The following is a 49,376-nucleotide window of genomic DNA, read 5'->3' on the forward strand; positions in this document are numbered from 1 at the left end:
ATGTTGCGACCGGCCAGCTCCAGCGGCGAATAAGGCCGCATGCCTTCCACCTTTTCGATGGTGTTCTCCAGGTAGAAGAGCGGAGCGATTTCAACGATGCCACCGATGGTTACGACCAGCAGCGAACCGAGGAACAGGAGGCTCGAGTTCTTTTCGAGAATTTGGTGTTTGTCGAGAATAGACATCTCAGTCCTCCTTATTCAGCCGGCTGAACTGCAGCGGGCACAACCGATCCGGGGATCGGAGCTTCCTGCCGTTCGTAACCAAGGATCGTCATCACCACGTTGAAGGCCATGATGATGCCGCCAGCGAGGTACATGGCGCCGCCCAGCGCACGCAGGACGAAGTACGGGAACATGGCTGCGACCGATTCGGCGAACGAGTAGACCAGGAAGCCCTGATCGTCATATTCGCGCCACATCAGGCCCTGCTGGATACCGGCAACCCACATGACGGCGGCGTAGAGCACGATGCCGAGGGTGGCCAGCCAGAAGTGCCAGTTGACCAGACGCAGGCTGTAGAGCCGGTTGCGGTTCCAGAGCTTCGGCGTCAGGTAGTAGACGGCACCGAAGGTGATCATGCCGACCCAGCCAAGCGCGCCGGAGTGAACGTGACCGATGGTCCAGTCCGTGTAGTGGCTGAGCGAGTTGACGGCCTTGATGGACATCATCGGACCTTCGAAGGTCGACATGCCGTAGAAGGCGATGGCGATGACCATCATGCGGATGATCGGATCGGTACGGATCTTGTCCCAGGCGCCCGAAAGCGTCATCAGGCCGTTGATCATGCCGCCCCAGGAGGGCATCCACAGCATGATGGAGAAGACCATGCCGAGCGTCTGCGCCCAGTCCGGCAGAGCCGTGTAGTGCAGGTGATGCGGACCAGCCCAGATATACATGAAGATCAGGGCCCAGAAGTGGATGATCGACAGGCGGTAGGAATAGACCGGACGTCCCGATTGTTTTGGCACGAAATAGTACATCATGCCGAGGAAGCCGGCCGTCAGGAAGAAGCCGACAGCGTTATGGCCGTACCACCACTGGGTCAGGGCGTCCTGGACACCGGAGAAGACCGAGTAGCTCTTCGAGCCGAGGAAGGACACCGGCATCGACAGATTGTTGACGATATGCAGCATCGCGATGGTGACGATGAAGGACAGATAGAACCAGTTCGCGACATAGATGTGGCTCTCCTTGCGGGTCATGATCGTACCCATGAAGACGACCAGATACGCCACCCAGACCAGGGTCAGCCAGAGGTCGACATACCATTCCGGCTCGGCATATTCACGACCTTCGGTGATGCCGAGGAGGTAGCCGGTTGCCGCCATGACGATGAAGAGCTGGTATCCCCAGAACACGAACCAGCCGAGAGACCCGCCGAACAGCCGCTGGCGCGAGGTGCGCTGCACGACGTAAAGGGAGGTTGCAATCAGCGCATTGCCGCCGAAGGCGAAGATGACCGCTGATGTGTGCAGCGGCCGCATACGGCCGAAGTTGAACCAGGGCTCGATGTTCAGGTCGGGAAAGGCCAGTTGCAACGCAACGACCACGCCGACGAGAAAGCCGACGACGCCCCAGAAGACCGTAGCGATGACGCCGTACTTGACGACCTCGTCGAAATATTCGGATTTCAGCTGCGCTGCCGTCTTGACGTTCGCGGGAGCGAAACTGGCACGGCGCAACATGATGATCGTGCCGCCAAGCAGCGCGAAAAAGGCCACCCACATATGGGCGGCAAAAAGGCTGTCATGGGCAAAAGCGACCCCGAGCAGCGCGGCGAAGGCCAGAACGGCCATCGCCATGGTCTCTAACGTGTAATTCATTGTTGGAATCCCCCAACGGCTTGCTGATCTCTCACAGGCATACCTTCTGCACACTTGGCATTGGGATATCCTCTGCGTCGTATGCAGAATTGCCATCCATGCCGAGAAGACACCTTGATTTAAATCAATGCAAGTCGGCCGCGTTTTTCGGACAAAGAATAACGGCAAAGGTGCAGGCTGGAATCCGTGACGCTTCAGGTCGATTGCTCAAAAGAGCGGCGCCATGTGGCGCCCGCCAAATTGCTCCTCTCGCCATGATCACAAAGCTCTGAGCCTTCGCAGGCCCTGGAGACGGAGATGCGGACATGCAGTCAAAACAAGGCACAACAGGCGCGGAGGACACGGCGGGAAAGCCGGTGCCTTTTTGCGCGCTGAAAGAGGCGCGATCGCTGGCCTGGCTCAACCGCGCCCACGAGGAACAGCTTTCCCTGTGTCGCGAACTGGAAGAAATCGCCGATTCTCTGCCGGGCAGCATCAACCGCCAGAAATGCATCTATGCGGCAAAAGCACTGGGGCCGCTGATCCGCGGCATCCATCATTATGAGGAAAACGTCCTTTTCCCATGGCTGGAGGGCCGAATCGACAAGGCCCGCCCCATGCCGGAAACCCTCAGCCGGCTGAAATTCGAGCATTGCGAGGACGAGTGCTTCGCCGAAGAACTGACCGATGCCCTGCTGAAGCTCGGCTCCGGTGCGCCCGTCAACATGGAAGCGGTCGGCTATATGCTGCGCGGATTCTTCGAGGGCATGCGACGTCATATCGCATTCGAACGCGAACATCTGCTCAAAGAAATTCCCGAGGACACCATGGTCACCGATCGAAACTGACGGATCGGCCCATGATCAATGCCTGCGTCGTCAGCCGGCGCTCTCGCCTGCCGGTTCCGGCAGGTCGCGCTCTACCATAATCGCGCCGATGACGGGACCATCGCCGGCCTGCAGGGGCATAAAGCGGAAACAAACCGAAATCTCGGTCGACCCGAGCGATCGCCTGCCGCGACATTCGACCGGCTGACCGGCAAAGCACAGATCAAAATTCCGCCTCGCCACAGTCTCGAATAAATCTTCGCCCATGACATCGGACACGTGTCGTCCAATCAGGTCCAGAGAATCAAAATGAACCGCCGCGGCATGGGCGGCATTCGCATAGAGATAGCGGTAGTCGCGGGTCAGCACGAAAATCCGATCCGGAAGGGCATCGAGTATGGCTTCGTTCAGCACGATATCGTTGCTGAACGACTGATCGTTCGGGACCTTTCTGGCCGGGCGCAGCGGCAACGCCCCGTCGACCGGCGCTTTGCCGTCACCGAAATAACGATCAAGAAGGATAGCCAGCGCCGCCGAATGCCGTACGACGCACGAACGGTCGTCCGCGTCCTGGCGAACCAATTCGCCGACGAAGCGAAGCTGCTGGTGTATTTGTTGAGGAGTTTCTGCCTGATAGTCGATAATGGCCGAAATCAGCGGGTCCAGTTCGCGGTCCAGCAGCAGGACCAGTTCGTCATTGCCCACCCGAACTGCCTGCTGCAACTGGCGTGTCCGCAGCAAAACAGCATCGAACAACGCTGGCAGATGTCCCTCCCGTGTTCCCTGTGACATCGCCGACGCAACCACCTTTCGAAAGGAATACGTGCATTCCAGACCCGAAACCCACTGAACTACGCCGAGCCCTAGGTTACCAAAGCCCTCGATCCATTCTTCGATATTAACATGAATACGCCTCACATTCAACCAACCAAGTTTAGGGTGGCCCGCAAGCGATGTTAAATAAAGTATATCTTCGAAAAATCCGATTGCGTTGCTCACAAACCGGGGTGGTCGATAATTTCATATTATATTAAATTAGACATTCAATTTGTATAAACCCGCGATTACATGATAGCGCGACGATCGGCCAGCCGTTTGGAAACGGTGACGAATCGTCGCTACCCGGCAAGGCCTGCCGGCGCGCACCGTTCGGTGAAGATGCTGGCTTTCGTGGCCTCCGCCACAGGGTTTCAGAGCTGTCGCTTGATGTCCCAGCGGTCGTGATACCACAGCCACTGTTCGGGATATTCCCGCACCCAGGATTCGACCTTGTCATTCAGGAGCTGCGCGGTCGCCTGAACGTCCAGCAGCCCGTTCGCGTCACGCGGCAAGTCGACCTTCGGCTCTATTTCCAGGCGGAAGCGATTGTCGGGTAGACGAATGCAGCGGGCCGGATAGATCTCGCAATCGAACTGGCGCGCCAGCTTGGCCAGCAGCGGATTGGTGCGGACGTCCCGGCCGAAGAAGGAGGTCGGCGCGCCCTTTTGAAACTTCTGGTCGACGAGAACACCGACCCCGCCGCCCGCCTCCAGTTGCCGGGCCAGCGCAAAGGACGAGCCGGCATGGGACGGCACGAGCTTGCCCATGCGTGCCTTGCGGAATTCGAAGACCTTGTCGGCGACATAGGGATTGTTCGGCGGACGAAACAGCACGGTTACGTAAAGGCCAAAGGCAGCCCCCGCCACCGGCAGCAGCTCGAAACTGCCGGTGTGTGCGGTAAAGACGATGAACGGCCGCGGGTTGTCGCGCAGATCCATGAAGATCGGAATGCCGGACACCTCGATTCGCCCCTCGCCCTGGCGCTGCGGATCGAAATCGAAGATCTGGTCGAGGAAGATATATTCCGCGGCAAGCCGACCCATATGGCCCCAGCTCGCCAGCGCGATCGATTGAATGTCCTCGTCGCTCTTTTCCGGGAAGGCGTTGCGCAGATTGACCAGCATCAGCCGATGGCGGCTCAACTTCGGTCCGATCCGACGCATCAGCCAGTCGGCAAAACGGATCGCCGGATCGGCCGGCAAGAGCTTCAGGACGCTCAGGAAACCGAAAATCACCTGCGCCACCAGCCATTGCTGGAAGCGCCTGAAGCCGAGCACGAGGCGGGTGAGGATCATCTTCACCGGGGTCAATCCATCCGCAGGACGATTTTTCCGAAGACTTCGCGGGATTCCATGCGCAGCAGCGCCCGGTCGATCTCCTCGAGGCGGATTTCCGTGTCGATGACCGGATGCACCAGGCCGCGGGCCATCTTCTGCATGGCGTCGGCCATGTTTTCCATGCGGCAGCCGAAGGATCCGAGCAGCTTGAGCTGCTGCTGGAACAGCATCATCAGGTTGACATCGGTCGAGACGCCGGAGGTGGAGCCGCAGGTGACGAGCCGTCCGCCGCGCTTCAGGCAGAACATCGAGGCGGCAAAGGTATCCTTGCCGACATGTTCGAAGACCACGTCGACACCCTTCTTCTTGGTCAGCTTGCGCACCACGCCCTCAAACCGGTCGACCCGGTAATTGATGACGTGATCGGCGCCCAGCGCCTTGGCCCGCTCGATCTTGTCATCGGAGCCGACGGTGGTGATGACGGTGCAGCCGATCTTCTTGGCAAGCTGGATGGCAGCCGAACCGATGCCCGAGCCGCCGGCATGGATGAGGATGGTTTCGCCGGGCTCGAGCTTGGCATTGTCGAACAGCATGTGCTCGACGGTGCCGAAGGTGACGGGCGCCAGGGCGGCAGCCACGGCATCGACGCCGGGAGGAGCCGGGACCAGCAGGCGGGCCGGAATGTTGATCTTCTCCTGCGCGAAACCGTCGAGGTGGAAACCATGCACGCCGGCGACATTCTCGCACAGATTGTCGCGCTTCTCGCGGCAGGGCTTGCACAGGCCGCAGGTGCGCGCGCCGTAGACGGCGGCCAGCTGGCCCGGCAGAATGCTGCCGACGCCAGGCCCGATCGCCTCGACCACGCCGGAGGCCTCCGCGCCGATCACCAGCGGCATCTTGCGCTTGGCAAAGGCCATGCCGCGCCAGCCCCAGACGTCGATATGGTTGAGGGCAACGGCCTTGACGCGCAGGGTGACCTCCCCCGGGCCCGGAGCGTCGGGTTCCGGCAGATCGGTGATCTCAAGCTTGCGGTCATCGATAAGCTGCAAAGCGCGCATGAATTCCATCCTTCGCCCAAAGGCGTTCTGTCTTGCCTGTTCGTCTTTGCCGAGCCGATTAAGCCGGTTCGCGCGCGTGATCCGATTAAGCCGGTTCACGTGTCATGACAAGGCTGGCGTTCTGGCCGCCGAAGCCGAAGGAGTTCGACAGCACGGCCGAAACGCTCTGGTCCCGCTTCACGTTCGGCACGACGTCCAGCACCACGGTCGGGTCGGGATTGTTGTAGTTGATGGTTGGGGGCACGGTGCCGGTCAGCATGGTCTGTAGCGAGAACACCGCCTCGACGGCGCCGGCCGCCGTCAAGGTGTGGCCGATCATCGACTTGTTGGAGGATACCGGGATATCCTTCAACCCATCGCCGAAGACCGCCAGCATGGCCCCATATTCCATCTTGTCGTTTTCAGGCGTCGAGGTGCCATGAGCATTAACGTAACCGATGCCCTCTTCCGACAGGCCGGCATCGTCCAGTGCGGCGCGGATCGTGGCAATCGCCGGGCCGCCGTCCGGCGAGGACCGGGTACGATGGAAATGATCGGCCTTTTCGCCGCAGCCGCGCATGATGCCGAGCACTTTTGCGCCACGCGACACGGCCGATTCGAGCGTTTCCAGCACCAGCGTCGCTGCGCCTTCTGCGATCACGAAGCCGTCACGATCCTTGCTGAAGGGTTTCGAGGCGCGCTCCGGCGGGTCGTTCTGGGTCGACAGAGCCGACAGCAAGGCAAAGCGGATCAGCGCCTCTGCGCTGACCGAGCCGTCGGTGGCAACGGTCAGGGCGCGTTCGGTCCGGCCCTGGCGGATCGCCTCGACGCCGAGCTGGATGGCCGTGGCGCCCGAGGCGCAGGCCGTCGACAGGGTCACCGGCAGGCCGCGCGTACCGAACCGGTCGGCCAACCGTTCCGAGATGGAGCCAAACTGCACGGCCTCGAGGAAAACCGGATCGGGCTTCTGGCGCATGGCGGCCAGGAAACGTTCATAGGCATCGCCCGGATGGCTCGGCGGCGGAGCACGGTCGGCAAGGGCGAAACGATCGGCCCATTCCGGCTCGACCGGCGGGGCGGCGAGAAACAGCGGTCCGGCAAAATCGCCCGACAGGCCGGCGGCGGCAAGCGCCTCGATAGTCGTTTCGCGCGCCATGGCATAGGAACGCTCCACCGCATTGGCGGCGGGCAGGTCGATAAAATCGACCGTGCCGCTGATGCGGGTCGAAAGACCCTCGGTCGGAAAACGGTTGATGGCATGGATGCCCGAGACGCCGCCGGTCAGCGCCGACCAATTGTCGTCAAGGCCTTGGCCGAGCGATGTGATGACGCCCATGCCGGTGACGGCGACGAGCGGGCGTCCGAGATGATCCTTGAAACGGGACTGTGTCATGGCTGCAACTCTCCTTACGCCTCGGCCGAAAGCATGGCCATGCCTTCGCCGCGGGTATAGCCGACCGTGGTTACGACGGCGTGCTGCGCGCCGCTGGTCATGACGGTTTCGTGGGCGGGGTCGAATGGCGGCACCGTCGCGCCGGTATCGATGGCAAGCGCTGCGAGCGCCAGGCCGAGCGGGAATTGCGCCTCAAGCCCGTGACCCGTCATGCTGCCATAGGCGCGCAACGGCGCGCCCGGAAAGGCCGTTTCCAGCGCGAGTTTCTCGCGGGCCGACAGATCATGCAGGCCGCTGGCACCGGAAAAGACCACCGTGTCGGCCGGCACAGGCTGGCCCATGTCTGCCGAAAGCCGGGCCAGCCGGTCTTCGAACTTGCCCTGGTCGCGGCTGCCGCGGTCGCCCTCGATCGCATCGATCGCCGCATAGATATGGGCGCCGCGCGCCTCGGCATGAGCACGCGATTCCAGCACGAGGAACGCGCCGACCGTGCCGAGCACCATGCCGCCGCCCTCACCGCCACCGGCACGCGACCACAGCGGCTGCCAGTCTCCCGTTGCATGGGCATTGATGCCCTCGACCAGCAGGAAGATATCGGCGCGCGCCGCCACGAAGGCGCCACCAACCAGCGTGTGGGTCGACTGACCGGCCTTGATGCGAGCAAAAGCGGTCTCGATCGCCGAGATGCCGGCCGACTCCTCGCCCATGAAGGTACGCGACGATCCGGTCACCTTATGGACGATGGAAATATTGCCCGCCATCAGATTGGACAATTGCGCCAGGAACAGCGTCGGCCGCAGCTCGGTCGTCAGCTTCTCGTTGAGCAGCATGTCGCGATCATTGCGCTTCAGGCCCTCGTCGACGATCAGCGTATCGACCGTGACGTCGCGCTCGCCGCCACCGGCGGCGACGATCATGTCCATGGTGCCGCAGGCTTCCAGGTCGTCCTTCAGACCGGCATCGTCGAGCGCCAGGCCGGCGGTGTAGACGCCCAGCCGCTGCCAGTTCTCCATCTGCCGCTGATCGCCACGCTTGGCAATCTGCTGCGACCAGTCGATCGGCGGCAGCGGATGGATCGGATAGGGCTTGAAAGCCTCCGCCTCGATCGGGGGGCGAGGCGCCGTCGGCCCGCAGAGCAGCGCGACATGCGGATCCTTGCCGGTGCCGTGGCAGGTGACGATGCCTATGCCGGTGATCACCACATCGTTCGGCGTCTTGTCCATTTCATATCCTCTTGTGTGGAGCCCGGCGGTCCTTGGTCGACAAGGACGGCCGCTCCATCTTCGCGCCCGAGGGCCTTCGGCGGACGTCGCTTCAGGAATTGGCGGCGATGGCGTCCATCAGGCCGACCTCTTCGGCGCGTTTGCGCACGATATCGGCCAGCGGAATTTCATTGAAGGGCATGGTGCGCAGCTTGAGCTGGCAATCGCAAACCTTCTTGCCGCCCGAGGTGATGCGCGCCTTGGTGACGGCAAAACCGGAACCGTCATGCTCAAGATCGGCTTCGATGTCCAGCACGGCGCCGGGTTCCACGAAGGTGCGCATCTTGGCGCCGTCGACAGACATCAGGAAGGGCATGGCGGCAAAATCGGTGACGGCCAGCACGAGCATGCCCGATGCCTGGGCCATGGTCTCGATCAGCAACACGCCCGGCACGAGCGGCATGCCTGGGAAATGGCCCTCGAAGACGGGGCTTTTCTCAGGCACGACCGAGCGCGCCTTGAGCTTTCCGTCGCGAAGGCTGACCGCCTCCACCTTGTCGATCATCTGGAAATATTCCAGCAGCATGGGGACCTCCGGTCGCCTGGCTTGATCAGCCCTTGGCTGCCCTGAGTTCGTCGATCTTGGCGCAGAGATTTTTCAACACGAAATACGCTTCGGTCGAAACCTTGCCTTCGTTGACTTCCTGGGTCCACTGTTCCAGCGGGATCTTGATGCCGAATTCCTTGTCGATGGCGAAGACGATATCGAGAAAGTCGAGGCTGTCGATACCGAGGTCGTCGATCGTGTGGCTTTCCGGCGTAATGGTCTCGCGGTCAATTTCGCTGGTCTCAGCGATAATGTCGGCAACTTTGTCAAATGTAGCAGTCACGCCAATCATCCTCGTAAAAATCCTATTCAGCGTCCCACATAGGCAAAACAATCCCAAAAGCCAATGGCCAGATTGCGCAGTGGAACAAAATGGCGTGTCAGTGTTGCCTAAACAGCAATCGAATGGCGCCCCTTGCCGTTCGACAGATAGCTGTCGAAGGCCGCGGCAACGCTGCGTGCGAATGGCTTGCCGAGGTCCGTCAGCCTGAGCCCTTCGGCGTCGATCTGACAGATACCGTCCTGGTTGCCTGCCGCAAAGAGCCGTGCTTCGGCGATGACATCTTCGGCGAGTGCGGGATATAGGCCACGGATTTCAGCAAAGGAGAACGCGAAGCCGCACATGATCCGCTCGATGACCAGAGCGCGCATGCGGTCCTCCTCCGACAGCGCGATGCCGCGCACCACCGTCAGGCCCTGATCGGTCGCCAGCCGCTGATATTCGCCGGTTGCCGGCATGTTCTGCACATAGCCCTGCGGCAATTGCCCGATGGAGGATGCACCAAGCCCGATCAGCGCGTCGGCGGCATCGTCGGTATAGCCCTGAAAATTGCGGCGCAGACGCCCTTCTCGTGCCGCGACCGCCAGCGTGTCGTCCGGCCTTGCAAAATGGTCGATGCCGATCGGCTCGTAGCCGGCAGCCACCAGAAGCTCGGCGGCACGGCTCATCTGCCGGAACCGTTCCTCGATATCCGGCAGGATATCCTCCGGGATCATCGTCTGGTGCTTCTTCATCCACGGAACATGGGCATAACCGAACAAAGCGATGCGGTCCGGCGACAGGGAGACGATATCGTGTACCGTACTCGTCAGCGTCTCCAGCGTCTGGTGCGGCAGGCCATAGAGAATGTCGCAATTGACGGAATGCACGCCCCTCGCCCGCACCGCCTCGACCACGGAGCGCGTCTGCTCGAAGGTCTGGATGCGGTTGATGGCCTTCTGCACGGTCGGATTGAAATCCTGAACACCGAGGCTTGCCCGCGTCATGCCGATCACCGCCAGTGCATCGTAGCGCGGTTCGTCCAGATCGTTCGGATCCATCTCGACGCTGATCTCGACATCGTCGCGGAAGGTGAAGGCTGCCCGCAGGTCCGCCATCAGCGCGATCATGTCGTCCGGCCGCAGCATGGTGGGCGAGCCGCCGCCAAAATGCACCGCGCTGACGCGGACATCGGGGCTGACCAGCGATCCGACCTTTTCGATCTCATGCTTCAGGGCCGCAAGATAGGCGGTGATGGGTTCGTATTTCAGGGTGTGCTTGGTATGGCAGGCGCAGAACCAGCACAGCCGGTCGCAATAGGGAATATGGATGTAGAGCGAAAGATCGTGGCCGGAATGCAGTTCCTGCAACCACTGCGCATATATGCCGCACCCGATGCCATCATGAAAATGTGGCGCCGTCGGATAGCTTGTGTAACGCGGTACAGCGCTGGAATATTTGGCTAACAAGGCGTTGTTCATCGTTCCTCCGGACCCTTGCGAGGCGAACATCATTAGACTAGCTGATAACGCCGGCAGGCCTTCCAGCCTTTGACTTCGATCAATTTCCTGCTAGATTTGGATAATTGACGGAAGCTAATCCGCATGATCTTCGTCCGAGCACTTTTCGGACGAATCTCTGGAAACAATCGTGTCAAAGAGCATCACATCATGCTTCGGCAATTTGGCCGAACCGGGAGCGGATATGGACACGCAGAATTCGAAACCCTATGCCGATAGCGAAGCCCCACAGGTTTGTCGCGCTTGCGAAGCTCGACATGGTGGTGTCTGCGCAACCCTGACGGCATCCCAGCTGGTCGAGCTGAACAAACATTCGACGCGCCGCAAGGTGGATGCAGGCAGCGAGGTGATCGGCCAGGGCGAACAGGTCTCGTCCTACAGCAATATCCTGGCCGGCGTCGTCAAGCTGTCGAAAATGATGGCCGACGGACGCCAGCAGATCGTCGGGCTGCAATTCGCCCCCGATTTCATGGGTCGGCCTTTTCTCGAGGAAAGCAGCCTGACGGCAGAGGCGGCCACCGACGCGGAAATCTGCGCCTTCCCGCGCGCCCTGATCGACCGGATGGTCACGCAAGTTCCCGATTTCGAGCGCAAGCTGCATAGCCAGTCGCTGAAGGAACTCGACGAGGCACGCGACTGGATGCTGACGCTGGGCCGCAAGACGGCGCAGGAAAAGGTCGCCAGCTTTCTCTATCTGATCGCCACCCATATCGACCCGATGAAGGCCACCAGCACGACATTCGACCTGCCGCTGTCGCGCGCCGACATCGCCGACTTCCTCGGCCTGACGATCGAAACCGTCAGCCGGCAGATGACCAAGCTGCGCAAGGAAGGCATTATCGTCATCGAGAACAACCGGCATGTCATCGTGCCGGACCCGCGCCGCCTGCGCAACGCCGCCGGCATCGACTGACGTCTCACTCCGATTACCGGTCTGTCCTCGTCAACACCCGCGTCAGCGGGTGATGACGATCCTCGTGTTGCCGAGGCCTGTCTGGGTCGCCAGCGAGAAGAACCGGGCCGCATCTTCGGGATGCAGGCGCACGCAGCCATGAGAGGCCGGCTGGCCGAGCCGCTTGGTTTCATAGGTGGCATGCACGGCATATCCACCCTTGAAGAAGATCGCAAATGGCATCGGCGCATTGTCATACTTGCGGGAGCGATGATTCTTCGAGGCCCATTTGGCGCTGTAGCTGCCAGTTGGCGTTATATAGCCCTTTCGGCCAGTCGAAACTTTCCATCGATACTTGACGAAGCCGTTTTCCGTGACCGTCATGGTCTGATGTTCCAGACTGACGCGCGCCACCAGGTTTGCCGCTTCCGAAACAACAGGAAGACACTGGCTACCCAGCATAGCGGCCATCAAAATCAAGATTTTCTTCATTGTTCCCCCATCCGGATCGATAGATTTCCGATTTCCTTCAGCATGGAACAATAGTTCTTAAAAAATGTACACGGCTCGACTTGCCATTCGTGCATTATCGCTAACACAAATGGTAAAAATCACGATTAACAAGATATTTTTACAACGACACGACCACTGCGAGCAGCACGACAAGCCACAAGGCGAGCCAGGCCGCCTGCAGAACTCTGACGGCGGCGTCTATATCTGCCGCACCCAAATTGCGTCGACCGGCGCCGTTCATCATCGGCTCGCTGACACGTTGGCCGGCATAGACCCTTGGACCGGCAAGACCGATATCGAGCGCACCGGCCATGGCCGCTTCCGGCCAGCCGGAATTGGGCGAGCGGTGCAGGCCGTGATCCCGCAGCGCGACCGAGAGCGAATGCCCACCGGCGCGGCGCCCGTCGCTCCACAAAGCGCCGGCTGCAATCAGCAGGGCCGACAGGCGCGCCGCCGGCCAATTGGCAAGATCGTCGAGGCGCGCCGAGGCCCAGCCGAAATCCCGATATTTGTCCGACTTGTGGCCGATCATCGAATCGGCGGTGTTGAGCATCTTGTAGGCAAGGATGCCGGGCAGGCCGAGCAAGGCGTACCAGAGCGCCGGCGCCACGACGCCGTCGGCAAAGTTTTCCGCAAGGCTCTCTATTGCCGCGCGGCACACGCCGGGCTCGTCCAGCGTCTCCGGGTCGCGGCCGACGATCAACGACACCGCCTTGCGCCCACCGGCGATCCCGCCGTCGCGCAGTCCGGCGGCCACGGCCGAGACATGATCGGTCAGGCTTTTCTGCGCCAGGAAGATAGCCGCGATGACGCTTTCCAGAACAAAGCCGAAGAGGCCCAGAGGACCGAGCAGACGGTGCAGCACCGTCCCGAGAAGAAGCGACACGGCAAGAAGGATGACGATGGCCAGAACGCCGCCAAACCGCCTGCGTCGCGGCGACCAGTGCGCCCGGTTCAGTCCTCGGTCGCAGGCGGAAATGGCGGCGCCGAACAGCACGACCGGATGCGGCAGGCGCTTCCACAGCCACGGCGGATCGCCAACCAGCCGGTCGAGCAGCAAGGCCAGCAGGAGCGTGAGGAGTTGCATCATCGCTGGCGCTGCCGCCAGTCGTCGAGTGCTGCCGCCAGCCGCGCATCCCCCTCGTCATCCGGCGCCAGACCGAAACGCAGCCAGGTCGGCGCATAGTCGAAACGGCGCGTCAGGATATGGGCCGCGCAGAGATGTGCGTGGAGCGCAGCGGCATCGGGATCCTCGACCAGTGCGAACAGCCCTGCCCCGCCGGCAATCCGCAGTCTTGCGCCACCGAGGATCTGCTGAAGGGCTGCACAACGCTCAATGATCCGGGCGTGGATCGGCTGGCGATCCGCCGAGAAAAGCGCCGTGGCAATCGCCAAGGCCGGGCCTGAGACGGCCCATGGTCCCAGCCAATCGGCCAAGCGAGCCGTGACGCTGTCGTCGGCGATGACAAAACCAAGCCGGATGCCGGCCATGCCGAAAAACTTGCCGAAGGAGCGCAGGACGATGAGGTTGGCGTCGGTCCGGCCGGCCATGCTGGCCAGCGGCGCAATATCACCGAAAGCCTCGTCGACGACCAGCCAGCCACCGCTCGGCTGCAACCGCGCCGCCAGGGCCGCCAGGTCCGCGGAAGAAAAGGTCCGGCCGGTCGGATTGTTGGGATTGGCGACGACGACCAGGCCATGTCGGGTGTCGATCTCCTCCAGCGAGGTCACCGCGTCGACGGCAAAGCCCGCCTGGGCAAAGACGCGCCCATATTCCCCATAGGTCGGCGAGACAATGGCGACGCGCTTGGCCGGATCGGCCAGGCGCGGCAGCAGCTGGATCGCCGATTGCGTACCGGGCACCGGCAGCGGCAGGCGTTCACCCGACTGGTAGAAGCCCTTCGCCGCAAGGCGGGCCGCCGCCTCCAGTTCGCGGTCCGGCAGGCGGTGCCAGGCGCGCGCCGGGATGTCCGGCAGTTCAGGCGGACAGGGATTGATGCCGGTCGACAGGTCGAGCCAGTCTTCTGGCCGTCCGCCGTAAAGCGTCGCCGCCGCGGCGATGCCGCCGCCATGGACGATCGCGGCACTCATCAGACGGCACTCGCGGCAAGATCGATCAGATGCATGAAGGAGCCGGCGACCTTGCCCTGCCTGAGGCCGAACGATCCGAGCGACGTCCCCAGCGCATCCTCGACATCGAACAGCCGGTCGCCCGCCCCTTCCGACACGATGGTAGCATAGTGGAACTCGTGGCCACTCATCGGGGCCGCGAAAAAGGAGCCGTCCACCGGCTTCAGCCGGCGATAGCCGAGCTGGCGCCGCCGCGTCTCGAAACTGGTGGTGAGCGGCAGCAGGCCGAGCATCGCATGACCCTTGCCCTTGGCATCGATCAGGCTGTCGCCCATCACCATGTATCCGCCGCACTCGCCGAAAATCCTGGTGCCGCGGTCGCGAGCCGCCGCCATGCCGCTGCGGAAATTGGCCGCTGCCGAAATTTGTCCGGCATGCAGTTCGGGATAGCCGCCCGGCAGATAGACGGCATCGGCGTCTGCTGCCGGCGCCTCGTCGGCAAGCGGCGAGAAGAGCGAGATCTCTGCACCGCGCCGTCGCCAGCCGAGCAGCATATGCTCATAGGAAAAGGCAAAGGCCAGATCGCGCGCCACGGCGATCTTTTGGCCGAGCGGTGGCAGCCGATCGATATTGGCATCCGAGGCACGATCGGGAATGTGGCGGGCGGTGCGCATCAGCCCGTCCAGGTCGCAATCGGCAGCGACAATGTCGGCCGCCCGGTCGATGAAGGCATCGAGTTCGGCATGCTCTCCGGCCTGCACCAGGCCCAGATGGCGCTCCGGCAGGGTCAGCGACTTGTCGGTGCGGATGACGGCGAAGACCGGCATGCGGATGCCGGCAAGGGCGCCGCGCAGCATGATCTCGTGGCGTTCGCTGCCGACCCGGTTGAGGATGACGCCGACGATGCGGGTGTCGACGCGGAAATTGGCAAAGCCGCTGACCAGCGCGGCGATCGAATGGGAAGCCCTAGCGCAATCGACCACCAGCACGACGGACAGGCCGAGAATGGTGGCGAGATCGGCGGCCGAACCCTTGCCGTCGGCGGCGCCGTCGAACAGGCCCATCATGGCCTCGATGACCAGCACCTTGCCGCCGGACATATGCAGAGCGGCATTGGCCAGCAGCAGTTCCGGCCGCATGCCCCAGGGATCGAAATTGAGACAGGCCTCGCCGCTTGCCGCCGCATGGAAAGCCGGGTCGATATAATCCGGCCCGGCCTTGCCCGGTGCAATCGCGAACCCCTTGGCTTTCAACGCCCGCAGCAGGCCGAGCGTGACCGTGGTCTTGCCCGAGGCGGAAGACGGTGCCGCTATCAACAGGCCGCTCATGCGCTTTCCTTCCGGCCACGACCGGCAAACGGGTCGGGCTGCAATTTACGGCCGGACAAGGCGCCCAGCCAATCAAGGGACGGCCTGAGCCGCACCACTTCACCGATGACGACAATGGCCGGCGGTTCGATGCCGGCTGCCGTCATGGCGCTCTCGGCCTCGCCCAGCGTGGTCTCCAGCACCCTTTGCTGGGGCGTGGCGGCATCGCAGACGAAGGCCAGCGGCTCGTCCTTCGAGCGGCCGGCGGCAATCAGATTGGCGCTGATGCGGCCGATATGCTTCATCGCCATATACATCACGATAACCGGCGATCCCTTGGCGATCGAAGGCCAGTCGATCCGGTCGGGCACCAGTCCGGACGAATCATGTCCCGTGAGAAAGGTCACCGTATGGTTGATCTCGCGATGGGTGACCGGAATGCCGGCATAGGCCAAGCCGCCGATCCCGGCCGTAATGCCCGGCACGATGCGGAATGGCACGCCATGTTCGATCAACGTCAGGGCCTCCTCGCCGCCGCGGCCGAAGACGAAGGGATCGCCGCCCTTCAGCCGCAGCACCTTATGGCCGGCCTTGGCGAGTTCCACCAGGCGCAGCGAGATGTCGCGCTGCTTGGCGGACGGCTTGCCGCCGCGCTTGCCGGCATATTCGAGCAGCGCGCCATCCCGGGCCATTTTCAGGCAATCGTCGTTGACCAAAGCATCATGGACAATGACATCCGCTTCGCTGAGCGCCTTGGCCGCCAGCAGCGTCAAAAGGCCCGGATCACCCGGACCGGCGCCCGCAAGCCAGACATGGCCGGGCGCGATCGAGGGAAGATGCGAAAAGGGAGTGTCAGTCATGGTCCTGCTCTATGCCCGCCCTTTTGAAAATGCAATCGGCAAAGGCTGTTTCTGGCGCTTTCGAAGCCGCCCCGGCTCGCCTATAAGGAAGCCATGAACGATCCCGCCAGCGCGCCCCCAGATCCGACATTTTCGACGCCTGCGGACGCCCGCCGGCCGGAGGGTGCGCACAGGCGCGGCTGGACCACCGGTGCCTGTGCCACGGCCGCCACCAAGGCGGCGCTGACCGCACTGATATCAGGCCAATTCCCAGATCCCGTGACGATCCGCCTGCCGCGCGGCGAAGAGCCGGCCTTCGCGCTGGCCATCGAGATCCTAAGTGACGGTTTTGCCTCGGCAGGCATCGTCAAGGATGCCGGCGACGATCCCGATGTCACCCATGGCGCCACGGTCGTTGCCACGGTGCGGCGCCTGCCGGAGGGTGCCGGCATCCGCTTCGTCGCCGGCGATGGCGTCGGCACAGTGACCAAAGCCGGCCTGCCGATCGGCGTCGGCGAGCCGGCGATCAACCCGGTGCCGCGCGCCATGATGCAGGCAGAGGTCAAGGCGCTGTGCCGGGAGCACGACGTGCCCGCCGATATCGAGATCACCATCGCCATTCCCGGCGGACAAAAGATCGCGGAAAACACCTGGAACCCGAGGCTCGGCATTCTGGGCGGTTTGTCGGTGCTCGGCACGACGGGCGTGGTGCATCCGTTTTCCTGCTCGGCCTGGATCCATTCGATCCACCGCGGCATCGACGTCGCCCGCGCCGAGGGGCTGACCCATGTGCTCGGCGCGACCGGTTCGACCTCGGAGAAGGCGGCGCGGGATTTCCACGGCCTGCCGGATGGTGCGCTTCTCGACATGGGCGACTTTGCCGGCGGGCTGCTCAAATATCTGCGCGTGCACCCGGTCCCCCGCCTGACGATCGCCGGCGGGTTCGCCAAGCTCACCAAGCTTGCCCAGGGCGCGCTGGACCTGCATTCCGGCCGCAGCCAGGTCGACATGGATTTTCTGGCCGGACTGATCCCGCAGACTGCCGATGGGCAAGCCCTTAAGAACCGCATCCAGTCTGCGAACACGGCGATGGAAGTCCTTGAACTGGCTTCCGAAAGCAAATTCGACATTGCTCATATAATTGCCGGAAAAGCGCGCCAGACAGCGTTGGATACGCTGCGCGGCGCGCCGGTCGAGGTCGATATCATCGTCACCGATCGCAAGGGACAGATCCTCGCCCATGCCCCTTGAAAAAATCCTCATTCTCGGCGGCACGGCGGAGGCGGCCGATCTGGCAGCGCGTCTCGTCGCACAGGGCGGCGCAGAGGTGACGACGTCGCTTGCCGGCCGAACGAAGGAGCCGGCACCGCTGGCCGGCGTGGTGCGGATCGGCGGGTTTGGCGGCATCGAGGGTCTTGCCGCCTATCTGCGCGCCAACGGAATTTCCAAAGTCATTGACGCCACCCATCCCTTCGCGACCCGGATATCGGAAAATGCGCGCGCTGCCTGTGCCTTGTCGAACGTGCCCCTGGAGGTCCTGACGCGCAACGAGTGGCGCCGCGAACCGGGCGATCGCTGGCTGACGGTGGACACACTGGACGCCGCAGTAGAAGCCTTACCCCTCGGCGCGACCGTTTTTCTCGCCCTCGGACGTCAACATATCGCGGCTTTTGCCGGCCGCGCGGATTGCCGGTTCGTGATCCGCATGATCGACCGGCCGGTCGATGCCCTGCCGTTGCCGGACGCCGTTGTCGTTCTGGGTAAGGCGTCGTCCGACCCGGACGCGGAACGAGCGCTGTTTGAAAGCCATTCGATCACCTGTCTCGTCGCCCGCAATTCCGGCGGTGCTGCCGGCTATGGCAAGATCGCCGCTGCCCGGCAAATGGGCATCGATGTCGTGATGGTCGGGCGGCCAGCGCCATGAACATCCGTCCCTGAGCTAAGTACCCGTCAGCAGCGTGTGCCTGGTCTTTCCGGAGACGGGCCAATAGTCGAGCTTGCAGCCATAAGGTCCACCGACATTGACCTCGACGACATCAATACCTTTCTCCTCAAGGAAACGCTTGGCAAAAGCGGCGTTCTGCAACCCAACCGTGGAAAAGGTGTTGAGCGGGTTGGCGCCACCGAATATTTTCGCTTCCAGACTGTTGCGGTTGGCGCCCCGCTTGAACAGGGAATCGACCAGCAGTTCCATAAGACGATCCCCGTAGCGCGCCGGATCGCCCACGTTGTTGCTTTTGTGTTGCGGGCCCGGCAACACGAAATGGTTCATGCCGCCAAACCCGCGATGGATGTCCCGGACGCAGGCTGCAACGCAGGAACCAAGAATTGTGGTTATCACCGCATCGGGATCATCGAGCACTTCGTATTGGCCTTGGCTGATCGTGACACGTCGCGTCGGTTGCCCACCTGCTCGCATTGTCGTGCCGCCATGCCTATTGAAAGCCATAATCACCAACCTTCCATTCGTTGTTGGGTTGATAATACACGATAAGGCTAATTTTACGAATTGTAATATATAAAAATACAACAAATGCGAGTTAAGGTCGATCATTGTCTCGACATAAGCAGCGAAACGACCCTAACCGCTGGCGGCAATCGAGACTGCCCGGGACTGGTAAGGAAACGGATCAGTCTTCCTTCACAGCCACGATCGTGTCGTGGATCAGTTTCAGAACGGCCGGCGCATCGATGCCCATGCAGACCTTCTGGGACGGCAGATTGTCCCAATCGCTCGGGCCGAAGCCCTTGCTGTCGGGCTTCTGGATCGTCTGGCCATCGGCCAGGCCGCCGCTGACGACGCGGATGGCACCAGAGCGGGTCTCAAACAGCTGAGGCGCCACGACATAGGCGCAGGCGCAGCTGTCATGGACCACCATGCCGTCGACGACGCGGCTTTCGTAGAACTTGATGTAGAACTGTGACAGATCGAACAGCAGTTCGGCACGCTTGCCGGCAGCGTCGCGGATGTCGGCCAGCGCCTGCTTGGTCATCACGGTCTGCAGCGTGACATCGAGGCCGACCACGACGACCGGCCAATTGGCCGTCATCACAACGTCGGCGGCTTCCGGATCGCCATGGATATTGGCCTCTGCCGCGGGTGTCACATTGCCATTGGTGTCGAAGGCGCCGCCCATGATGACGACCTGCTTGACGAGACCGAGGATATCCGGATCGTCTTTCAGGGCATTGGCAAGATTGGTCATGCGGCCGACGGCCACCAGCGTCACCTCGCCCGGATTTGCTCGAACCGTCTCGACAATGAAGCGATGGGCGGGCCGCGGGTCGAGCGGCAGGTCTATGACATCAGGGACGCCGATATTGCCCAGGCCATCATCGCCGTGAATGAAGGTCGGCGGCTCATGGCTGACGCGGTGCGGAATGAACGTGTCGCCGGCCCCCTTGGCCACCGGCGCATCGATTTTCCATTCACGCTTCAGAAACAGCGCATTGCGGGTCGTGGTCTCGATGCGGGCATTGCCGAAGACAGTCGTAATGCCGATCAAATCGATATCCGGATGGTGGTGGAGAAACAGCAGCGCCATGGCGTCGTCGACGCCCGGATCCGTATCGAAAATGACCTTATGCATGAGACGCCGCCATATTGCCTGAGAGGAAGAGCGGCAGGTCGTCTGCCGCGATCCCTTTCGGCTTATCGGAGGACAGGCAGCGGTTCAAGCCGCAAGCTCCGGACACCTGATCCGTCCCCTGAAAGATCCCACCAGGACATCAGGAGACGGATTGCGCATAGGCCTGCATCAGAATCGGAAAATCGTCCATGGGCGGAAACATGTCATAGCTGTGAACCGCCGGCGTCTGCGCCCACGGCAGCTTCTCGCTGGTGCCGGTCTCGATGAAAGGCGCCAGTTCGGCGACGTTGTCGAGCATGGACGCGCGAATATTGATCAGCGGCCCCATCACCTCGGCGCGGGTAAAGATCCAGCTCAGGCAATGGGGGCAGAAATGATGACGCAACTCGCCGTGCATCCCGCCGATAACAGGCTCAAGCCCGCTGATCTCGACCGCATCGAGCGGATAGAGCGCACTCAGCGAAAAGGCGCTGGCCGTCATCTTCTGGCAGCCGCTGCAATGGCAGGCCATGGTGATCAAGGGCTTGCCCCTGACCTTCATCTGCACCTGGCCGCACCGGCATCCACCGCCATGGGTCACGTCATCCTCGGACATCCCAGTCTCCTCGTTTCAGGCTATTGGCCCGGCAGTCTGCCGGGTTCGTTTCGCGTCTATCCCGCCACCTTCTTTTTCTTCTTGCCGGCATTGCGCAGCACATGGGTGAAGTCGGAATTGTAGAGATCGCTATCGCGGAATTCGACGTGGCCGAACACCTTGCCGACCATGATCAGCGCGGTGCGGGTGACCTTGGCCTTGCGCACATCATCGGCCATGTCCTTCAGCGTCGAGCGGATCAGCAACTCGTCCGGCCAGGTTGAGCGATAGGCGATCACCACAGGGCAATCCTCGCCATAGTAGGGCACCAGCGTGTCGCGAATATGGGGCAGGTTGCGGATCGACAGATGGATCGCCAGCGTCGCCCGGGATTTTCCGAGAATCTCCAGCGTCTCGAATTCCGGCATCGACGATGCCTTCATCTCGGTGCGGGTAATGATCACCGTCTGGGCGATTTCCGGCAGGGTCAGTTCCGTCTTGAGGCGTGCGGCGGTTGCGGCGAAGGCCGGCACGCCGGGCACCACGTCATAGGGGATATCGAGTGCGTCGAGCCGGCGCATCTGCTCGGCGATAGCGCCATAGATCGACGGATCGCCGGAATGGACGCGCGCCACATCCTCTCCCCGGGCATGGGCGGCGACAATCTCGGCGATGATCTCGTCGAGATGCATCGGAGCGGTATCTTTGACGATAGCCCCTTCCGGCGCGCACTTCACCGTTTCTTCCGGCACCAGCGAGCCGGCATAGAGGCAGACCGGGCACCGCTCGATCAGCCTCAGGCCACGCACCGTGATGAGATCCGGAGCGCCCGGTCCGGCACCGATGAAATAGACGGTCATGCTTGATATTCCTTATCCAATTTCAGTTCGTTCCGGTGCCCCTCATCCCCCTGCCGGGACCTTCTCCCCGCAAGTGGGGCGAAGGCGGATGGAGCCGAGGCCGTGCCGCAACTCCCTTCTCCCCGTCCAGACGGGGAGAAGGTCCCGGCAGGGGGATGAGGGACAGCCGACCACCACCACCACACTACCGACTAGCCCACCTTCATGCCGCTCTCGGCCTTGCCCGAATAACCGCGCGGCGTGTAGACCCATGTCTTGCCGTCGCCGGTGGTCACCGTGCGGCTTTCAGACGAGCCGACCACCACCACGGTCAGCATGTCGACATCGTCGACATCAAGGCTTCCGAGCGGCACGGTGCGGACGTGTTCGCCGGGCCGTCCGAGATTGGTGGCCAGAATGACCGGGGTGTCGGCCGGGCGGTATTCCAGCAGCTTGTCGCGGGCAAAGGCCAGTTGCGTGCGGCGTTTCATCGAGACGGGATTGTAGAAGGCGATGACAAAGTCGCCCTCGCCGGCCGCCCTGACGCGCTTCTGGATATGCTCCCAGGGGGTCAGCAGATCCGACAGCGAGATGGTGCAGAAGTCGTGGCCGAGCGGCGCGCCGATCCGCGCGGCGGCGGCCTGCAAGGCGGAAATGCCGGGCGAGACCTGCACCTCGATGCGCGACGCGGCATCCGAAATGCCGCCCTTGTCGAACAGTTCGAAGACCAGCGTCGCCATGGCATAGATACCGGCATCACCGGAACAGACCAGCGACACGGTCCTGCCCTGCCCGGCCAGTTCCATGGCATGCACGACGCGCGCTTCTTCCTTGCCGAGGTCGAAGTCGTGGCGGACCTTGCCTTCGACCAGGGGGCCCAACAGATCCAGGTAGAGCGAATAGCCGACCAGGTCGGTGGAGGCGGAGACCATGGCGGAGACCTCCGGCGAGCGCCATTGATTTGCCCCCGGCCCGATGCCGACCACGAACAGCGTGCCGCGCGCCCGGCCCGCCGTCTGCGGGTCGATGACCTGGGCTGACCGGGCAATCGCCGCGGTGACGCCCTTCGACTTGATTTTTTCCGACACCAGTTCGCTGTCCGAACCGGCTGCGGCCAGCGCCGCCCCTTCGGCAACGCCATGGCAGCCAACCTCGGCAAACACGACGTCCGAAGGATTCTTCAGCCTTGGCGCTTCTTCTTCCAGCCTAACCGCTGAGAAGAACCGGGCCGGCACGCCGAAATGATCGGCTACCGCATGAATGGCCGTCTCGTCGGCCTTGAGGTCGATCGAGGCGACGGCGGAAAGGCTTTGCGGCGCCAAGCCGCTCTCTGTCAGGGCCTGTTCGGCGAGCGCTATCGCTTCCTGGCTTGAGGCATGGCGCTCGCAACCCATGCCGAGAACGAGTGTCTTCGGGTGATAGACCAGCTCCAGCTCGCCTGCGGTCTTCTGTTGGTCGGTGACGATGAGCGTCACGCGGGCCTCATGTTGGAATGGCAGCCTTGATTGGGTGAGCCAGGCGGCGACACTCCCTCTCCCCGCCTGCGGGGAGAGGGTTGGGGTGAGGGGCAGATCTCGCTCGTCGTGCAACGGCCCCTCATCCGCCCTTCGGGCACCTTCTCCCCGCAGGCGGGGAGAAGGAACGTCGAGCGTCACGCCGGCCCCCGCCACCAGTTCGGCCATGACGGCCCTGGCAGCGTCCGGATTGGCCAGCACATAGCCCTCCGGCGGCTGGTCGAGGGCCACGCCGAATTTCAGGTCGCCGGCGGTGGTGATCGCGGCATGGGCATCGATCGCTGCGGCGATGGCGCGCGCCAGATCGTTGGCCCCGTGATGGCCGCCGAGCAGCGGCACGACGGAGGATCCGTCTTCGGCGACAGAGATTACCGGCGGTTCGGACTGCTTGTCGGCCAGAACAGGCGCCAGAAGGCGGATGACGGCGCCCGAGGCCATGACAGCGACAATCGGGCGGCCGGCGGCAAACAGCGCCTGCAGATGCGCCTTCACATCGTCGAACAGCACATCGGCGTCCGCCAGCCGCGCCTTCGCGCCGTGGATCTCCCCGCCGATCGCCGCAGCGATCCGGGCGCCGATGGCCGCAGCCGATGGCGAGAGAAGAAGGACGGCCGGTTTCACAATCACAGTCATGAGGCACTTCCATTGCGGGCATTATGGGCCGAGCCGGATGCCCAGCCCTCGCTGCCCTTGTAGATCAGGATCATCGAAAAATAGGGCGCGCTTGCCTCCGGCACATCGGCCAGCGGCATGATGCGCTGTTCGGGCAGGCTGACGCGCTCGACATAACCTGCGGCACTTGTCAGCCCCATGGTCTCGATCAGCGCGCGGATCCGGGCGAAATGCCGGCCGACCTTGATGATCGCGACCGCGCCGGCCGCCTCGATTCGAGCGCTGATGTCAGCGTCGTCCAGCGGTCCCGGCACGACGCTCAGCACATCGTTGCGGGCGGCCAGCGGCTGGCCGAGGGCGGCGGCGGCGGCCATCATCGACGAGACACCGGGCACGATCTCGGTTTGGTAGTGCCCGTCCAGCCGCTCGAACAGATACATGAACGAGCCATAGAAGAAGGGATCGCCCTCGCAGAGAACCGCGACATCCGAGCCGGCATCGAGATGGCGCGACAGGGTCAGTGCCGCCGCGTCATAGATATCCTGGGCCGGAAAGCGCTCGACTCGCATCGGCACGACGATCGGCACTTCCACCTGATCGCCGGACAGATAGCTGCTGGCAATCTGCCGGGCGAAGCTGGGACCCGTATCCGGGGCCGGATAGGCAATCACCGGCACCTGCGTCAGGATACGATGGGCCTTCAGGGTCAGCAGCTCCGGATCGCCGGGGCCAAGGCCGAGGCCATAAAGTTTGCCGGTCATGTCAATCCGCCCCCTTCGTCACCGACCACGTGGTCACCGGCATCAGCGACTTCCAGCCGCAATAGCGCCCGACCGGCGCGGCACGGGCCACCGATATGCGGGTCAGGTCGCCGCCAAAGAGGCCGCGCAATTCGGCCAGCCGCGCCTCGCCCTCGATGGTCACCGCATTGGCCACCAGCCAGCCGCCGCTGCGCAGCGCCGCCCAGCAGGTCTCGAACAGGCCCTCGTGGGTGATGCCGCCGCCAATGAAGATCACATCGGGCACATCAAGGTCCGCAAGCGCTGCCGGCGCCTCGCCCTCGACCACCTTCAGGTCCGGCGTTCCGAGCGTGTCGGCGTTGAAGCGGATCATCGCCACCCGCTCCGGCTTCGGCTCGATGGCGACAGCCTTTGTTCCCATGCCGCAGCGCAGCCATTCGATGGCAATCGAGCCGCAGCCGGCGCCGACATCCCAGAGCAGTGCATTGGGAAACGGCGTGAGCAAAGCGAGCGTCGCAGCGCGCACTTCGCGCTTGGTCAATTGCCCGTCATGGCGAAAGGCATCGTCCGGCAGGCCGGGCACCGGCGACAGCAGCGCACCATCATAGGCGCAGTCGATCGCGAGCGTGTTGAACTCGGCAATCTCGGGCCGATGATCGACCATGCCCTGGGCGGTCATGATCACGGTGCGCTCTTCCTCACCGCCCATATGCTCCAGCACATGCAGAATGGAGGCGCCGAAGCCGCGCTCGACCAGCAGGTCGGCCGCCTGGTGCACGGTTTCCGCACCTGACGTCAGCGCCAGGATGCGCGCTCCCGGCAGAATGTGACGGTTAAGGCTGGCCAGCGGGCGGCCATGCAGAGAAATCTGCGCCACGGATTGCAGGGGCCAGCCGAGCCGGGCGGCGGCCAGCGAAAAGGCCGAAGGCGACGGAACGATATACATTTCCTCCAGCGCCACATAACGCCTGAGCGTCGCGCCGATGCCGAAATGCATGGGATCGCCGGTAGCCAATACCGTGACCGGCGTGCCGCGCAGCTTCAGCACCTCGTTCAGGGTCTCCCGAAAACCGCCACCCCAGTTCAGGATGCGCTTCAGTTCCGGCAGGGCACCGCCTTCCAGCACATGATCGAGCCGCTCGCCGATCACCACGGTCTCGGTCTGCCAGAGCAACGCCTGGGCCTCCGGCGTCAGGCTCGACAGGCCGTTGTCGCCAATGCCGATGATGGTCAGCCAGCGGTCAGTCATTGGCGCCGAGCCCCCCGGCCAGCGCGTTGACGGCCGCCGATGCCATGGCCGAGCCGCCGCGCCGGCCGCGCACCGCGATAAACGGAATGCCGAGATCATTGGCGATCAGCGCGTCCTTGGATTCGGCAGCGCCGACGAAGCCGACCGGCAGGCCGAGGATCAGCGCCGGGCGCGGCGCGCCAGCGGTTATGCGCTCCAGCAGCCTGAACAGCGCGGTCGGAGCATTGCCGATGGCCACCACCGCGCCGGCCAGATGGTCGTCCCAGAGATCGACCTGGGCGGCCGAGCGCGTATTGCCGCTATCGACAGCGATCGGGCGCACCCGCTCGTCGTTCAGCAGGCACAGCACCTCGTTGCCGGCCGGCAGCAGCCGGCGGATGATACCGTGGCGGACCATTTCGACATCGCAGAGCACCGGCGCGCCATGGGCCAGAGCCTGCGCGCCAGCCTCGAAGGCGCCTTCTGAGAAGGCGACATCGCCGGCCAGATCGATCATGCCGCAGGCGTGAATCAGCCGGATCGCCAGCATTTCCATGCCGCCCGAAAACCGCGCCAGATCCGCCTCGCGCCGGATGGTCTCGAAGGACTGCCGATAGATTTCGGCGGGATCGCGGATGTAGTCGAGCATCGTCATGGATCGCCCCTCATCCCCCTGCCGGGACCTTCTCCCCGCAAGCGGGGAGAAGGGACTTGTGGCACAGTCGGCGCTCCATCCTCCTTCTCCCCGTCAGAACGGGGAGAAGGTCCCGGCAGGGGGATGAGGGGCGGACTTCAGGCTCCGATTGCGCGAACATACCCATTACTTTTTCTTCTGCATCGATTTTGGCCCCAGCGGATGGTCAGCATGGGGATACGGGGCGTGGTGATGACCATGATCGTGCCCATGGTCATGGCTATGTCCATGATGGTCGTGTGCATGATCATGCCCGCAGCCGCAGTTGGGGCCATGCTCGTGGGCCGGCGCCTTGCCGCTGGAGGGTGCGTTCATCACCGCTTCCAGCCCGGCATCGGGGCTGGCATTCATCAGATGGGCATATTTGCCGCCCAGCGTCGTCGAGGGCGTATAGTCGAAGGCCGGCTCCAGCGGGTTGGGTTCGGCATGGGAATGCAGCGGCGTCCACGGCAGGCCGTGTTCGCGGCAGAACTCCTCCTCGCGGCAGGCCGCATCGCAATCGCCCTGGCACGGACAGTCCTCCAACCCGCCGCCGATGCCTTCGACATGGTGGTGGTGGCTTTCCTGGGGCTGGCCGACATCGGCCTCGAAACCCAGCACCTGCTCGCGATATTTGCACATCTGGCAGTTCATCAGCGCCGCGCCTTCGAGCACCTCTCCGACGCGATCCTGGAAGGCGTCGAGCACCAGCGGGTGATCGTTGAGATAGCTCGCCTTGACGAACTGGATCTCCGGATGGCGGGCGGCGACTTCGTCGGTATAGCTGTAGATGCGCTTGACCAGCACGCCGGTGAACAGGAAATACGGAAAGACGATGATGCGCTTGTAGCCGAGCTTGGCGGCATGGGTCAGGCCCGGCTCGACCAGCGGAAAGGTGACGCCGGAATAGCAGGTCTCGCCCCAGCCAAAGCCCATGCCTTCCCACAGCATGCGCATGACCTTGGTCGCATTGGAATTGGCGTCCGGATCCGACGAGCCGCGGCCGACCACCATCAGCAGCGTCTCGTGTTTGTCGACGGGCCCAAGTTCCGCATTGGCGGCATCGACCGCCTCCTGGATGCGGTCGCCGGCGGCGCGAATCATCTTGAGATCAATGCCGAGTTCGCGGCCATAGTTGATGACCATGCCGGGGTTCTGGGCCTGGTAGGTATTGAGCACCGACGGGATGTCATTCTTGGCGTGGCCGGCGGCAAACAGCATGCCGGGAATGGCCAGCACCCGCGTCACGCCCTGGCCGCGTAGGCTGTCGAGGCCCGCCGAGATCACCGGATTGCAGAATTCGAGGTAGCCGTATTCGACCGGCATATCGGGATTGCGGGCTCGCAGAGCTTCCGCGATCACCGCGAATTCACGGGCCGCATTCTGGTTGCGGCTGCCGTGACCGCAGACCATGATACCGAGTTTTTCAGCCATTGTTCTGATAGGCCTCCCTGCTTCGTTCCAACACCATGTACGAAGCGCCAGAACGCAATCGGTTCTGTGGCCATTGGGACAGCTCCGGATCTGGCCCCCTGATTGGGTCGGCCGCACCGGACTATTTTCCAGCCTGTCAAACAGGCGCCGTCGCACATCGGCAAGAGGTTTATCCAGTCGGCGCCATCAGGTCAAACCTGTTTGCGCCATTCTGTGGGTCATCCGCGCGCGAACGGCAGCGGTCGACGGCAGAGCTTTCCCGAGACGGTTTTTCATGTCGTCATGGAACCTTCGCGCATCCACGGCATTATAGGACGTCGTCCTGACCTCAAGGACCGTCCATCTGGAGAACCACACCATGTATCTGAGCCGCCCCACCCAGGCCATTTTTGTCATCGCGGTTCTGCTTGCCATTGCGGCATTGTTGATTTTCCTGAATATTCTGCCGTTTACGGCTGTTCCGTCGTTCTGGATCATGACGGCTGCCTTCGTTCTCCTGCTGCTGGGCAATCTCGTCAAAGGCATGTGATTGCTGCCGGAGCCGGGCAAACTCCGGTCGGCGGAGCGATAGACGTCAAAGAGCGCGACGATCGGGCTTTTTGTGCCATCCGGTTTGTGCCATAGGGAGCGTTCAGGCGAAGACATCCGCCTGTCGTTTTCCTCCCGGCGGACCTTTACCTTGCCCGACATCCTGTTTCATACGCTGCTCCTGCTGTTCATTGCCGCCTTCTTTGCCGGTTTCGTCGATTCGATTGCCGGCGGCGGCGGGTTGATCACCATCCCTGCCATGCTGATTGCCGGCATTCCGCCGCTGGAGACGCTCGGCACCAACAAGCTGCAATCGCAATTCGGCGCAGCATCGGCGACCATTGCCTATGCGCGGCGCGGCCATGTCGATCTGAAGGCACAATTGCCGATGGCCGCCATGGCGACGCTCGGCGGGGCGCTGGGTGCAGCCCTTGCCATCATCGTGCCCGGCGACGTGTTGCGCGCCATCATGCCCTTTCTGCTGGTCGCCATTGCGCTCTATTTCGCCCTGAAACCAAACCTCAGCGATCTCGACAGCCATCGCCGTATTTCGGCCCTGCTGTTCGGCCTGACCTTCGTGCCGCTGATCGGTTTTTACGATGGCATTTTCGGTCCCGGAACGGGATCATTCTTCATGCTGGCCTTCGTGTCGCTGGCAGGCTTTGGCATGCTGAAGGCGACGGCCCATACGAAACTTCTCAATCTCGGATCGAATGCCGGCGCGTTTCTGGTCTTCCTGTTCAGCGGCGCGGTTCTCTGGAAGATCGGCCTCTTGATGGGCCTCGGCCAGTTTCTCGGCGCCCAGGTCGGATCGCGCTTCGCGATGAAAAGCGGCGCGAAGATCATCAAGCCGCTGCTGATCGTCTCCTGCCTCGCCATGGCCATCCGGCTTCTGGCCGATCCCGCCAATCCGGTGCGGGTGTGGCTCGGCGTCTGAAACGGGCAACTTTGCAAGCTCTGCTGCTTGATCTATATTCCGATTGTTCTGACGACTGACCTCGGAGACTGTCGATGGCAAAGACGGCCCTCAATCTCGGCCCCCACTGGGAAGATTTCATCGAAGCGCAAGTGACCAGCGGACGTTACGCCTCCGCCGACGAGGTGGTGCGCGACGCGTTGCAGGGGTTGCAAGAGCGAGAGAACAAGCTCGACGTTCTGCGCCGCGAGATCGATATCGGCTGGCAGCAGGCGGAGCGCGGCGAATTTGCGGAAGATGGATTTCTCCAACGCCTTCTTGACGAAGATGTCGAACAAGAGGAGCGGTGATCCGCCGTTTCATCTCAGCCCAAAGGCGGCGGATGATCTAAGATCGATCAACCGCTACACCGGAAAGATATGGGGAAATAAACAGCGCAGGCTCTATATCGCAAAACTGAAATGGCGCATCGAATGGCTCGCGGAGAACCCTCGCTTAGGGAGACCGCGCCCCGATATTCGCGAAGGCCTTGTCTGCTTTCCAGAAGGAGAACACGTCATTTTTTACAGGATTTCCGGTGATTTCATCGAAGTGCTCGCCATATTGCACAGCCGGATGCTACCAGACGACAAACTCCGCTGATCCCTAGAACACCGCGACGACTACCGCACCGGCTCCGATCAGGGCGACACCGCCCCAGGCGGCGAGGCTGAGTTTCTCGCCGAGGAAGATCGCCGCAAAGATTGCCACGAGAACGATGGAGAGCTTGTCGATCGGCGCGACGCGGGCAGCATCGCCGAGCTTCAAGGCGCGGAAATAGGCGACCCACGACGCACCGGTCGCCAGTCCGGACAGGCAAAGGAAGATCCAGGTACGGCCGGTGATCGACGACAGCGGCTGCCACTGGCCTGTGGCGATGACGATGCCCGACAGGACGACGAAGATGATCACCGTGCGGAACAGGGTCGCCAGATCGGAATTGACGCCGGCCACGCCGACCTTGGCGAAGATCGCCGTCAGGGCGGCAAAGCCCGCCGACAGCAGCGCCCAGAAAATCCAGCTCTGGCTCATCAGAATTCGACGCCGATCTGTGCCTTGATGCCGGAGCGGAACGGGTGTTTCAGCAATTCCATCTCGGTGACCAGATCGGCGACCTCGATCAGTTCCTCCTTGGCATTGCGGCCGGTCAGGACGACATGGGTCATCTCAGGCTTTTCGGTTTTCAGGAACTCGACCACTTCTGCAATGTCGATATAGTCGTAGCGCAGCGCGATGTTGATCTCGTCGAGCAGCACCATGGCATTGCTCTCGTCGCGGATCAGGTCCTTGGCCTTGTCCCAGGCGGCTCTTGCCATCGCCACGTCGCGGGCCTTGTCCTGGGTTTCCCAGGTGAAACCCTCGCCCATGGTGTGGAATTCGCACAGGTCGGAAAAGTGCTTGAGGATCAGGTCGCGCTCGCCGGTCGACATGGCGCCCTTGATGAACTGCACGACCGCACATTTCCGGCCATGGGCGATGTGGCGGAAGATCATGCCGAAGGCCGCCGACGACTTGCCCTTGCCCTTGCCGGTATGGACGATCACCAGGCCCTTTTCGCCTGTCTTGGTCGCCATGATCTTCTCACGGGCCGCCTTCTTCTTGGCCATCTTCTCGGCGTGGCGGGCGAGATCGGCCTCGCTGCCTTGGTGTGCGTCGCTCATCGCCTTCTTCTCCTTCATGTCAACGGTAGTGATAGCGGCACGCCGCGATCTGCAGTTCCTGTGAGTCGCCTGAGCCGCTCATCCGATAGACCAACCGGTGCTCTCCGGTGATCCGCCTTGACCAGAAGCCCTGAAACTCGCCCTTCAGTGGTTCGGGTTTGCCGGTGCCGGAAAAGGGTGTCCGAAGGCACTCCCGGATCAGGACATTGATCTTGACGACCATGGCGCGATCCGCCTCCTGCCAGTGGAGATAGTCCGCCCAGGACTTCTCCGACCAGACGAGCCTCACGGCTGCTCGCCGGACAGTTGCCGTTCGGCGCCCTGCCCTGCATCGAGTTCGGCGATCGACGAGCGCAGACGTTCGGCATTGATCGGGCTGGCCAGCAGATGCAGGGTCTCGACCATGCTGTCATATTCTTCTTCCGAAAGCACGACGACCGACTTGCCCTTGCCGCGGGTGACCACCAGGGGCGCACGACTGTCGGCCACCTCATCCAGATGCGATGCGAGGTTCTGGCGAAATTCACTGACATTCACATGGGCCATCAGCATACCTCCACGTACATCTTCATGTACATCTTTTCACAGTCGGCTTCAAGCATCGGCGCCACCGCGTGCCAGCCGCGAAAGATCGAACATCGCCGAATTGCTGCGGGGCGTCCACAAGCCGCGGTCGATCGCTTCCTTGAGGCGTTCGGCCATTTCCTTCAGCGCGGCCGGGTTCTTGTCCGCCATGAAATCGCGCACCCGTTCATCAACAACAAAGGCCTGATAGACCGCCTCGAAATGGTGGTCGCGCACGGCGCCGGTGGTTGCCGAAAAGGCGAACATGTAGTCGACGGTGGCGGCGATCTCGAAAGCACCCTTGTAGCCGTGGCGCATGACGCCGTCGATCCATTTCGGATTGACGACGCGGGCGCGCACGACGCGGGCGATTTCTTCCTCAAGGCTGCGGATCACCGGCTTCTCCGGCCGGGAATGGTCGTTGTGGTAGACGCTGGGGCGTTTGCCGGCGACAAACTCGATCGCCGCGGTCATGCCGCCTTCGAACTGGTAATAGTCGTCGCTGTCGAGCAGATCATGTTCGCGATTGTCCTGGTTCTGCACCACGGCCTCGACAGACCGCAGGCGCTCCTCGAACAGGCCGCGCTCGGCATTGCCTTCGCTGCCGGCGCCATAGGCATAGGAGCCCCAGACGAGATAGGCCTCGGCCAGATCGGCGCGGTTCTGCCAGCCCTTTTCGTCGATCAGTGCCTGCAGGCCGGCGCCATAGGCACCCGGCTTGGATCCGAAGACCCGGTAGCCGGCGCGGCGGGCAGCGTCCGCGTCGCTCAGGCCCTTCTGGATCAGATACGCCGTCTCGGTCCGCATGCGGGCGGCGATCGGGTTGTCGGCATCGTCCTCGTTAAGCGTCCCGACCGCCCGCACCGCCTTGTCGAACAAAGCGATCTGCTCGGGAAAGGCATCGCGGAAGAAGCCGGAGATGCGCAGGGTGACATCGACGCGCGGCCGGCTGAGCATCGCCTGCGGCAGGATCTCGAAACCGGTGACGCGGCGCGAGGCCATGTCCCACAGCGGCTTGACGCCGATCAGCGCCAGAGCCTGCGCTATGTCGTCGCCGCCGGTGCGCATGTTGGACGTGCCCCAGGCGGTGATGCCGAGCGAGGTCGGCCATTCGCCATGGTCCTGGGCATAACGGATGACCAGCAGTTCGGCGGATTTCTTGCCCAGTTCATAGGCCGCCGGCGTCGGCACGGCGCGGCTGTCGACCGAGTAGAAATTGCGGCCGGTCGGCAGCACGTCCGGGCGGCCACGGGTCGGCGCACCGGAGGGGCCGGGCGCCACGAAGCAGCCGTCAAGCCCGGTCAGCAGGCCGGCGATTTCGGCAGGCCCGGAGCGGACAATCGATGGTTTGAGCCGCGTTTCGATCTCGTCGAGCACGGCGCGGGTCTGTTGCCAGTCGTCGGGGCACGCCAGCGTTCCGTCCACCAGCCTTGCTGCCAGACGCTCGATACGCTCGACGGTGTCGCCCTGGGTGCGCCAGGGGGCGTCGGAGAGAGCGGCGAGGATCTGCGGTTTCGGGCCGGTCCACGGATCGGACATGGTGCAGTCGAGGGGGTCGAAATCAGCGGCGCTGTCGGAAAGTTCCCCCTCTGGCCTGCCGGCCATCTCCCCCACAAGGGGGGAGAAAACCCGCGGCTTACCGTGGGTTTCGACGGCAGCGTCAGGCTCGAGCGGAAGCCCCTCCCCCTTGTGGGGAGGGGTTGGGGAGGGGTTTTCCTTCGCAAGGAAATCCCCCGCAATCGCCCGCTGCAAGCTCTGGTCGCCGCCCTGCCCCAAGGCCCGCGGGACACGGGCCAGCGCCACGGTCAGGTCGGTCAGCAAGCGGCCCTCCGGCGCCAGGCCGAAAATGTGCAGCCCGTCGCGGATCTGCATTTCCTTGAGGTCGCAGAGATAGGCGTCGAGCTTTTCGAGCGCCGTATCCTCCGCCTCGCCCTTGGCGATGCCTGCATCCTGGTCGAGGCCGATATCGGCAATCAGATCGAGGATCTGCTTCTTCAGCAGGCGCAGCCGCCTGGGATCGCCGCCGGCGGCCTCATAATATTCGTCGACCAGCGCCTCCAGATCCTTCAGCGGCCCATAACTCTCGGCGCGGGTCAGCGGCGGCGTCAGGTGATCGATGATGACAGCCGCCGTGCGGCGCTTGGCCTGCGTGCCTTCGCCGGGATCGTTGACGATGAAGGGATAGAGATGCGGCAGCGGCCCGAGGATGGCTTCGGGATAACAGGTCTCAGACAGCGCCAGCGCCTTGCCCGGCAGCCATTCCAGATTGCCGTGCTTGCCCATGTGGATCACCGCATGGACATCCATCTTCGTCCGCAGATAGGCGTAGAAGGCGAGATAACCGTGCGGCGGCACCAGATCCGGAGAATGATAGGTTTCCTTGGGATCGATATTGTAGCCACGGGCCGGCTGAATGCCGACGACGACATTGCCGAAGCGCGACAGCGGCAGGGCAAAGCACCCGTCCAGAAAGAATGGATCGGTCGGGGGATCGCCCCAACGGGCGGTAATCGTATCCTGAACAGATCCGGGAAGAGATTCGAAGAAGCTAATATAATCGTTGAATGAAAGGGTTTCGCGGATCTCGCGGCCGTGGGTCGCCGCATTGGTCGGACCGGCCATCAGATGGTTGATCAGCGCATCGCCATCGGCGGGCAGATCGCCGACCGCATAGCCGGCGGATTGCATGGCGCGCAATACCTCGATCGTGCCGGCCGGCGTATCGAGGCCGACGCCATTGCCGAGGCGGCCGTCGCGGTTGGGGTAGTTGGCGAGGATCACAGCGACCCTGCGCTCTGGCGGTGCTGCCTTGCGCAGGCGCGCCCAGTTGGCGGCGAGCCTGGCTACAAAAGCACAACGGTCGGCATCCGGGGCGTGGGTGACGATATTGGCTTCGACGCGGGCATCGAAACGGGCAGCGGCCTTGAAGGAGACGGCGCGGGTCATGACGCGACCATCGACCTCCGGCAGCGCCACGTTCATGGCGAGGTCGCGGGCAGAGAGCCCCTGCGAGGACGCGGCCCAGGCCTCGCGGGTCGAGCTCGAAAACAGCGCCTGCAGCACGACCGCGCCGCCCTCGTCGAGAACGGTCGAGATGCGCCTGGCGCCGGGGGCCGAGACGGCAAAGCCGGTGGCGTTGACCACTACGGTCGGCGGCGCTTCGGCAAAGATGGCCCGCAGTGTCTCGACGGACACGGCATCCTTGAGGCTGGAGACGAACACCGGCAGGGCGATCAGTCCCTCGGCCCGCAGCGCCTCGATCATTGCCTCCACCGGCCTGGTCTCGCCGCTTTGCACGAGGGCGCGGTAGAAGCAGAGGGCGATGATGGGGGCTGGCGTGTGTTCACCCCCCTCTGGCCTGCCGGCCATCTCCCCCTCAAGAGGGGAGATCGACTCGCGGCAGGCGTTCCCAGCTTCATCGGGCACCATGCCTTCAGAAACCCTTTCCACAAATGCCAGCTCTGGAGGTGGCGTGGCGTGGTTTCCGCGTCCGATCTCCCCCCTTGAGGGGGAGATGGCCGGCAGGCCAGAGGGGGGTATCATTGGATCCCGCGACAAGGCCCCAGGATGGGCCGTTTGCCCAGCGGGGAGAAGGTGGCCCGAAGCGGCAGGCGCAACATGTTGCGCCGGGAATGAGGGGGCAACGGCCACAAGGCCTTTCCACTCCTCCACCCCGACCACGCCCCTGCCCGGCCACCAGATGCCGGCTTTCAGCAATGGCGCTGCCGGCTGCGGGCGGTCGCCGTGGCCGATCAAGGCTGCGGCATAGTCGGTGAAAGCCCGTGCATTGGCGTCGCCACCCTCGATCAGGTAGGACCACAAGGCGGCGAGGTCTTCGGGAGAGACCGTCGAAAACGCGGCAAGCCCCTCGTCCGGCTTGTCGTCGCCGGGCAGCACGGCGATCGCCGCGCCCGAGCGGCGGGCCGCCGCATGCAGGGCCTCCAGCGCATAGTGGAAATAGCTGGCGCCGCCCAGTGCCCGCACCACGATCAGCCGGGCATGGCGCGCCGTGCGCTCGACATAGGTGTCGACCGACATCGGATGCTTCAGGCTCATCAGGCTTGCCAGCCGAAAGCTCGGGCCTTCGGCGCGGGCAGCCACGGCTGCGGCGATGGCCGCAAGCTCGGTATCGGCCGCCGACAGGAAGAGAATGTCGCCCGGCGTCTGGCCGAGGTCGATCGCCTCTTCGCCGTCGGCAATCGAACCTTTCTGGGCGAGCAGCAGGTGCATGGATCAGACCGCCTTCTCGACGGCCTCGACCACAGCTGCAAAATCCCAGTCATGCAGGCCGATCACCACCAGGCGGGTCTCGCGCTTTTCGCCCGAGGTCCAGGGCCGGTCGAAATAGGTGTCGATGCGGCTGCCGACGGCCTGGATCACCAGACGCATCGGCTTGCCGGGCACGTCGATGAAGCCCTTCAGGCGCAGGATGTCGTGGGTCTCGATGACCGGCACCAGCCGGTCGACAAAGGCTGCGGGATCGGCGATCGAACCGAGCTTCAGCACGAAGCTTTCGAATTCGTCGTGATCGTGATGATGGTCATGGGCCTCGCCGCTGTCGTGCAGCGCCTCATGTTCCAGCTCGTGATGGGACTTGCGGTTGTCGATATCGTCTTCGGAACCGGCTCCGAGACCCAGCAGCACCATCGACGGCACCTCGCCATTGCGGGCTTCCACCATGGTCGGCTTGCGCTTGACGCGGGCGCTCACTTCGGCGCGCACGGCAGCAATGCCGGCAGCGTCGAGCAGATCGGTCTTGTTGAGCACGATCAGGTCGGCGCAGGTCAACTGGTCCTCGAACAGTTCCTCGATCGGGCTGTCATGGTCGAGGCTGTCGTCCTCGGCGCGTTGCGTCGCCACCTTGTCGTGATCGTCGGCGAACCGGCCGGCGGCCACCGCGGCACTGTCGACCACGGTGATGACTCCGTCGACGGTGACGCGGGTGCGGATATCCGGCCAGTTGAAGGCAGTGACCAGCGGCTGCGGCAAAGCCAGGCCCGAGGTCTCGATGACGATATGATCCGGCAGCACGCCGCGCTCCAGAAGCTTCTGCATGGTCGGAATGAAATCGTCGGCCACCGTGCAGCAGATGCAGCCATTGGTCAGCTCGATAATGTCGTCCTCGGTGCAATTGTCGGCACCGCAGCCCTTCAGCACGTCGCCATCGACGCCGAGATCGCCGAATTCGTTGATGATCAGCGCGATCTTCTTGCCGCCGGCATTCATCAGCATGTTGCGGATGATGGTCGTCTTGCCGGCGCCCAAAAAGCCGGTGATGACGGTGGCGGGGATTTTCGATTGCAGCATTGGTTCAACCCTTCATTTTCAGCGGCAATCCGGCCGCGACGAAATAGACATTGGTCGCCTGTTCGGCGACGATCTGGTGCAGGCGCCCGGCGTGATCGCGAAAGGCGCGCGCCATGGCGTTGTCGGGCACGATGCCGAGCCCGACTTCGTTGGAGACGAGGATGACGGTCGCCTTCAGGCCCGGCAGCAGCGCCGCCAGTGCGGCACTGTCTGCGGCGACATCGCGCTCCTCCATCATCAGATTGGTGACCCACAGCGTCAGACAATCGACCAGCACGACGCGGCCCGGAGCATCGATGCGGGTCAGCGTCTCGGTGAGCGCCAGCGGTTCCTCATGGGTGGTCCAGCCGCGCCCAGTGCGATCAGCCTTGTGCTGCGCGATACGATCCCGCATTTCGTCGTCGAAGGCGCGGCCGGTGGCGATATAGTGGCGCTCGAGCCCGGCCTCGATGGCAAGGCCCTCGGCGAAACGGGATTTGCCCGAACGGGCGCCTCCCAGCACCAGGAGGCTGCGGTGTGCTGTGTTTTCCATGGCTCAGTCGTCGGCGCCAGGGGCGGCATAGAGGCCACCGGAGCGCGGCGCGAAGGCCGGCCATGGGGTCGGCTGCCATTTGCCTTCAGGGTCGGCGAGCGAATTTTCTGACGCAGCACGGTCGGTCGACGGACCTGTCGAGCCCGTCACGACGGAATCGGCAGGCTCGGCAAAGCCGCGCGGAAACAGGGCGAAGCCCAGCCCGGCGAGCACAAGGACAGCTGCGGATATGAGGGTCACATGAGTATAGGAAAGGGTCATGCGAACGCCTCCGGTCGCGGAGCGCCTGCGCAATCACAAGAGCCGGAATACCGGCCGGCGCGGGACAGTCCTGTCCCGTTGAAACGATCTGTCGCCACGCCAACCTCCGTGCAGGCAACGGGGAAAACTCCCCCAGTCTTGGGCATGTGCCCGGCACGAAAGGCAGGTCTCCTGGCTCGCAGCTTCAGGCGCTTGAGCCGGACGAATGACGTCGATGACATCAGTTCCTCCGGCTAGACGCCAGCGGGTCTTTCTCGCCTTCCCGGAGTGTCTGGCTTTGCGAAAAGGTGGACGATTCGTAGATGATAGAGGCGTCCAGCCCCGGCAGATCGCATGGCCACTCCAGTGGCTTTTCCTTCCGTGATCGCCGCGCCCCTGCCCGCACCAGGCGGACGATCGGCAACGCGACGGTGTCAAAAGGACGAAAGACCCTCGCTGTTCTACAGTCGCGGGGTCGGCTACTTCCGGCATGCCCGGATTGGGTCCATGCCGTCGTATTCCCTTTTGCTTCCCGATCCGCATCACACGGGTTCGGAAACCATTCGTAACTCCAGAAATAGGCGCAAGGCCGCGTGAAGTCAATCAATCGCGGCTGGCGTTCACGGCTGCGCCGGCGGGCAGGCCTGCCCTTGCGCGCTCTTGCAGTCGACCGTTTTGGACGGACCGCGCCTCGACAGGTCGATGGTCGCCAGCGCGCCCTCTTCGGTATTGGTTCCGGGCGAAACCGCACCGGTCTGTGGGGCTGGCCCTGGGGCTTCGGGCGAGACTTCCACGCCGCCATCGATCGGTGCAGGCACAGGCTCGACCGTAACCGGCGCCGGGTTTGCCGCCGCATCCGGCACGTCGGGCGACGTGACCGGCCGAACCGTGGCGGCCCTTGCCCTTGGCGGCTTCGGCAGCGACGGCGTGGTCAGCGAGAAGGCATAACGCACCCGTGCCGCGATCTCTTCAGCGAGGCTCTCCTCGGCCATCAGCGGATTCTCGCTGGTGCTGTAAACGTCGAACACGCCGGTTGCGATGGTCTCGCCATTCTCCACCGAAATGGCGGAAACGCGGAACCTTGCCTCATTCAGCCGGCGGCCGATGCCGGTGCCAACGGCATAGTTTTCGACGCGAACCGCCAGAACGACGCGCGGCAAAGGCTCCGGCCGGCGTGTCGCGCCGATCGATGCGGAGATGCGCCGGTCGATCCCGGCAATCAGCACGGGCGAGACGCGCGAATCGGCGATGACGGAGATATCGCGGACATCATAGTAAAGCGGCCGTTCGATCGGGCGGCGGTTGAACACGCTGCAGGAGGCCAGCAGCACGCAGGCGACGAGCACGACGACAGCTTGAACGATGCGGCAAACCATGGCGATCTTCCCCGACGGCGCGATGAGGTTGCCGCGAAGTTTCGCCTGTTATGGTTAGCGAAGGATTAACCGTTGCGCGGTTGGCGTCACTTCGCCGGCCGCAGGGCGTTGAAAAGCCGGGCCGCCGCGTCGATATCCCTATAACGCGCCACCCGGCGGGCCTGCGCTTCCATATCGGCACCCCAATGCTCGTCGGTCCAGTCCTCGTCGAGATGGGCAATCTGCCAGATCTCGTCGAGCGACAGATGCTGATCGGCAAAGGCCAAAGCCAGCATCGCCGAGCCGGTCATGGCGGTCACCACATGCAGGCTCGCCAGTTCGAACGGCGTCGCATAGCGCGACAGCGCATGGCGGAAAGCCGCAATGGCGTCCTCCGGCTGCGCCTGGTGGACGATACCGGAGGCCCGGATGAAACGGGCGCCGTGGGTGGTCGCCAGCCACTCCAGGACCGGGTCCCAGGCCTGCGCCTGACGATCGACCAGTTCCTGCGGTGTCTCGGCGCGGTAGCACAACAGGTCGTTGCCGGCATAGCGAACGATATCGGCGAACACGTCATCGGCCTGGTCGGCAATCGCGTCGATGGCGGTATTGGCAAGCCGCGTCACCGGCATGGTGGCGGGCTCGATGATCTCGCCCTGGGCGCGCCATTCGGCAGCCACCAGTTCGGCCGCTGCGGCATTCGGCAGCGTCAGGGTCTTCTTGGCCGGCGTCTTGACGCTGCGGCCATCAAGCCGCACCGACACGCGATCGGCCTCGGGCTCCATGCTGACGACGGTATAGAACCGCTTGATCTGCGGCTTCTTCATCTGGATCTGCGCCCGGCGCACGGGATCGGCATCGCTCAGTTCGGGGCCAAGATCGCTCAGGATGTCGCGCATCGACTTTGCCTCAGTTCAGGTGGGTCAGGATATCGGCCGGGTGATCGACGATCACGTCGGCACCGGCCGTCTGCAATTGATCGACGGAGGCATAGCCCCAGGAGACACCGAGCGCCCTGGCGCCGGCCGCCTTGGCCATCTGCATGTCATAGATCGCATCGCCGACGACGATAGTGTCGGCGGCATCCATGCCCGTCTCGTCGCAACATTCGGTCACCATGGCCGGATGGGGCTTGGAGGGGCAATCGTCCGCGGTGCGCGACACGATGAAATGCGGCTTGAAGCCGTGGCCGTTCAGCACCAGATCCAGCCCGCGCCGGGATTTGCCGGTCACCGCGCCGATCAGAATGTCATCCCGTGCGGCAAGCGTCGAGATGAGGTCTGCGATGCCGTCGTAGAGGCTCTCCTCATAGCCGGCTTCGGCGCGCACGGTGGGGAAGAACGACTTGTAACAGGCCATCATCTGCACCGCTTCGTCATCGGCATGCGGCTTGCCCAGCATGCGGGCAATGGCAATGTCGAGGGTCAGGCCAATGATCGACTTGGTGCTCTCCATGGTCGGCCTGGTATGGCCGAACTGCGCAAAGGTGCGCACCATCACTTCGTGAATAAGGGCGGCGCTGTTGACCAGCGTGCCGTCGCAATCGAACAGAACAAGCTTCATTCGTCGTCCCTGCGGCCATTTTCCATATCGAGGCCCAGAAGGTTCCAGCTCTGCACCATATGGGGCGGCAGCGGCGCGGTGATTTTCAGGCGCCCGCCGTCCGGATGAGGAATATCGATATGGCGGGCATGGAGATGCAGACGCTTCTGCATGCCGCCCGGGAAATCCCAATTGTGGTCTTCGTCGAAATATTTCGGGTCGCCGATGATCGGGTGGCCGATATGCAGGGCGTGGACACGCAGCTGGTGGGTGCGGCCGGTATAGGGCTCCATCTCCAGCCAGGCGAGGCTCTGCGCCGCGGTTTCGAGAACGCGGTAATAGGAAATGGCATGGTCGGCGCCGTCTTCGCCGTGCCGGGCGATGCGCATGCGGTCGCCTTCGTCGGTCTGGTCCTTCACCAGCCAGGTGGAGATCTTGTCCTCGTGCTTGCGCGGCACGCCCTTGACCAGCGCCCAATAGGTCTTCTTGGTGTCGCGTTCGCGAAATGCGGCGGTGAGCTTCTGGGCAGCGCCACGGGTGCGGGCCACCACCAGCACGCCCGACGTGTCGCGGTCGAGGCGGTGGACCAGACGCGGCTTTTCGCCCTTGCGGCTGGTCCAGGCTTCCAGCATCTGGTCGATGTGACGGTTGAGGCCCGATCCGCCCTGCACGGCAAGGCCGGCCGGCTTGTTCAGCACGATGACCTTTTCATCCTCATGCAGCAGCATGCGCGACAGCAATTCGTGGTCGCCGGCATGTTTCAGGTCGTGACCGGCAATCGGGCCGCCGCCCTTGGCATCGACATCCATCGGCGGAATGCGCACCACCTGGCCCGGTTGCACGCGGGCATCTGTCTTGACGCGGCCGCCATCGACGCGCACCTGGCCGGAGCGCAGCAGCTTCTGCAGCGGGCCGAAGCCGAGGCCCGGATAGTGCACCTTGAACCAGCGGTCGAGGCGCATGCCGGCCTCGTCCTCGTTCACCGTGATATGCTCTATGCCCGCCATGATAACTCTTTCAAAATCCGCTCGGCGCCCCGCGCCTTCCGTCCAGAACTGCAGCCTCTAGAGCATTTTGGCCGCAAGGGGAAACAGGAACCTATAAAAAACGCCCGGTTACGCGTCACGAAAGCCGGAATCTGTCAGAAAAACTGCCGGCCAAGCGCCAATCCCGCGATCACCGCAGCAATGGCGAGCGTGACGCTGCCGACGACATAGGCCAGCGCCCATGTGGACGCACCGCGTTCGATAAGCGTAATCGCATCGAGCGAAAAGGCGGAAAACGTCGTGAAGCCACCGAGAAAGCCGGTGATCAGCAGCAGGCGCAGTTCCGGCGAGGCGGAAAACTTGCGCGCCACCATTTCGGCAAACAGGCCGATCACGAAGGACCCCACGATATTGACGATGAAGGTGCCCCAGGGCAAAGCGGTGCCGAAGGCCCTGATCGTCCAGGCGCCCACGGCATAACGCGCAACGGATCCGACCGCGCCACCGGCGGCGACAAGAAGCATATGATTCATGGCTCAGTGCTTAGCCGAAATCTCAGCCTGCGCCAAGGCCGCAACCGAGCGAATGCACCCGGCTATCACGACTTGGCGTTGCTGACGAAATCGACGGTGAACGCGTCGAGTGCCGCCCAGTCGGTGAACTCGTGATCGTGGCCGACATCGGTCGGGGCGCCTTCGCGCTCGGCCATGCGCTTCATCATCCAGCGCTTGAAGAAGTCGTATTCGGTGAAGCGTAGGGCGCCGGCCGCGTGATGCACGGCACCCGGCATCCAGCCGGACTGCGCCATCAGGGCGTCGGGGAAATGCAGTGCTTCCTCCCGTTCGGCGGCATCGTCACTGCGGATGAACAGCGACACCGAGACGAAGGCGTTCGGGACTGAGGCGAGCCAGTCCTTTTCCCGCTCGACGAAATCCACAAACGGCGCCGGATAACGCCCGGCATGGATCGGCGCGCAGAGGATGGCGGCATCGGGGCGCTCCAGCGCATATTCGGCCATGGAGGCGACATTGAACAGCGCCGCACGCTCGCCAGCCTTTTCGACCTGCGCGGCGATATGCTCGGCGATCTTGCGCGTCTGGCCCTCGATACTGGTATAAGCGACAAGAATGGTCATGAATTCCTCCTCCTCGGCCCGGACCGCCCTGCGATGCCCGGCATTGCCGGCCGTCAGCGCCGCCCCCTCACCCAATTGCGCCAAGGTTGAACAATTTTCGACCTTTGGCAAGACGGACAGCCGGTCCATTGGTCGACTGCGTCATTGTGATCCTTCGCTAAAAATCGAATAAAACTTAAACGTGCAGTTTAAAGGTGCTTCCATTCATGAAGTATATATTACTTTTATGACAATGGGCTGGTGATCCACATGACACAGGTACTGACCGTCTCCGCAACCACTGCCGGCTATGCAACCGACTTGCTGAAGCCGCAACAAAAAGCCGTGCGCGACAGTATCGTTGAGCAGGAAACGCGGATTATCGCCGAGAAGGTCGCCAAGAGCGATGACTATTCTTTGCGCGCGCTCCTCAATGTGATCCAGCCGCCGGCGCTCGCGCTCTATTTCCTGACCGCCAGCCAGCAGAACAACCAGCAAGCGACGCTTCAACAGACGCTGGAAGCCTATCGCAACTCCGCAGCCTGATTCCTCCCGGACGAAAGAACGCCGGGACTGCCATGAGGCGGTCCCGGCGCTTTTATATGTCCCTTTTCCGTCGACTGGTCTTACTTGCCCTTGGCGGGGCCGATCGGCAGGACCAGATCGACCGTCCCGGCCTTTTCGAAGGTCAGCTTGAGGTCGACCGTTTCGCCTTCGACGAAGGGCTTCTTGACGTCCATAAACATCAGGTGCAGGCCACCCGGCTTCAGTTCGACCGTGGTCCCGGCCGGCACCGCGACACCGTCATTCAACTGGCGCATCTTCATCACGTCGTTCTGCATCACCATTTCATGGATCTCGACACGGCCGGCGGACGGCGATTCGGCCGACACCAGCCGGTCGTCGGCAGCGCCGGCATTGTGAATGGTCACGAAACCGCCACCAACCGGCTGGCCTGGCAGCATGGCCCTGGTGAAGCCGCCCGACAGTTCGACATCGCCGATCTTGGCCGGCGCCATGCCGCCCGGATCGCTCACGGCCATGCCAGCGCCCTGCATGTTGCCATGCATATTGCCATGCATCATCTGATGGCCGCCCTGTGTGTCCTCGGCAGCGGCGACCGTCAAGACCGGCGCGGGGCTCTTCAGGGAATGCGGATCGGTCCCGGCCGGAGCGATTTCATCCCAGGCGACCTTGCCGTCGGTTCCGCACAGCTGCGTCGTGACGAACGGCAGCGCCGAGCCGCCTTCGATGCCCGAAACTTTGCCGTAGACCGTGAACGTATCGTAGAAGCCGTCCGGCAAATCGCCGTTCTTCCAGCGGATTTCGACCGCACCCGATGTGATCGCCTTGCCGTGATTGTCGTAGCTCTTCTTGTAGTCGCCGGTGATCACTTCCAGCTCCCAGCCGGCCTTCGGCATCGGCTTGGCGCTGATAAAACCCTCGGGCAGCTTGATCTGCACTTCATTGGTCGCCTTGCCGTCGCAGCCATGCGGCACCTGCAGGACGGCGGCGACATAACCCTCGGGCTTGACCTCGCCATTGGCAAAGGTGGCGTGGGCCAAGGCGGCGCTGGCGGCAGACGAGGCGAGCAGCGAGACGGCTGCGAATTTCAAAACGGAATTCATGGTGTTTTCTCCTGACCAGGTCCATGCGACGCATGTCCGGGCCTGCCGATCGACGGCGGATCTTGTGGATTGTTTTTCGACGAAGATCAGGAGATCGAAGGCGGTCCACGCGACCGCGGGCGGTCGACCGCAAGTGCTACCGGAACATCCGACGGGGTCGCGGCACTGTTGAGAAGGCTTGCAAAGGAGGACAGCAGCCAGCCATTGGGATCCGGGGTCGGCAGCAGGGCCGAGGCCGACAGCATGCAGGCTTCGCAGAACTGCGTGGCCAGCGGATGCTTGGTGCCGGCCTCACTGACGCAAAGATCGGCATAGGTGCCGTCGGGCAATTGCAGCGACACGGTTTCAAACGCGGCTGCCATGACCTGCGGCGGCTTGTGGGCGAAGGCCAGTGACAGGAGTGCGACCGCACAGAGCGTGCGCAGCAATCCCGACCAAACCTTGTTGACAGCCCGCATGAAAGTCCTCCGCTCGGCGATCTCGTGCATAGACGCAATCGATCCGAAAATCAAAGCCCTGTTGCTTCTCGCAACCGACAATGATGCGGTTGCCACCCTCGCACTTTGTCGCAGGACAAACAGGGCGGCACTTTTGATTTCCCTTGTGCCTTGCGACAAAAAATTGCTTCGCAACGACACTTGCCTCTTGCCAAGCCGGGGGTGAGCCCGATAATGGCAGCCAACCTTGTAGGGAGAAACCGGTTCACTCCGGTGCCGAAGGAGCAACCGCCCCGGAAACTCTCAGGCAAAAGGACCACAAGGTGCCGACAGGACTCTGGAGAGAGGTCTTTCCTGCCATGGAAAGGCCGCGCCGAAGGGATAACAATCTCAGGCAAACGGACAGAGGGGGCTCATGAACCGGGCGTAACCGCGCCCAAAACTGAGCCCGCGCTTGAGCGCAAAAACCGGAGGCGTTTCGTGAACGACAGTTCCTCGAACGACACCCCTGCCCTGAAGAAAACACCTCTTTACGACCTTCACCTGTCGCTCGGCGCCCGCATGGTGCCGTTTGCCGGCTATGACATGCCGGTGCAATATCCGCTCGGCGTGCTGAAGGAGCATCTCCATACCCGCGAAAAGGCCGGGCTGTTCGACGTGTCCCATATGGGCCAGGTGATCATCCGTCCGAAATCCGGCGATATCACGGACGCCGCACTGGCACTCGAAAGCCTGGTGCCCGTCGATATCCTCGGCCTCAAGCAGGGCCGTCAGCGCTACGGCTTTTTCACCAACGAGGACGGCGGCATTCTCGACGACCTGATGATCACCCATCGCGGCGACCATCTGTTCGTCGTCGTCAATGCCTCCTGCAAGGAGGCCGATCTGGCCCATCTGCAGGCGCATCTTTCCGACCGTTGCGACATCGAGCTTCTCGACGACCGGGCGCTCTTGGCGCTGCAGGGACCGAAGGCGGAGCGGGTGATCGCCGAGCTCTGGGCAGGCATCGTGCAGATGAAATTCATGGATGTGCGCGACCTCGCCCTGCACGATGTCGACTGCATCGTGTCGCGGTCCGGCTATTCCGGCGAGGACGGCTTTGAAATCTCCGTGCCGGCCGATCGCGCCGAGGAAATCGCCAAAGCGCTGCTCGGCCATCCCGACTGCGAGGCGATCGGGCTGGGTGCCCGCGACTCGCTGCGGCTCGAAGCCGGCCTCTGCCTTTACGGCAACGACATCGACACCACGACGACGCCGGTCGAGGCCGGCCTTGAATGGGCGATCCAGAAGGCGCGCCGCACCGGCGGCGGCCGCGCCGGCGGTTTTCCGGGCTCTGCCCGCATCCTGTCGGAACTCGACCAGGGTGCCACCCGCCGCCGCGTCGGGCTGAAGCCGGACGGCAAGGCGCCGGTGCGCGCCCATGCGCCGCTCTTTGCCGACGAGCAGGGCACGCAGCCGATCGGCGAGGTCACCTCGGGCGGCTTCGGCCCCTCCGTCGAAGGCCCTGTCGCCATGGGCTATGTGCCGATGGCCCTGTCTGCGCCGGGCACATCCGTCTTTGCAGAGGTCCGCGGCAAGTACCTGCGGATGACCGTCACCGCCCTTCCCTTCATCACGCCGACCTACAAGCGTTAAACGAACGTCCGGAGAGAACACATGCTGAAATTTACCGCCGAACATGAATGGCTGAAGATCGAAGGCGATATCGCCACCGTCGGCATCACGACCCATGCCAGCGAGCAGCTGGGCGACCTGGTCTTCGTCGAACTGCCGGAGGTCGGCGCGACATTTGCCAAAGCCGACAATGCCGCAACCGTGGAATCGGTCAAGGCGGCCTCGGATGTCTATTGTCCGCTGGACGGCGAGATCGCGGAAGTGAACCCGGCCATCGTCGACGATCCGGCGCTGGTCAATTCCGATCCGCAGGGTGCCGGCTGGTTCTTTAAGCTAAAACTTAAGAACGTCGCCGATGCCGATGCATTGCTTGATGAATCTGCCTACAAAGAGCTGATCGCATGACCTCGCCCACCGAATTCCAGTTCACCGATTACCAGCCTTACGACTTTGCCAATCGCCGCCATATCGGCCCTTCGCCGGTCGAAATGGACGAGATGTTGCAGGTCATCGGCTATGACAGCCTCGACGCGCTGGTCGATGCGACCGTGCCGGGCTCGATCCGCCAGACCACGCCGCTGGTCTGGGGGGCCGCGATGACCGAGCGCGAGGCGCTCGACGCGATGCGCGAGACGGCCAACAAGAACAAGGTCCTGACCTCGCTGATCGGCCAGGGCTATTACGGCACGATCACCCCGCCGGTCATCCAGCGCAATATCCTGGAAAATCCGGCCTGGTACACGGCCTATACGCCGTACCAGCCCGAGATTTCGCAAGGCCGCCTGGAGGCGCTCTTGAACTTCCAGACGATGATCACCGATCTGACCGGCCTCGACGTCGCCAATGCCTCGCTGCTCGACGAGGCGACCGCTGCCGCCGAAGCCATGGCGATGGCCGAGCGCGTCGCGAAATCCAAGGCAAAAGCCTTCTTCGTCGACGAGAACTGCCATCCGCAGACCATCGCCGTGATCCAGACCCGCGCCGCCCCGCTCGGTTGGCAGGTGATCGTCGGCAATCCGTTCACCGATCTCGACCCGGTCGACGTGTTTGGGGCGATCTTCCAGTATCCGGGCACCCATGGCCATGTCGGCGATTTCACGGGTCTCATCGCCCGCCTGCACCAGACCGGCGCGATTGCAACCCTTGCCGCCGATCCGCTGGCGCTGACGCTTTTGACCTCGCCCGGCGACATGGGCGCCGACATCGCCATCGGCTCGACCCAGCGCTTCGGCGTGCCGGTCGGTTATGGCGGGCCGCATGCCGCCTATATGGCCGTCAAGGATGCCTACAAGCGCTCCATGCCGGGCCGTCTCGTCGGTGTCTCCGTCGATGCGCGCGGCAACCGCGCCTATCGCCTGTCGCTGCAGACCCGCGAACAGCATATCCGCCGCGAAAAGGCGACGTCGAACATCTGCACCGCGCAGGTGCTGCTGGCCGTGATGGCCTCGATGTATGCCGTGTTCCATGGGCCGAAGGGCCTGAAGGCGATTGCCCAGCAGGTGCACCAGAAGACCGTCCTGCTGGTCAAGGGCCTGGAGAAACTCGGCCTTGTCGTCGAGCCGAAAACCTTCTTCGACACGGTGACGCTGGATGTCGGCCATATGCAGGGCCTGATCCTGCGGGCCGCCGTTGCCGAAGGCGTCAACCTGCGCCGCGTCGGCACCACCAGGATCGGCATCAGCCTCGACGAGCGGACCCGCCCGGCGACGCTGGAAGCGGTCTGGCGGGCCTTTGGCGGCGATTTCAAGGTTGCCGATTTCGACCCGGAATACCGCCTGCCGCAGGACCTGTTGCGCAAGAGCGAGTATCTGACCCATCCGATCTTCCACATGAACCGCGCCGAAAGCGAGATGACCCGCTATATCCGCCGGCTTTCCGACCGGGATCTGGCGCTCGACCGCTCGATGATCCCGCTCGGCTCCTGCACGATGAAACTGAATGCGACAGCGGAAATGCTGCCGATCACCTGGCCGGAATTCGCCGATATCCATCCGTTCGCCCCCGTCGACCAGGCGCTCGGCTACAAACAGATGATCGACGACCTCTCGGAAAAGCTCTGCCAGGTCACCGGCTATGACGCCATTTCCATGCAGCCGAATTCGGGCGCGCAAGGGGAATATGCGGGCCTGCTGACCATCCGCAACTATCATCTCGCGCGCGGCGATACTCATCGCACCGTCTGCCTGATCCCGACCTCGGCGCATGGTACCAATCCGGCCTCGGCGCAGATGGCCGGCATGACGGTCATTCCGGTCAAGGCCCGCGACAATGGCGACGTCGATCTCGACGATTTCCGCGCCAAGGCTGAAGCACATGCGGCCAACCTCTCCTGCTGCATGATCACCTATCCCTCGACGCACGGCGTGTTCGAGGAGACGGTCAAGGAGATCTGCGAGATCGTCCATGCCCATGGCGGCCAGGTCTATCTCGACGGCGCCAACATGAATGCCATGGTCGGCCTGTCGCGGCCGGGCGATATCGGCTCGGATGTCAGCCATCTCAACCTGCACAAGACCTTCTGCATCCCGCATGGCGGCGGCGGTCCCGGCATGGGTCCGATCGGCGTCAAGGCGCATCTGGCGACCCACCTGCCCGGCCATCCGACCACCGACGGCCGCCCCGGCGCCGTGTCGGCTGCGCCTTACGGTTCGCCGTCGATCCTGCCGATCTCCTGGTCCTATTGCCTGATGATGGGCGGCGAAGGCCTGACCCAGGCGACCAAGGTGGCGATCCTCAACGCCAACTATATCGCCGCCCGGCTGAAGGGCGCCTATGCGGTGCTCTATACCTCCAAGGCCGGACGCGTCGCGCACGAGTGCATCATCGACACCCGGCCGCTGGTCGAAAGTGCCGGCGTCACGGTCGACGATGTCGCCAAGCGGCTGATCGATTGCGGCTTCCACGCCCCGACCATGAGCTGGCCGGTGGCCGGCACGCTGATGATCGAGCCGACGGAATCGGAAACCAAGGCCGAGCTCGACCGGTTCTGCGCGGCGATGCTGGCGATCCGCTCGGAAGCGCAGGCGATCGAGGACGGCACCCTGCACCGCACCGACAATCCGCTGAAGAATGCCCCGCATACGGTGGAAGACCTGGTCGGCGAGTGGAACCGGCCCTATAGCCGCGAACAGGCCTGCTTCCCGCCCGGCGCCTTCCGGGTGGACAAATACTGGTCGCCGGTCAACCGCGTCGACAATGTCTACGGCGACCGCAACCTCGTCTGCACCTGCCCGCCGATGAGCGAGTATGCCGAGGCCGCGGAGTAAGGCCCCCCTTTCCTTCTCCCCGCTCGCGGGGAGAAGGTGCCCGAAGGGCGGATGGGGGGCGGCGGGAGAGGTTTGCT

General features: G+C 63.2%; 51 protein-coding genes, 1 pseudogene and 2 riboswitches (1 of these 54 cut by a window edge). Of the genes and pseudogenes, 12 read left to right on the forward strand and 40 right to left on the reverse strand.

Annotated elements, in window-relative coordinates:
• Both ccoO and ccoN read right to left on the reverse strand, forming a co-directional pair.
• Positions 1–185: the beginning of a cytochrome-c oxidase, cbb3-type subunit II gene (gene ccoO, locus HFC70_RS15885; RefSeq protein ID WP_168474243.1), read on the reverse strand. Its footprint begins 547 nt before the window's first position; 185 of the gene's 732 nt are visible here — the first part of the coding sequence; it begins with the start codon at positions 183–185; its stop codon lies off the left edge, out of view.
• Positions 186–196: 11 nt separating this feature from the next.
• On the reverse strand, positions 197–1,825 hold the full coding sequence (ccoN, locus tag HFC70_RS15890; RefSeq protein WP_168474244.1) for a cytochrome-c oxidase, cbb3-type subunit I: 1,629 nt from the start codon (positions 1,823–1,825) through the stop codon (positions 197–199).
• Between the two features lie 305 nt (positions 1,826–2,130).
• Between ccoN and HFC70_RS15895 the strand changes: the two genes are divergently transcribed.
• Positions 2,131–2,652, forward strand: coding sequence for a hemerythrin domain-containing protein (locus tag HFC70_RS15895; protein WP_168474245.1), 522 nt, complete (start codon positions 2,131–2,133; stop codon positions 2,650–2,652).
• A 30-nt stretch (positions 2,653–2,682) separates the two neighbouring features.
• Here HFC70_RS15895 and HFC70_RS15900 read toward each other — a convergent pair whose 3' ends face one another.
• The 8 genes from HFC70_RS15900 to hemN all read right to left on the reverse strand — a co-directional run bounded on the left by HFC70_RS15900 (position 2,683) and on the right by hemN (position 10,706).
• Positions 2,683–3,387, reverse strand: coding sequence for a PAS domain-containing protein (locus HFC70_RS15900; RefSeq protein ID WP_168474246.1), 705 nt, complete (start codon positions 3,385–3,387; stop codon positions 2,683–2,685).
• A gap of 434 nt (positions 3,388–3,821) precedes the next feature.
• Complete coding sequence (locus tag HFC70_RS15905) at positions 3,822–4,751, reverse strand: lipid A biosynthesis lauroyl acyltransferase (protein ID WP_168474247.1); 930 nt, start codon at positions 4,749–4,751, stop codon at positions 3,822–3,824.
• 5 nt (positions 4,752–4,756) lie between these two features.
• Positions 4,757–5,785 (reverse strand): zinc-binding dehydrogenase, encoded by a 1,029-nt coding sequence (locus HFC70_RS15910; protein ID WP_168474248.1) that lies wholly within the window; start codon positions 5,783–5,785, stop codon positions 4,757–4,759.
• A gap of 85 nt (positions 5,786–5,870) precedes the next feature.
• Positions 5,871–7,157 (reverse strand): beta-ketoacyl-ACP synthase, encoded by a 1,287-nt coding sequence (locus HFC70_RS15915; RefSeq protein ID WP_168474249.1) that lies wholly within the window; start codon positions 7,155–7,157, stop codon positions 5,871–5,873.
• Positions 7,158–7,171: 14 nt separating this feature from the next.
• Entirely contained in the window at positions 7,172–8,380 is a 1,209-nt protein-coding gene (locus tag HFC70_RS15920) for a beta-ketoacyl-ACP synthase (RefSeq protein ID WP_168474250.1), read from the reverse strand.
• A 91-nt stretch (positions 8,381–8,471) separates the two neighbouring features.
• Complete coding sequence (locus HFC70_RS15925; RefSeq protein WP_168474251.1) at positions 8,472–8,945, reverse strand: 3-hydroxyacyl-ACP dehydratase FabZ family protein; 474 nt, start codon at positions 8,943–8,945, stop codon at positions 8,472–8,474.
• 25 nt (positions 8,946–8,970) lie between these two features.
• Positions 8,971–9,249, reverse strand: a complete 279-nt coding sequence (locus tag HFC70_RS15930) for an acyl carrier protein (RefSeq protein WP_168474252.1) — start codon at positions 9,247–9,249, stop codon at positions 8,971–8,973.
• A 107-nt stretch (positions 9,250–9,356) separates the two neighbouring features.
• Complete coding sequence (gene hemN, locus HFC70_RS15935; protein ID WP_168474253.1) at positions 9,357–10,706, reverse strand: oxygen-independent coproporphyrinogen III oxidase; 1,350 nt, start codon at positions 10,704–10,706, stop codon at positions 9,357–9,359.
• A 223-nt stretch (positions 10,707–10,929) separates the two neighbouring features.
• Here hemN and HFC70_RS15940 point away from each other — a divergent pair, with 223 nt between their 5' ends.
• A complete protein-coding gene (locus HFC70_RS15940; protein ID WP_168474254.1) occupies positions 10,930–11,658 on the forward strand; it encodes a Crp/Fnr family transcriptional regulator in 729 nt (242 codons plus the stop codon).
• Between the two features lie 42 nt (positions 11,659–11,700).
• Here the strand turns inward: HFC70_RS15940 and HFC70_RS15945 are convergent, their stop codons facing one another.
• From HFC70_RS15945 to cobA, 5 genes are all read right to left on the reverse strand, one after another.
• On the reverse strand, positions 11,701–12,129 hold the full coding sequence (locus tag HFC70_RS15945; RefSeq protein ID WP_168474255.1) for a L,D-transpeptidase: 429 nt from the start codon (positions 12,127–12,129) through the stop codon (positions 11,701–11,703).
• A gap of 139 nt (positions 12,130–12,268) precedes the next feature.
• Complete coding sequence (gene cbiB, locus HFC70_RS15950; protein WP_168474256.1) at positions 12,269–13,240, reverse strand: adenosylcobinamide-phosphate synthase CbiB; 972 nt, start codon at positions 13,238–13,240, stop codon at positions 12,269–12,271.
• A complete protein-coding gene (cobD, locus tag HFC70_RS15955) occupies positions 13,237–14,241 on the reverse strand; it encodes a threonine-phosphate decarboxylase CobD (protein ID WP_168474257.1) in 1,005 nt (334 codons plus the stop codon). The genes cbiB and cobD overlap by 4 nt, the downstream gene beginning before the upstream one ends.
• Positions 14,241–15,548 (reverse strand): cobyrinate a,c-diamide synthase, encoded by a 1,308-nt coding sequence (locus tag HFC70_RS15960; protein WP_168474258.1) that lies wholly within the window; start codon positions 15,546–15,548, stop codon positions 14,241–14,243. The genes cobD and HFC70_RS15960 overlap by 1 nt, the downstream gene beginning before the upstream one ends.
• Positions 15,545–16,387, reverse strand: a complete 843-nt coding sequence (cobA, locus tag HFC70_RS15965; RefSeq protein WP_168474259.1) for a uroporphyrinogen-III C-methyltransferase — start codon at positions 16,385–16,387, stop codon at positions 15,545–15,547. The genes HFC70_RS15960 and cobA overlap by 4 nt, the downstream gene beginning before the upstream one ends.
• Before the next feature lie 93 nt (positions 16,388–16,480).
• Here cobA and HFC70_RS15970 point away from each other — a divergent pair, with 93 nt between their 5' ends.
• Positions 16,481–17,617, forward strand: a complete 1,137-nt coding sequence (locus HFC70_RS15970; RefSeq protein ID WP_168474260.1) for a cobalt-precorrin-5B (C(1))-methyltransferase — start codon at positions 16,481–16,483, stop codon at positions 17,615–17,617.
• Positions 17,607–18,290, forward strand: coding sequence for a cobalt-precorrin-6A reductase (locus HFC70_RS15975; RefSeq protein WP_168474261.1), 684 nt, complete (start codon positions 17,607–17,609; stop codon positions 18,288–18,290). The genes HFC70_RS15970 and HFC70_RS15975 overlap by 11 nt, the downstream gene beginning before the upstream one ends.
• Here the strand turns inward: HFC70_RS15975 and HFC70_RS15980 are convergent.
• From HFC70_RS15980 to HFC70_RS16020, 9 genes and pseudogenes are all read right to left on the reverse strand, one after another.
• Positions 18,265–18,815 (reverse strand): annotated as a pseudogene (locus HFC70_RS15980) (hypothetical protein); the annotation flags it as partial. The gene HFC70_RS15975 and the pseudogene HFC70_RS15980 sit on opposite strands and share 26 nt — an antisense overlap.
• A gap of 181 nt (positions 18,816–18,996) precedes the next feature.
• Positions 18,997–19,956, reverse strand: coding sequence for a nucleoside hydrolase (locus HFC70_RS15985; protein WP_168474262.1), 960 nt, complete (start codon positions 19,954–19,956; stop codon positions 18,997–18,999).
• Positions 19,957–20,095: 139 nt separating this feature from the next.
• Entirely contained in the window at positions 20,096–20,551 is a 456-nt protein-coding gene (locus HFC70_RS15990; protein WP_168474263.1) for a GFA family protein, read from the reverse strand.
• A gap of 56 nt (positions 20,552–20,607) precedes the next feature.
• On the reverse strand, positions 20,608–21,390 hold the full coding sequence (gene cobM, locus HFC70_RS15995) for a precorrin-4 C(11)-methyltransferase (protein ID WP_168474264.1): 783 nt from the start codon (positions 21,388–21,390) through the stop codon (positions 20,608–20,610).
• A 191-nt stretch (positions 21,391–21,581) separates the two neighbouring features.
• The gene (gene cobJ / locus HFC70_RS16000) at positions 21,582–23,516 is read right to left on the reverse strand and encodes a precorrin-3B C(17)-methyltransferase (protein ID WP_168474265.1); all 1,935 of its coding nucleotides are present in this window, start codon (positions 23,514–23,516) and stop codon (positions 21,582–21,584) included.
• Positions 23,513–24,256: a precorrin-2 C(20)-methyltransferase gene (gene cobI, locus HFC70_RS16005; protein ID WP_168474266.1), complete on the reverse strand. Its 744-nt coding sequence runs from the start codon at positions 24,254–24,256 to the stop codon at positions 23,513–23,515. The genes cobJ and cobI overlap by 4 nt, the downstream gene beginning before the upstream one ends.
• Before the next feature lies 1 nt (position 24,257).
• On the reverse strand, positions 24,258–25,484 hold the full coding sequence (gene cbiE / locus HFC70_RS16010; protein WP_168474267.1) for a precorrin-6y C5,15-methyltransferase (decarboxylating) subunit CbiE: 1,227 nt from the start codon (positions 25,482–25,484) through the stop codon (positions 24,258–24,260).
• Positions 25,477–26,112, reverse strand: coding sequence for a precorrin-8X methylmutase (locus HFC70_RS16015; RefSeq protein WP_168474304.1), 636 nt, complete (start codon positions 26,110–26,112; stop codon positions 25,477–25,479). Before HFC70_RS16015 ends, cbiE begins: the two co-directional genes overlap by 8 nt.
• A 171-nt stretch (positions 26,113–26,283) precedes the next feature.
• Complete coding sequence (locus HFC70_RS16020; protein ID WP_168474268.1) at positions 26,284–27,570, reverse strand: sirohydrochlorin chelatase; 1,287 nt, start codon at positions 27,568–27,570, stop codon at positions 26,284–26,286.
• A 358-nt stretch (positions 27,571–27,928) separates the two neighbouring features.
• Between HFC70_RS16020 and HFC70_RS16025 the strand changes: the two genes are divergently transcribed.
• The 4 genes from HFC70_RS16025 to HFC70_RS16040 all read left to right on the forward strand — a co-directional run bounded on the left by HFC70_RS16025 (position 27,929) and on the right by HFC70_RS16040 (position 29,656).
• On the forward strand, positions 27,929–28,099 hold the full coding sequence (locus tag HFC70_RS16025) for a hypothetical protein (protein ID WP_168474269.1): 171 nt from the start codon (positions 27,929–27,931) through the stop codon (positions 28,097–28,099).
• 150 nt (positions 28,100–28,249) lie between these two features.
• On the forward strand, positions 28,250–29,035 hold the full coding sequence (locus tag HFC70_RS16030) for a TSUP family transporter (RefSeq protein ID WP_168474270.1): 786 nt from the start codon (positions 28,250–28,252) through the stop codon (positions 29,033–29,035).
• Between the two features lie 74 nt (positions 29,036–29,109).
• Complete coding sequence (locus tag HFC70_RS16035; protein WP_168474271.1) at positions 29,110–29,364, forward strand: type II toxin-antitoxin system ParD family antitoxin; 255 nt, start codon at positions 29,110–29,112, stop codon at positions 29,362–29,364.
• Positions 29,312–29,656 (forward strand): type II toxin-antitoxin system RelE/ParE family toxin, encoded by a 345-nt coding sequence (locus tag HFC70_RS16040; RefSeq protein WP_210259287.1) that lies wholly within the window; start codon positions 29,312–29,314, stop codon positions 29,654–29,656. Before HFC70_RS16035 ends, HFC70_RS16040 begins: the two co-directional genes overlap by 53 nt.
• Positions 29,657–29,659: 3 nt before the next feature.
• Here HFC70_RS16040 and HFC70_RS16045 read toward each other — a convergent pair whose 3' ends face one another.
• The 14 genes from HFC70_RS16045 to HFC70_RS16110 all read right to left on the reverse strand — a co-directional run bounded on the left by HFC70_RS16045 (position 29,660) and on the right by HFC70_RS16110 (position 42,375).
• Positions 29,660–30,085, reverse strand: coding sequence for an EamA family transporter (locus HFC70_RS16045; protein WP_168474272.1), 426 nt, complete (start codon positions 30,083–30,085; stop codon positions 29,660–29,662).
• Positions 30,085–30,714, reverse strand: a complete 630-nt coding sequence (gene cobO / locus HFC70_RS16050) for a cob(I)yrinic acid a,c-diamide adenosyltransferase (RefSeq protein ID WP_168474273.1) — start codon at positions 30,712–30,714, stop codon at positions 30,085–30,087. Before cobO ends, HFC70_RS16045 begins: the two co-directional genes overlap by 1 nt.
• A gap of 19 nt (positions 30,715–30,733) precedes the next feature.
• On the reverse strand, positions 30,734–31,003 hold the full coding sequence (locus HFC70_RS16055; RefSeq protein WP_168474274.1) for a Txe/YoeB family addiction module toxin: 270 nt from the start codon (positions 31,001–31,003) through the stop codon (positions 30,734–30,736).
• On the reverse strand, positions 31,000–31,260 hold the full coding sequence (locus HFC70_RS16060; protein ID WP_168474275.1) for a type II toxin-antitoxin system Phd/YefM family antitoxin: 261 nt from the start codon (positions 31,258–31,260) through the stop codon (positions 31,000–31,002). Before HFC70_RS16060 ends, HFC70_RS16055 begins: the two co-directional genes overlap by 4 nt.
• A 48-nt stretch (positions 31,261–31,308) precedes the next feature.
• Positions 31,309–35,508 carry a cobaltochelatase subunit CobN gene (cobN, locus tag HFC70_RS16065; RefSeq protein WP_168474276.1) on the reverse strand — a complete coding sequence of 1,400 codons (4,200 nt, stop codon included), beginning with the start codon at positions 35,506–35,508 and terminating at the stop codon, positions 31,309–31,311.
• Between the two features lie 3 nt (positions 35,509–35,511).
• Positions 35,512–36,585, reverse strand: a complete 1,074-nt coding sequence (cobW, locus tag HFC70_RS16070; protein ID WP_168474277.1) for a cobalamin biosynthesis protein CobW — start codon at positions 36,583–36,585, stop codon at positions 35,512–35,514.
• Positions 36,586–36,589: 4 nt separating this feature from the next.
• Entirely contained in the window at positions 36,590–37,117 is a 528-nt protein-coding gene (gene cobU, locus HFC70_RS16075) for a bifunctional adenosylcobinamide kinase/adenosylcobinamide-phosphate guanylyltransferase (RefSeq protein WP_168474278.1), read from the reverse strand.
• A 3-nt stretch (positions 37,118–37,120) separates the two neighbouring features.
• A complete protein-coding gene (locus HFC70_RS16080; protein WP_168474279.1) occupies positions 37,121–37,378 on the reverse strand; it encodes a hypothetical protein in 258 nt (85 codons plus the stop codon).
• A 143-nt stretch (positions 37,379–37,521) separates the two neighbouring features.
• A riboswitch (cobalamin riboswitch) is annotated at positions 37,522–37,936 on the reverse strand.
• Between the two features lie 41 nt (positions 37,937–37,977).
• Positions 37,978–38,733, reverse strand: coding sequence for a hypothetical protein (locus HFC70_RS16085; protein WP_168474280.1), 756 nt, complete (start codon positions 38,731–38,733; stop codon positions 37,978–37,980).
• 86 nt (positions 38,734–38,819) lie between these two features.
• On the reverse strand, positions 38,820–39,611 hold the full coding sequence (locus HFC70_RS16090) for an ATP12 family chaperone protein (RefSeq protein WP_168474281.1): 792 nt from the start codon (positions 39,609–39,611) through the stop codon (positions 38,820–38,822).
• A gap of 10 nt (positions 39,612–39,621) precedes the next feature.
• Positions 39,622–40,275, reverse strand: coding sequence for an HAD-IA family hydrolase (locus tag HFC70_RS16095; protein WP_168474282.1), 654 nt, complete (start codon positions 40,273–40,275; stop codon positions 39,622–39,624).
• The gene (locus HFC70_RS16100; protein ID WP_168474283.1) at positions 40,272–41,261 is read right to left on the reverse strand and encodes an RluA family pseudouridine synthase; all 990 of its coding nucleotides are present in this window, start codon (positions 41,259–41,261) and stop codon (positions 40,272–40,274) included. The genes HFC70_RS16095 and HFC70_RS16100 overlap by 4 nt, the downstream gene beginning before the upstream one ends.
• Positions 41,262–41,395: 134 nt before the next feature.
• The gene (gene crcB / locus HFC70_RS16105) at positions 41,396–41,773 is read right to left on the reverse strand and encodes a fluoride efflux transporter CrcB (protein ID WP_168474284.1); all 378 of its coding nucleotides are present in this window, start codon (positions 41,771–41,773) and stop codon (positions 41,396–41,398) included.
• A gap of 65 nt (positions 41,774–41,838) precedes the next feature.
• Complete coding sequence (locus HFC70_RS16110) at positions 41,839–42,375, reverse strand: flavodoxin domain-containing protein (RefSeq protein WP_168474285.1); 537 nt, start codon at positions 42,373–42,375, stop codon at positions 41,839–41,841.
• A gap of 249 nt (positions 42,376–42,624) precedes the next feature.
• Here HFC70_RS16110 and HFC70_RS16115 point away from each other — a divergent pair, with 249 nt between their 5' ends.
• Positions 42,625–42,900 (forward strand): hypothetical protein, encoded by a 276-nt coding sequence (locus HFC70_RS16115; RefSeq protein ID WP_168474286.1) that lies wholly within the window; start codon positions 42,625–42,627, stop codon positions 42,898–42,900.
• Between the two features lie 80 nt (positions 42,901–42,980).
• Here the strand turns inward: HFC70_RS16115 and HFC70_RS16120 are convergent, their stop codons facing one another.
• Positions 42,981–43,982, reverse strand: a complete 1,002-nt coding sequence (locus HFC70_RS16120) for a copper chaperone PCu(A)C (RefSeq protein WP_168474287.1) — start codon at positions 43,980–43,982, stop codon at positions 42,981–42,983.
• Between the two features lie 86 nt (positions 43,983–44,068).
• On the reverse strand, positions 44,069–44,440 hold the full coding sequence (locus tag HFC70_RS16125) for a hypothetical protein (RefSeq protein WP_168474288.1): 372 nt from the start codon (positions 44,438–44,440) through the stop codon (positions 44,069–44,071).
• A 219-nt stretch (positions 44,441–44,659) separates the two neighbouring features.
• Positions 44,660–44,748: riboswitch (glycine riboswitch) on the forward strand.
• A 151-nt stretch (positions 44,749–44,899) separates the two neighbouring features.
• Here HFC70_RS16125 and gcvT point away from each other — a divergent pair.
• The 3 genes from gcvT to gcvP are packed head-to-tail and all read left to right on the forward strand — an operon-like array spanning position 44,900 to position 49,299.
• Positions 44,900–46,054: a glycine cleavage system aminomethyltransferase GcvT gene (gene gcvT, locus HFC70_RS16130; RefSeq protein ID WP_168474289.1), complete on the forward strand. Its 1,155-nt coding sequence runs from the start codon at positions 44,900–44,902 to the stop codon at positions 46,052–46,054.
• Positions 46,055–46,075: 21 nt separating this feature from the next.
• Positions 46,076–46,438 carry a glycine cleavage system protein GcvH gene (gene gcvH, locus HFC70_RS16135; RefSeq protein WP_168474290.1) on the forward strand — a complete coding sequence of 121 codons (363 nt, stop codon included), beginning with the start codon at positions 46,076–46,078 and terminating at the stop codon, positions 46,436–46,438.
• Positions 46,435–49,299 (forward strand): aminomethyl-transferring glycine dehydrogenase, encoded by a 2,865-nt coding sequence (gene gcvP, locus HFC70_RS16140; RefSeq protein WP_168474291.1) that lies wholly within the window; start codon positions 46,435–46,437, stop codon positions 49,297–49,299. Before gcvH ends, gcvP begins: the two co-directional genes overlap by 4 nt.
• Positions 49,300–49,376: the final 77 nt, after the last annotated feature.

This window comes from Agrobacterium sp. a22-2, assembly GCF_012276985.1.
Classification (GTDB): Bacteria; Pseudomonadota; Alphaproteobacteria; order Rhizobiales; family Rhizobiaceae; genus Allorhizobium.

What these genes read in the sequence shown, in the direction of transcription:
- HFC70_RS15915 (WP_168474249.1), bottom strand. Translation starts at nt 7,157, where the DNA reads ATGACACAGTCCCGTTTCAAGGATCATCTCGGACGCCCGCTCGTCGCC.
- cobI (WP_168474266.1), bottom strand. Translation starts at nt 24,256, where the DNA reads ATGACCGGCAAACTTTATGGCCTCGGCCTTGGCCCCGGCGATCCGGAG.
- cobD (WP_168474257.1), bottom strand. Translation starts at nt 14,241, where the DNA reads ATGAGTGCCGCGATCGTCCATGGCGGCGGCATCGCCGCGGCGGCGACG.
- HFC70_RS16115 (WP_168474286.1), top strand. Translation starts at nt 42,625, where the DNA reads ATGACACAGGTACTGACCGTCTCCGCAACCACTGCCGGCTATGCAACC.
- HFC70_RS15945 (WP_168474255.1), bottom strand. Translation starts at nt 12,129, where the DNA reads ATGAAGAAAATCTTGATTTTGATGGCCGCTATGCTGGGTAGCCAGTGT.
- cobW (WP_168474277.1), bottom strand. Translation starts at nt 36,585, where the DNA reads ATGCTGCAATCGAAAATCCCCGCCACCGTCATCACCGGCTTTTTGGGC.
- HFC70_RS15985 (WP_168474262.1), bottom strand. Translation starts at nt 19,956, where the DNA reads ATGCATAAGGTCATTTTCGATACGGATCCGGGCGTCGACGACGCCATG.
- HFC70_RS16100 (WP_168474283.1), bottom strand. Translation starts at nt 41,261, where the DNA reads ATGGCGGGCATAGAGCATATCACGGTGAACGAGGACGAGGCCGGCATG.
- HFC70_RS16045 (WP_168474272.1), bottom strand. Translation starts at nt 30,085, where the DNA reads ATGAGCCAGAGCTGGATTTTCTGGGCGCTGCTGTCGGCGGGCTTTGCC.
- HFC70_RS16025 (WP_168474269.1), top strand. Translation starts at nt 27,929, where the DNA reads ATGTATCTGAGCCGCCCCACCCAGGCCATTTTTGTCATCGCGGTTCTG.
- cobO (WP_168474273.1), bottom strand. Translation starts at nt 30,714, where the DNA reads ATGAGCGACGCACACCAAGGCAGCGAGGCCGATCTCGCCCGCCACGCC.
- cbiE (WP_168474267.1), bottom strand. Translation starts at nt 25,484, where the DNA reads ATGACTGACCGCTGGCTGACCATCATCGGCATTGGCGACAACGGCCTG.
- HFC70_RS16060 (WP_168474275.1), bottom strand. Translation starts at nt 31,260, where the DNA reads ATGGCCCATGTGAATGTCAGTGAATTTCGCCAGAACCTCGCATCGCAT.
- HFC70_RS15990 (WP_168474263.1), bottom strand. Translation starts at nt 20,551, where the DNA reads ATGTCCGAGGATGACGTGACCCATGGCGGTGGATGCCGGTGCGGCCAG.
- gcvP (WP_168474291.1), top strand. Translation starts at nt 46,435, where the DNA reads ATGACCTCGCCCACCGAATTCCAGTTCACCGATTACCAGCCTTACGAC.
- cbiB (WP_168474256.1), bottom strand. Translation starts at nt 13,240, where the DNA reads ATGATGCAACTCCTCACGCTCCTGCTGGCCTTGCTGCTCGACCGGCTG.
- HFC70_RS15925 (WP_168474251.1), bottom strand. Translation starts at nt 8,945, where the DNA reads ATGCTGCTGGAATATTTCCAGATGATCGACAAGGTGGAGGCGGTCAGC.
- cobN (WP_168474276.1), bottom strand. Translation starts at nt 35,508, where the DNA reads ATGCACCTGCTGCTCGCCCAGAAAGGTTCGATTGCCGACGGCGAAGAG.
- HFC70_RS16015 (WP_168474304.1), bottom strand. Translation starts at nt 26,112, where the DNA reads ATGCTCGACTACATCCGCGATCCCGCCGAAATCTATCGGCAGTCCTTC.
- HFC70_RS15910 (WP_168474248.1), bottom strand. Translation starts at nt 5,785, where the DNA reads ATGCGCGCTTTGCAGCTTATCGATGACCGCAAGCTTGAGATCACCGAT.
- HFC70_RS16085 (WP_168474280.1), bottom strand. Translation starts at nt 38,733, where the DNA reads ATGGTTTGCCGCATCGTTCAAGCTGTCGTCGTGCTCGTCGCCTGCGTG.
- HFC70_RS15975 (WP_168474261.1), top strand. Translation starts at nt 17,607, where the DNA reads ATGCCCCTTGAAAAAATCCTCATTCTCGGCGGCACGGCGGAGGCGGCC.
- HFC70_RS16040 (WP_210259287.1), top strand. Translation starts at nt 29,312, where the DNA reads ATGGATTTCTCCAACGCCTTCTTGACGAAGATGTCGAACAAGAGGAGC.
- HFC70_RS16110 (WP_168474285.1), bottom strand. Translation starts at nt 42,375, where the DNA reads ATGACCATTCTTGTCGCTTATACCAGTATCGAGGGCCAGACGCGCAAG.
- ccoN (WP_168474244.1), bottom strand. Translation starts at nt 1,825, where the DNA reads ATGAATTACACGTTAGAGACCATGGCGATGGCCGTTCTGGCCTTCGCC.
- crcB (WP_168474284.1), bottom strand. Translation starts at nt 41,773, where the DNA reads ATGAATCATATGCTTCTTGTCGCCGCCGGTGGCGCGGTCGGATCCGTT.
- HFC70_RS16125 (WP_168474288.1), bottom strand. Translation starts at nt 44,440, where the DNA reads ATGCGGGCTGTCAACAAGGTTTGGTCGGGATTGCTGCGCACGCTCTGT.
- HFC70_RS16020 (WP_168474268.1), bottom strand. Translation starts at nt 27,570, where the DNA reads ATGGCTGAAAAACTCGGTATCATGGTCTGCGGTCACGGCAGCCGCAAC.
- HFC70_RS15940 (WP_168474254.1), top strand. Translation starts at nt 10,930, where the DNA reads ATGGACACGCAGAATTCGAAACCCTATGCCGATAGCGAAGCCCCACAG.
- HFC70_RS16035 (WP_168474271.1), top strand. Translation starts at nt 29,110, where the DNA reads ATGGCAAAGACGGCCCTCAATCTCGGCCCCCACTGGGAAGATTTCATC.
- HFC70_RS15970 (WP_168474260.1), top strand. Translation starts at nt 16,481, where the DNA reads ATGAACGATCCCGCCAGCGCGCCCCCAGATCCGACATTTTCGACGCCT.
- gcvH (WP_168474290.1), top strand. Translation starts at nt 46,076, where the DNA reads ATGCTGAAATTTACCGCCGAACATGAATGGCTGAAGATCGAAGGCGAT.
- cobJ (WP_168474265.1), bottom strand. Translation starts at nt 23,516, where the DNA reads ATGACTGTGATTGTGAAACCGGCCGTCCTTCTTCTCTCGCCATCGGCT.
- HFC70_RS15960 (WP_168474258.1), bottom strand. Translation starts at nt 15,548, where the DNA reads ATGAGCGGCCTGTTGATAGCGGCACCGTCTTCCGCCTCGGGCAAGACC.
- cobA (WP_168474259.1), bottom strand. Translation starts at nt 16,387, where the DNA reads ATGACTGACACTCCCTTTTCGCATCTTCCCTCGATCGCGCCCGGCCAT.
- HFC70_RS16095 (WP_168474282.1), bottom strand. Translation starts at nt 40,275, where the DNA reads ATGAAGCTTGTTCTGTTCGATTGCGACGGCACGCTGGTCAACAGCGCC.
- HFC70_RS16090 (WP_168474281.1), bottom strand. Translation starts at nt 39,611, where the DNA reads ATGCGCGACATCCTGAGCGATCTTGGCCCCGAACTGAGCGATGCCGAT.
- HFC70_RS15920 (WP_168474250.1), bottom strand. Translation starts at nt 8,380, where the DNA reads ATGGACAAGACGCCGAACGATGTGGTGATCACCGGCATAGGCATCGTC.
- hemN (WP_168474253.1), bottom strand. Translation starts at nt 10,706, where the DNA reads ATGAACAACGCCTTGTTAGCCAAATATTCCAGCGCTGTACCGCGTTAC.
- HFC70_RS16080 (WP_168474279.1), bottom strand. Translation starts at nt 37,378, where the DNA reads ATGACCCTTTCCTATACTCATGTGACCCTCATATCCGCAGCTGTCCTT.
- cobM (WP_168474264.1), bottom strand. Translation starts at nt 21,390, where the DNA reads ATGACCGTCTATTTCATCGGTGCCGGACCGGGCGCTCCGGATCTCATC.
- HFC70_RS15895 (WP_168474245.1), top strand. Translation starts at nt 2,131, where the DNA reads ATGCAGTCAAAACAAGGCACAACAGGCGCGGAGGACACGGCGGGAAAG.
- cobU (WP_168474278.1), bottom strand. Translation starts at nt 37,117, where the DNA reads ATGGAAAACACAGCACACCGCAGCCTCCTGGTGCTGGGAGGCGCCCGT.
- HFC70_RS16120 (WP_168474287.1), bottom strand. Translation starts at nt 43,982, where the DNA reads ATGAATTCCGTTTTGAAATTCGCAGCCGTCTCGCTGCTCGCCTCGTCT.